The sequence below is a fragment of the Wenyingzhuangia heitensis genome (assembly GCF_011762155.1).
GTDB classification, from domain to species: Bacteria; Bacteroidota; Bacteroidia; order Flavobacteriales; family Flavobacteriaceae; genus Wenyingzhuangia; species Wenyingzhuangia heitensis.
On the sequence record NZ_JAASQL010000005.1, the window covers coordinates 115,344 to 168,248 of the forward strand.

Sequence of the window (52,905 nt, forward strand, 5' to 3'; positions counted from 1 at the left end):
GGACTAAGGGTTTTTATCCAGATAATTAAAAAATAAATTAAGAAATGGTATCTTAGTTCTAGGAAAAACAATCTAACTATGAAGAAATATTTTTTATACGGTGTTGCCGTAATTGTCATCACTATTATTGTATTAGGTAGCATAGCTCCTAAAGAAGCAACTGTAGAACGTTCTATTGTAATTAACAAACCGGTAGCGGTTGTGTTTCCTTACTTTTTGGCTTTGCAAAACATGGAAGATTATTCTCCATGGCAAGAAAGAGACACAAAAACGATAAATGAATACAGAGGTGCAGGAAACACAGTAGGATCTGTACACAGATGGATTTCCGAGTTAGATCAAGTAGGAGTTGGAGAGCAAGAAATTAAAATGATAACACCTAATAAAGAAATTGTGTCTGAATTAAGATTTGAAAAACCTTATGAATCTACCTCTAAAGGATATTTTAAATTTAAAGAAGTAGCACAAGGAACAGAAGTAACTTGGGGATATACAGGTGCTTTTGGATTTGTAGAAGGAATTTTTATGATGTTTATGGATATGGATAAAATTTTGGGTAAAGATTTTAGTCAAGGTTTGGCAAAAGCAAAATCTAATTTAGAAAAATAAAGAAATCAACCTATAAAAAACAAACCTTTTGATCTAAGTCAAAAGATTTTTTTAATGTATGAGAGCGAGTTATAAAAAGTATATTTTAAATTTTAAGCAGGCCTCAGGAACCTCTAGGGGTGTGTTAAGAAACAAGGAAACATATTTTATTTTGTTAGAAAATAACGGAAAAATAGGATATGGAGAAACAGGATTGTTTAGAGGATTAAGTGCTGATGATAGACCTGATTATGAAGAAAAACTAACATGGGGTTGTCATAATATTCATTTGGGACTTCAAGAGTTATTAATACAGTTAATTGAGTTTCCTTCTATCCAATTTGGTTTAGAACAAGCTTTTTTATCCTTAGAAAGTAGTACAGGTTTTAATATATTTCCATCGGATTTTACTCAAAATAAAGCTAGTATTCCTATCAATGGTTTGGTTTGGATGGGAACTGAAAGCTTTATGCAAGAACAAATAGCATCTAAATTAAAAGCAGGGTTTACCACCATAAAAATGAAAATTGGTGCTATTGATTTTGATACAGAAATTAAATTATTAACCGTTATCAGAAACCAATATTCAGCTAAAGAAATTACATTAAGAGTAGATGCTAATGGAGCTTTTACCCCTAAAAATGCATTGAGTAAATTAGAACAATTGGCAAAGTTAGACATTCATTCTATAGAACAACCCATTAAACAAGGGCAGTTAAAAGCAATGAAAGAATTGTGTCTAAAGACTCCAGTACCTATTGCTTTAGACGAGGAATTGATTGGTGTTTATTATAAAGAAGAAAAACAACAAATTGTAGAAGAAATAAATCCACAGTACCTTATTTTAAAACCCAGTTTGGTAGGTGGAATTAAAGGGAGTAATGAGTGGATAGAATTGGCAAACAAACAAAATATTCCTTATTGGATAACCTCAGCCTTAGAAAGTAATATTGGTTTAAATGCCATAAGTCAATACACCTATACTTTGGGAGTTTCATTACCACAAGGTTTAGGAACGGGTAGTTTGTATACCAATAATATAGAAAGCCCTTTAGAGGTAATAAATGGAAATATACAATACAATACAAAAAAAGCATGGAAAATAAATATATAGCACAAGCAAGTAAGGGAAATTCTCAAGCTTGGAGATATGTTGTGGGAATTGTAATTGTAATCGTACTAACAGGATTGTTTTCTTTGCCTTATAATTTTGCTATAGCTTCCAAAATAGATTCAGGAACTGCCGATGCTACTAGAATACAAGATTTTAGTTATTTAATGACATTGTTTGATAGCAATGTAAGTTTAATATTTATGATGTTGCCTTTTGTAGGAAGTTTAGTAGGTCTCTATTTAGTAGTTATCAAACTACATAACGTTAGTTGGTCTGTGTTTAGCAGTAGTAGTTCTAAAATAGACGTTAAAAAAATAGTCTTTTCCTTTTTGTTATGGGGAACAATAAGTGCTATGATAATTTTGTTGGGAGTCTTATTAAATCCAGAAGAGATTATTTTAAACTTTAAACCAGCAAAATTTGCTCTTCTTTTTTTAATTGCAATTGTAATGATTCCTATTCAAACCAGTTTTGAAGAATATATATTTAGAGGGTATTTAATGCAAGGTTTGGGTTGGATTAGTAAAACAAGTTGGTTTCCATTAGTAGTTACCTCTATTGCTTTTGGTTTGATGCACATTGCCAATCCTGAGGTTGATAAATTAGGAAATGGAATTATGGTTTTTTATATAGGTACAGGCTTGTTGCTAGGTGTTATCACTTTAATGGACGAAGGTATTGAGTTGTCTTTAGGTTTTCATGCAGCTAATAATTTAATTACAGCTTTGTTGGTTACTACAGATTGGACTGCTTTTCAGACCTATGCAATTTTTAAAGATTTTTCATCACCTAATTTAATGGCAGAATTAATTTTAATTGCGATTTTGTATCCGTTATTGCTTTTAGTGTTTGCTAAAAAATACCAATGGACTGGTTGGAAAGAAAAACTCGTCTAAAATTTATTGTCTCTTTTTAAATTCTTCTGTACTTTTAAATTAAACCTAAACACCTTATGAATAAAGAATATTTTGCCCATGAAACCGCTGTAATAGACGAAGGTTGCAAAATTGGAAAAGGAACTAAAGTTTGGCATTTTAGTCATATTATGCCCAATTGTGTAATAGGAGCAAATTGTAATATAGGTCAGAATGTTGTGGTGTCTCCACAGGTAGTTTTAGGAACCAATGTTAAGGTGCAAAACAATGTATCTATTTATACGGGAGTAATTTGTGAAGATGATGTGTTTTTAGGACCTTCTATGGTTTTTACCAATGTAATAAATCCACGTAGTGCTGTGGTTCGTAAAAATGAATATAAAGAAACGTTGGTAAAAAAAGGAGCCAGTATTGGAGCCAATGCAACTATTGTTTGTGGGAATCCTATTGGGGAATATGCCCTAATAGGTGCAGGTGCTGTGGTAACAAAAGAGGTTTTGCCTTATGCTTTGGTGGTGGGGAATCCATCTAAGCAAATTGGATGGGTAAGTGAATACGGACATCGATTAAATTTTAATAAAGCAGGTATTGCTATTTGCTTAGAATCCAATCAAAAATATAAACTAGTAAACGAAAAAGTATCAAGAATCTAACTATGAAAAAACTACTATCTATTATTGTCTTAACAGCAGGGCTGGTACAGGCACAAGAAAAAGAAATTTTTCCAGAACATTCTAGTCAGTTAAGAATTCCATTTAATCACAGTACTTACAGTGTTTTTGAAAAAGGAATTTACGAAGCTGAGAATAGCCATACAGCTATAAAACCTTATATCTATAACGTGGTAAGCAAAGATGCTGGATTGGATACTTATAAATCGTCATTATTAAAAGATAAAAAAACGTGGGGAGGAAGAAAGTTATGGAACGAACATTTAATGGAAGCCAAAGGTAAGGATTATTGGTTAAATTTAGATGTTTTATTAGATGCTAGTGTTGGAAAAGAAAATGGAAATATAGGAACAACTATAGAGAATACTAGAATTTTAAAAGTAGAAGGTCAGTTAGGAAAAAAGCTATCTTTTTCTGCAACTGCTTATGAAACTCAAGCTAAATTTCCTCAATATATATATGAGTATATAAAAATTCAACAGCCAGAGGATGGTGCTGGAATTATACCTGGTAGGGGAAAAGCAAAAGGGTTTGGAGAAACCGGTTTTGATTATGGAATTTCTACAGGATATGTTTCTTATACACCTAATAAATTTATGAACGTTCAGTTTGGTCACGGACAAAATTTTATAGGAGACGGATACCGTTCTATGTTATTGTCTGACGTTGCAGCTCCAAGAACGTATGCAAAATTAACCACAACGGTTGGTAAAGTACAGTATACTAATATTTGGACTTGGTTAAGAGATTTTAATTATTCTATAGATACAGATCCTACAAACAATGCAGGACATAAAAGAAAGTATGGTGTGTTTCATCATTTAAGTTGGAATGTAACTCCTAAATTTAACCTTGGCTTTTTTGAAGGAATCATATCAGACAATTCAGGAACGTCAGGTTCTATGCAAGTAGAATATTTAAATCCAATTATATTTTATAAAAACATAGAGTTTGCCAATGGTGAAGATGCAGGTAGTGGAGTTGTTGGTGTAGATGCAAAACTAAAAGTAGGAAAAAACAATTATGTATATACTCAGTTTTTGTTAGATGAATTTTCTGCGGATGAGTTTTTTAAATCAGGAGGATATTGGGGAAATAAATACGCATTGCAATTGGGAGCTAAGTTTTTTGATGCTTTTAATGTAAAAGGATTGCTGTTACAGGCTGAATACAACAGAGTAAAACCATTTACCTACTCACACGAAAAGCAACATAATTACGCTCATTTTGGACAGTCTTTAGCACATTTATGGGGGTCTAATTTTTGGGAGGCAATTTTTATTGCTCGCTATAATAAAAACAGATGGGGAGTAAATACAAAAATAGTATTAGGACAAAAAGGATTTGATATTGATGGAGATGCCACTTCTTATGGAGGAAACATTTTTGTAAATACAGGAACTAGAGCAAGTGATTACAACCAAGAAACGTTACAAGGGAATTTAGCCGATATTTTAAACGTAGATGTTGAGGTTAGTTATCTAATAAATCCATCTAACAACTTTAAAGTATTTGCAGGAGCATTGCTTAGAAATTTTTCGTCAGACAGCTCTATTACCAGAGTAGGAATAGCACCAGAATCTACAGGTTTTACGTTTAACACAGAAGATACTAAATGGTTTATGGTGGGAGTAAAAGCAGATTTATTTAACAATTATAGAGATTTTTAAGCCTATGGATAAGAGTCAAATAACAGAAATGCCTTTTTTTTATGATAGATACATCAATTTAATAATTGATGGAGTTGATGTGTTGGAAGTATTAAAAACGACCCAAAATAACTTAGAGGAGTTAAAAGATGATTTTATCAGAAATAAAAATTATCAATACCAAGCTGTTAAGTGGACTCCCAAAGATATTTTACAACACTTGATTGATACCGAAAGAATTATGTCTTACCGAGCTTTGGTTTTGGCCAGAGGAGAGCAGCAAGACTTAATTGGATTTGAAGAAGATAAATATGCACAAAACACCAATGTAAGTAACAGAACGGTAGAAGATTTGTTGGAAGAGTTTAAACTAGTTAGGTCTGCAACTATTCATCAATTTAAACACTTTACAAAAGAGATGTTTGTAAAAACAGGTGAATGTTCCGGAATTCACGTAACTCCCTTAATATTTGGGTTTATATGTGTTGGGCATGTAAAACATCATATAAGTGTATTAAAAGAAAAGTATTTTATAAATTAAACAAAAAAGCCACTCTAATTTAGAGTGGCTTTTTTGTTAGTCTTTATATCCAAAACGTTTCAATTGTCTGTCGTTAGATCTCCAGTTTTTGTTGACTTTAACATACAGTTCTAAGAACACTTTTTTATCAAAAAATATTTCTAAGTCTTTTCTAGCTTCCATTCCCACTTTTTTAAGTGCAGCTCCTTTATGACCAATAATAATTCCTTTTTGTGTTTCGCGTTCTACCATAATAATAGCACGAATACGAATAATAGTATCTTCTTCAAAAAACTCTTCTGTTTCAATTTCTACAGCGTAAGGAATTTCTTTCTTATAGTTTAATAATATTTTTTCACGAATAGCTTCGTTTACAAAGAAACGTTCTGGCTTATCTGTTAATTGATCTTTTGGATAAAACGCAGGAGAAGCAGGTAACAACTCTTTAATTTTATCAAAAACAGGTTCTATATTAAATTTTTCTAGTGCAGAAATTAAATACACATTTGCTTTGGGAACTTTTTCTTCCCAGTAGGCTAATTTTTCTTCAATTTCTTCTTGGTTAGATGTATCAATTTTGTTGATTAACAACATAACTGGCACCTTTGAGTTTTGAATTTTATTAAAAAAAGCTTCGTCTTTTAATTCTTTTTCACCTATTTCTACCATATATATCAAAACATCGGCATCTTCAAAAGCAGATTTCACAAAATCCATCATAGAAGTTTGCATTTCGTAGGCAGGTTTAATAATACCTGGAGTATCAGAAAACATAATCTGATAATCGTCTCCATTTACAATTCCTAAAATACGATGTCTTGTAGTTTGCGCTTTAGAGGTGATGATCGATAATTTCTCTCCAACAAAGGCATTCATTAAAGTAGATTTCCCAACATTGGGATTTCCAATAATATTTACAAACCCTGCTTTGTGTGTCATATGTGTTAATTGAACTGCAAAGTTACGCAAACCAACATTAAGAATAAAGAGGTATTCGTTAAAGTATTATTTGTATGTCAATAAGCTATGTTGAAGTAAAAACAATTTGTAAATTTGTGCTTGAAACAAAAAATAAATTATGAGTCAATTTGATAACGAAAAAATTCAAGAGTATTTAAAAAATGGAGCCGTAGTTTTAGATGTTAGAACTAATGAAGAGTTTGCAGAAGGACATGTAGCAGGTTCTGAACATATTGTTTTACAAACATTACCTGGTAAAGTAGCAGATGTAAAAGCATATGGAAAGCCCGTAATTGCAGTGTGTAGAAGTGGAGCAAGAAGCCAACAAGCTACAGATTTTTTAAAGCAACACGGAATAGATGTAATGAATGGTGGTCCTTGGGAAAACGTAGATCAATACCTAGGTTAGTAAACCTTTAAAATATAAAAAAAGCTTTCTGATTTTAATCAGAAAGCTTTTTTTATGCTTGTTATTTTTGCCAAGGTTTGTAGTTTTTATAAGCAGGTCCTTTAAGCTTGTTTCTCCTGTTGTCTGTAACAATGGCATAACTTTTTTGTGGGTTGTTATCTTGCCAAGGTTTGTAGTTTTTATAAGCAGGTCCTGTTAACTTCTGTTTGTTAGATGTACTAACTACTGTAGTACTTTCTGTTTTATGCTGCCAAGGTTTGTAGTTCTTAGCTTCAGGTCCTTGTAAATTGTTTTTTGTTTGAGCTACCATACTGCTCCCTACCATAATTACTAAAATCCAAATTAAATTCTTCATAATACACGTCCCTTTTATAATTGTCTGATGTAAAATTACAATCAAAATAAAGGTTTTGAAATATGAGAAAAACGGTATTTTTTAATGGTGGTTATACGTGTTTTTTTCTACGTGTTTTTACGGGTGTTTTTTAAATTAAACTTAGTGTAGTTGCTTTGTTAATTAACTCTACAGTATTTTTAACTTCTAATTTTTTTAACATATTAGATCGGTGTGTTTCTACTGTTCTAGTACTTACATATAGTTTAGAAGCAATTTCTTTGGTCGTAAATCCTTTAGATAGAAACTCTAAAATTTCTGCTTCTTTTTTGGTTAATTTTCTCACACTTTTTACTTCGGCCATACTGTCTATCATCTTTCTAGACAAATCTTGATTGTAGTATTTACCACCGTTGTATACTTGTTTAATAGCATCTATAACTTCAGTCTCGTCTGTGTTTTTTAGCAAATAACCAAAGGCTCCATACTCAGCACAACGAGCAATATAGTTACCATCATCATGCATAGAAATAGCTATTGCTTTAACCGTTTTGTATTTTTTTCTAATATTTTTTAAAACCTCAAAACCATTCATGTTTGGCATAGATAGATCTAGCAATAAAATATCGGGTAAGGTTTCTTTCTTTAGAGTATTCATTAGCTCTAGGCCATCTTCTACCGTAGCTAATACGTTTAAAAAAGGATGTTTATTTAGCAAAGCAGTTAATCCATCTCTAAATAATTGATGATCATCTGCCACAATAAGATTGATTTTATTCATGTGTTAAAGGGATTTCAATTTCTACATTGGAGTTTTCGGGTTCAGATTCAAAAGAAATCAATCCATCTAAAATTTCTACACGTTCTTTAATGTTTAAAATTCCAGAACCTAATTTTACTTTTTCGGTATCATAGCCAATACCATCATCAAAATAATAAATAGATAGATAATTGTCAAACTCTGTAATAGAGATTCTTATTTTACTGGCATTTGCATGTTTTACGCTATTGTTAATTAACTCTTGACTAATTCTAAAAACAGAAATGGCAATATTGGTATTAATTTTAGAGTTTTTAGTTTTAATAGAATTGTTAAAATCAATATCTATTTGTGTGGTGTTGCTAATTAGTTTTACAAATGTTTTTAAGGTTTCTCCCACACCAAAATCTATTAAAGACGGAGGCATTAATGCATAAGTCATTCTTCTAATTTCGGCAATGGTATGATCTATTAGAGCTTTCATTTTGTCTTTTTCATCTAGATCAATATTCATGTTTTCTACAAAAAAGCGCAAACTAGTTAATAATGGACCAATGCCATCATGCAATTCTTGAGCCAATCTTTTTCTTTCGGTCTCTTGCCCTTCTATTAAAATTCTTTTTTTATTGGTATTTGCTTGTGCTACTTTTGTTTGATATTCTATCAATTTATCTTTCATTTTAACCAATGAATTACCTAATACATCTGCTTTAGATTTTGGTTGATAGTTGCTGTCTAGTTTCATTTCACCAACTTCATGAGAAAAACTAATAGCTTTGGTTAAAGATTCTTTTAAAGAATTTAAGGCTTTTAAAATATCGTTAATTTCTTTAAAATGTGTTTTTTTACCCATGTTTATATTGTAGTTACCATTTGCCATGGCTAACAATTGAGTTTCCATAGTTTTTAGCGGTCTAGATAAAAACTGTGTAAAATAGTTTCCTAATAAAAGTGCAATTACCAAAATAGAGCAGGCAATAATTAACAATTTAAGCTGCATGGTTTGCAAAGGTTGCATAACCTCTTCTACATCCATTTCTGATAAAATAGCCCAATGTAGGTTAGAAATTTTTATGGTATTATAGGTGCTGTAAACCCAAACATTTCTATAATCTTTATAAATACCTGTTTTAAAAACTGATTGAAATGCGTTTTGAACACTTTTGGTTTTTGCTGTAATGCTATAAGGGGCTTGGTTGGTTAAAAACCTAGAAGCAGAGCGTAACTTATAATCTTGCCCAACCAAATAGGTTTCCCCACTTTGTCCCATTCCGGTTCTTTCTAATAATATTTGTTGAACATATTTATTAGACAACGTTTTTAAACTTACTATTTTATTGTTTTCTACTTTGATCAACCCAATTAATAAATTTCCATTTTTAGAAATAGGAGTAAAGTCATAAATACCTGTTGTCTTAATTTTAAAAGGAAGGTTTTGCAACCTGGATAGATTAAAGTCACGAATTGAGTCTTTTGAATTGTATTGAAAGCGATTCCATTCGGTATCTAAATACTTTTCTATTTGTACTCTTTTTAATCGCTCTATAGAACTTAGTTGAGAGAGTATTTTTTCGTTTAATGTTTTTTCAAACTGATTGTAAAATGAAGTGGAAAGTGCAATCACAACTACAAAAAGTAAGGAGTTGATGATGATAATGATCCAAGTTTTAATGCTCATTTTTTTGTGTATTGGGAGGTGTGAAAAATAGTGTTACGAATGTACACAAATTAGTGTGTAGTAAAAGATATGAGGTTTTAATTTTTTTAGAAATAGGCAGAAAAAAAGCTCTTTATTAAAAAATAATAAAGAGCTTTTGTGTGATTTTTTAAAGTGTTAGAGTTACCAACCTCCGCTGGCACCACCACCACCAAAGCCTCCGCCTCCAAAGCTACCTCCGCCAGAAAAACCTCCGCCAAAGCCACCTGAAGAACCACCTCGGTATCCTCTGCTACTCCCTAAGCTACCTAATAAAATAGCGGTAAAAATATCAGAAGAATCTAATTTTCCTCCTCTGTTGTTAGAACCTCCATTTCCTTTTCCAGAATTGTTTCCTCGGCTCATAAAAAAGATAACGGCAGCTACAATAATTACCAAAACTAAAATATTTCCTTTTCCTTTAGTGCTTTTCTTTTTTGGATCAGCTTTGTATTCTCCTGCTAATATTTTAATAATTCTATCAGAAGCAGAATTTAAACCTATATAAAATTGTTGTTGTTTAAAAGCTGGAGTTATTAAATCGGTAATAATTTGTTTGCTCAAATAATCGGTTAATAAATGCTCTACACCATAACCTGTGGCAATGTGTACTTTTCTATCATTTTTAGAAACTAAAATAAAAACACCGTTGTCTTTACCTTTTTGACCAACTCCCCATTCATGAGCTTTTTCTGTGGCAAGCATACCAATATCATTCCCATTTAAACTATCAATGATAACAATAGCTATTTCGGTAGAGGTTGTATCTGCATACTTAATTAATTTATAAGTAAGTGCGTTTTCCTCTTGTTGTGTAAGTATATTTGCATAATCATAAACTCCTTTATAGATTGTCTCTTTTTTAGGCAAAGGATCTTGAGCGTTTGCAAATAGTATTGAAAAAAAAGCCAGTCCCAGGACTAGCTTTGTAATGTGTTTGTGCATAATTTTTTATTTTCTGTCTCCAAATAAACGTAATAAGTATAAAAATAGGTTTATAAAATCTAAATACAAGGTTAAGGCTCCCATAATGGCACCTTTTTTTGCATCTTCTTCAGAATTTAACTGACCTGCCATTCTTTTTATTTTTTGCGTATCATAAGCCGTTAAACCTACAAATACAATAACTCCCACGTAGTTTAAAATATAGTACATCATGGCAGATTGTAAAAACATATTTACAACCGTAGCAATAATCAATCCTATTAAAGCCATAAACAAAAGGTTTCCCCAGCTTGTTAAGTCTTTTTTAGTGGTATATCCATAAAAACTCATGGCTCCAAAAGTACCTGCTGTAATAAAAAAGGTAGAAGAGATAGATGCCGATGTATATAGTAAGAAAATGGTAGACATGGTCAATCCATTTAATACCGAATACAACACAAATAATAAACTCGCTTTTTCGGCAGTCATTTGCTGAATTCTAGCAGATAACCATATAACCAAACCAAGCTCTGCACCAATTAAACCATAAAAAACAATTTTGTTGATACCTCCTTGTGGTGGGTACAAAATTTGTAAAAAAGCAGGAGTTGTAGCTGCCCACCATGCAACAAATGCCGTGATTAATAAAGCACCGCTCATCCAAGCGTATACTTTGTTCATAAATACAGCTTCTTTAGCCGTACTAGATTCTATTGAAAATGGGTTCATAATATTATCCTTTAGATATTTCGTCAGACAATTCGTTAGTATCGTCACTTTGGTATTTAAAGTAGGTTTTTAATTGCTGACCTGCTTCTTGTATACCCTCTACCAAACCTTGTGCAAATTGCCCTTGCTTAAATTGATTGATTACTTTGTTTTTTGTGGTTTCCCAAAAATTATCTGGAACCACGTCGTTAATTCCGTCGTCTCCTAAAATCACAAACTGTTTGGCTTGCGTAGCTACATAAAACAAAACACCGTTTCTTGCTTCGGTTTCGTGCATTTTTAAATCGTTAAACACAGCAATTGCTCTGTCCATAGCCTCACCTTTAAAAGTAGCTTCTATATGCACTCTAATTTCACCAGAGGTGTTTTTTTCTGCTTCTTTAATTGCGTTTACAATTTGAGTTTCTTGTTCTTTGCTAAAAAAGTTGGTTGTACTCATAATTAAAACTTTACTTTGGGAGCTTTGCTACTTTCAGGCTCTGCCTTAAAGTAATCTAGCTTTTCAAAAGAAAAACTACGTGCTATTAAGTTATTAGGAAACTGTCTAATCATTGTATTGTAATCCTTTACCAAATTGTTAAAACGGTTACGCTCTACATTTATTCTGTTTTCGGTTCCTTCTAACTGAGATTGTAACCCCGTAAATTGTTGGCTTGCTTTTAAGTCTGGATATCTTTCTGCAACCACCATTAATTTGTTTAAAGCTCCTGTTAATCCTTGTTGTGCTTGTTGAAATTTAGCAATGCTGTTGGCATCTAATTTACTCGCATCAATATTTACAGAGGTAGCTTTGGCTCTGGCTTCAATAACTCCTGTTAAGGTTTCTTGTTCGTGACTAGCGTATCCTTTTACGGTTGCTACTAAGTTCGGAATTAAATCGGCTCTACGTTGGTAAGAACTTTCTACGTTAGCCCATTGACCTGTTGCAGCTTCTTGTGCAGTAACCATACCGTTGTATCCACAAGAACTTAATGTGATAGCTGCAAAAATTACAGCAAAATACTTTACAATTTTTTTCATGATATAATTTAATAATTACACGTACTAAAGTACATAAACTATACCAATGTAGTTGTATGACAGAATGTCTTTTTACAACTGGTTTTTAATTTTTAAGAGTTCTGTTTTAATCGCTTCTAAGCGATTGATAGTGGTAATTCTGGTTACTGTTTTTTTTGGTTGTTCTCGTAGTTTTTTACGAACCCCTTCTAAAGAATAACCTTGTTCTTTGGCTAAATGATAGACTATTTTTAATTTGTCAATATCTACCTCAGTAAACATTCTATCGCCTTTGCTATTTTTTTTTGGTTTGATCATATCAAACTCTTGTTCCCAATAGCGAATCATAGAAATTGGAACTCCAAAAGCTTTGGCTACTTCACCAATTTTATAATATCGTTTTTTAGGGAGTTCTATATGCATTAGTCAAGTGATTGATTTTCTTGAGAAGATAAAATCAACATCGTTTCATACTCCTCTGGCGTTAAATCATTATGATAAAAATAAACAGGATTCATTTTCTGATTTCCTTTTTTTACTTCGTAGTGTAAGTGAGGAGCTGTTGATGATCCTGTAGAACCTACCAATCCAATTAAATCACCACGTTTTACTTTTTGTCCTCTTCTTACAAAAAACTTGTTCATGTGTGCATAGGTGGTTTCATATCCAAAACCATGATCTATTACAATATGGTTTCCAAATCCTTTTCTAGATTTTTTGGCAGATTTTATAACTCCATCTCCTGTAGCATAAATATTAGAACCTTGCGGAGCAGAAAAATCCATTCCCCAGTGCATTCTTCTTGTTTTGTATATTGGGTGAATTCTCATTCCGTAACCAGATGCCATTCTTTTTAGATCTTTATTGGCAACAGGTTGTATTGCAGGAATTGAAGCCAACATTTCGGCTTTATTTTTTGCCAGTTTTACAATTTCATCTAAAGATTTAGATTGTACAACTAAACGTTTGGCCAAAATGTCCATTTTTTGAGTCGCTTCTGTTATTAAGTCACTATTTTTAAATCCTTCTAAATTTTTATATCGGTTTACTCCTCCAAAACCAGCACTTCTTTCTTCTTCAGAAATAGGTTTTGCTTCAAAAATTACGCGATATACGTTGTTATCACGTTGTTGAATCTCTTCTAAAATGGCTGTAGACTCTGTCATTCGTTTTTCTAAGAGCTCATAATTAAATTTTAAATTATTTAATTCTCTTAAAGTAGAACGTTCGGAAGGAGATTTTAAAATGGTACTAAAGGCCGCAAAACCTAGTAGTCCAATCAAAATAACGGCCAAAATATAAAGAATTGTATTTCTAAAAATCTTCTTTTTATTCTTTCCAATAGGCTGATATGATAAAGTATCAGAATCGTAATAAAATTTTGCTTTCGCCATGAAACTAATTTAACTATTTTTGTGATCGATTAAATAAAAGCAATTTAATTAATGTTACCAACGCACAAAATTACAAAATGTTTTATTAAGGTGGTTACTATAGATTGCTTAACCCAATTTACAATATGAAGTCTCAGGATATTAGAAAGAAGTTTTTAGAGTTTTTTGAATCAAAACAACATAAAATAGTACCGTCTGCCTCAATGGTTTTAAAAGACGATCCTACCTTAATGTTTGTAAATGCAGGAATGGTGCCTTTTAAAGAATACTTTTTGGGGCAACGTAAAATTGTAAATACTAGAGTTACAGATTCTCAAAAATGTTTAAGAGTTTCTGGAAAGCATAATGATTTAGAAGAAGTGGGAATTGATACTTATCACCACACTTTGTTTGAAATGTTAGGAAACTGGTCTTTTGGAGATTATTTTAAACAAGAAGCAATTGCATGGGCTTGGGAATTACTAACAGAAGTTTATAAAATAGACAAAGACATTTTATATGTTACTATTTTTGAAGGTGATGAGTCTGAAGGTTTGGCAAAAGATACCGAAGCTTATGACATGTGGAAAGATTACATTGCAGAAGACAGAATTTTATTAGGAAATAAAAAAGATAACTTTTGGGAAATGGGAGCACAAGGACCTTGTGGACCTTGTTCTGAAATTCACGTAGATATTCGTTCTGCTGAAGAAAAAGCAAAAACACCAGGAGCTGACTTGGTCAACATGGATCACCCACAAGTGGTAGAAATTTGGAACTTGGTATTTATGCAATTCAACAGAAAAGCTGATGGTTCTTTAGAAAACCTGCCAAATCAACATATTGATACAGGAATGGGATTTGAACGTTTGTGTATGGTATTACAAGGAGTTCAATCTAATTATGATACAGATGTATTTACACCATTAATTCACGAATTAGAATCTAAAACAGGTGTGGTTTATGGAAAGTCTGAAGAAATAGATATTGCATTGCGTGTAATTTCAGATCACGTAAGAGCTGTAGCTTTCGCTATTGCTGATGGTCAATTGCCATCAAGTACAGGAGCAGGATACGTAATTCGTAGAATTTTAAGAAGAGCAATTCGCTACGGATTTACATTCTTAAATCAAAAAGAAGCATTTATATACCAGTTGGTAGAGGTGTTAAGTCATCAAATGGGAGCTTATTTCCCTGAAATTACGGCTCAAAAAAGATTGGTAAAGAATGTTATAAAAGAAGAGGAAGCTTCTTTTTTAAGAACATTAGGTCAAGGATTAGGATTGTTAGACAATGTAATTGAAGCAACCAAAGGAAAAGAAGTTTCTGGAGAAAAAGCTTTTGAATTGTATGATACCTTTGGATTTCCTATAGATTTAACGGCTTTAATTTTAAGCGAAAAAGGATATTCTTTAAACGAGTCTGAATTTGATGCTGCCTTACAAAAGCAAAAAAATAGATCTAGGGCAGCAGCTGAGATGGATATGGATGACTGGGTTATTTTAAAAGAGGATGACGAAGAAGAGTTTGTAGGATATGATTATTTAGAAACACAAGTTAAGATTACAAGGTACCGCAAGGTAACTTCTAAAAAAGATGGGGAATTGTATCAGCTGGTGTTTAACTTAACTCCATTTTATCCAGAAGGAGGAGGACAAGTAGGAGATAGAGGTTTTTTAGAAGCTAGTAACGGTGATGTTTTACATATTATTGATACTAAGAAAGAGAACAATCTAATTATGCACATTGCAAAGGATTTACCTAAACATGTAACCGATAGTTTTAAAGCGGTGGTAGATGCTAAAAACAGAGCTTTGTCTAACAACAATCACTCTGCAACACACTTGTTACACCAAGCGTTAAGAGCTGTTTTAGGAACCCATGTAGAACAAAAAGGATCTTTGGTAAATGCAAAATATTTACGTTTTGATTTTTCTCATTTTTCTAAAGTAACTCCAGAACAAATTGATGAAATTGAAGAGTTTGTAAATGCTCGTATTCGTGAAAAATTAGAATTACAAGAGTTTAGAAATATACCAATGCAACAAGCAATAGAAAAAGGTGCTATGGCTTTGTTTGGAGAAAAATATGGAGATACTGTTCGTATGATTCAGTTTGGAAACTCTAAAGAATTGTGTGGAGGTACACACGTAGATAATACAGATGCTATCTGGTATTTTAAAATATCTGGAGAAGGTGCTGTAGCAGCAGGTGTGCGTAGAATTGAAGCAATTACAGGAAAGGTAGCTATGGATTTCTTTTTAAAGCAAGACAAAGAATTGGTTGCTGTTAAAAGTTCTTTAAAAAATGCAAAAGATCCTGTAAAAGCAATTGTTAGCTTACAAGATGAGAACTCTGCTTTAAAGAAAGAGATTGAAACTTTATTAAAAGAAAAAGCTAAAAACGTAAAAGGAAGTTTAAAAGCAAGTATTCAAAATATTGATGGAATTAATTTCTTATCAACAAGAATTGATATGAATGCTGGGGCTATTAAAGATATTGCACATGAATTGGGCGGAGAGATTGATAACTTATTCTTTTTTGCTGGGGCAGAAAATGAAGGAAAAGCAACGTTAACATCTTACATTGCTAAAAACTTGGTAGAAGAAAAAGGATACGATGCTGGAAAAATAGTTCGTGAATTGGGTCGATTGATTCAAGGAGGTGGAGGAGGACAAAAGTTCTTTGCTACCGCAGGAGGTAAAAACCCAGAAGGATTGTCTGAGGCTATTGAAAAAGTAAAAGAATATTTATAGAATAACCTTATCAATATAATTTCTAATCTATAATCCATATCACTCTTATTAATATAAAAGTGAATGGTATTTTTTAAGAATAGGAATAAAATAAAAATCCCAACAGTAAAACTTATTAGATAAAAATCTAAGGTTTTATTGTTGGGATTTAGTTTTAAGTTAAAATATGTAAAATAATAAGAGGGAACCTGTTATGATAAACTTATATTTTTTCTTTAAAAAATAAAGTTAACTTTTGTACAGCTTTATCTACATAAAGTTCATTATCATATAAATCAAAGTGAGTTGCGTTAGGAATTGTATATAATTCTTTATCTCCTATTGCAGTTGCAATTACTCTTTGGCTAAAGGGGTATGTAAAGGCTTTGTCACCAGCTATTGCTAAGAAAGGAATTCCAAGGTCTGAAAGTTGTTTAGCATATTGTGTTGTTGCGTTTGTAGATAATCTTGCTTCAAAAGAGTGTTTAGAACGTTTGTTTTCCCATCCATTTACAAATCCTCTTTCTGTACGATAATAATCATATCCTTGACTCCAAAACGAACCTGTGTTTTCAGTCAAATCAGGAACCAATAATGAATATTCCATAACTCCAGTTTCAAAATATTTTTGTCTAGCAATGGCTGATTGCTTCATTTTGTCTCTAAAAGTATCTAAGTTTTCTTGTTTTGGGTTATCTACATCGTTTAAACCTGTTTCTCTTTCTCTAAAATTAAAAACACCACTAACAGTAGCAAATGCTTTAACTCTAGCATCGTTTACTGAAGCCATCAAACCATAACCTGCACCTGAGCAAATTGCTAACACCGCAATATTTTCTTTATTTACACCAGCTATTGTACCCATATAACTAACGGCATTTTTTATGTCTTCAGCTTTCCATTGTGGGCTTTCGTAATGACGGGGTGCTCCTCCGCTTTGTCCATAACTTCTGTGGTCAAAAGCAATAGATATAAATCCTTTTTTTGATAGTTTTTTAGCGTAAAATCCTGCGGTTTGTTCTTTTAAACCTCCTTGTGGTGCTACCACTACGATTGCACTATAATTATTTTCTTTATTATAGTTTGAGGGAAGATATAAATTTGCTGCAATCTTATCACTTTCGGAATTAAAGACAACACTTTTACCTCCTTTAGATTTTTCTAAAGCTGTTAAGTTTTTAATGTTTTTTACGTCCCCAAATTGAGCGGAAACTTCTGCTATACCTATCATTAGTGTTACAATTAATATATGTTTTTTTTTCATAAATATTGATTTTATTTTTACCGTTAAGAGCTATTATTACTTTTAGTTATAAGTTATTGTTCTGTTTTTAAATGATAATTATACCTCGTTCTTAAAAGTTACTACAAAGGTATATTGTATATTTATAATGTTAAAATACTAATTTTAAATATCTATTATAATAATTAATTATGGATGAGAGGTTACTAAGGTTTTTTGTTGCTGTTTACGAAGAGAAAAACTTAACTAGAGCTGCAGAAAAGTGTTTTGTTTCGCAACCAAATATATCAAACGGGTTAAAACAATTAGAGGTAGTTATAGGAAAAGAACTGTTTATTAGAAATAAAAGAGGTGTAGAAATAAAAGAGGATGCACATTATTTATATCCAATCGCAAAAAGAATATTAGGAGAGTTAAATGCCATACCTGAAATGTTTAAAGATGAAAACTTTAAACCTAAAATAATTATTGGAATAGCAGATAGTCTTCCTCAATATTTTAAGAACGATTTTTTTAAGAAAGCCACCCAAGTGTTAGGTGCTGTTGAATGGGATGTTAGACCAATTGGTCATGAATGTGATATAAATTTATTAATAAGAGAATGGAAGTTTGAAGAACATTTATTTTTACCCCTTATAAAAGAAGATTATGTGCTTTGCATTCCAGAGAATCATCCATTGGCTCAAAAAAATCTTATAGAGATAAAGGATTTAAGTGGAGAACCATTTATTCATTGCCCTCCTTGTGAAGCACATCAACAAAGCCTATCAATACTTAATAATTCTGGACTTAAATGGAATTCAGTAGCTAATTGCCAAAGTAAAAATGAGGTATTAACCTTACTTATGTCTGGACTTGGAATTACATTTTTACCTGAGTTATTTGTGAAGGATTGGGAAGGGTTTAAAGTGAAAAAACATGATGGACCAACAAATTTTAGAGAAATAGGATTGTCTTATGCTCCTAAAAGTTTAGAAAATTCCAAAATTTCAGAATTGATAGATTGTTTTTCTAAAGACAAAAATATTTTTTGAAGAAATAAATGAAAGTAAGCAATTACATAACGTTTAATTTAGTCTAATACAATTAGATTGGATAGTATTAAAAAGCCTAATAGATAAAAATCCTTTTCTTTGAATGATCAAGTAGAATTACAAAACAAATAGTTTTATGTCTTGTTTTAAATTTAAAGAGTCTAAAATAAAAAGAATACTACAATGCTTATAATAATTCAAATAATAGCTTTATTACAAGGTGCTTTTGTCCTTTCTGTTTTGTTAATTAATAGAAAAAAATACAAACAAAATACTTTTTGGTTATTGTTTGGGAGTCTCCTTTCTATTCTGTTTTATATTGTTTGTGATGATGAGAACAATATTTTTGTAAAAAACTCTGATTGGTTTCTTTTTGATAGTTCTCTTTTTATCACGTTTTTATTTCTTTTTGTTAAGTACTATAAAAATGGCAAAGAAGTGTTTCTTAAAAGAGATTTCCTTTTTTTTATACCAAGTTTAATCTACTTTATTATTGAGTCGATTGAAATAAAAATGGGATATGACTGTTTACCAATAGAAATAATAGAAACACTTACTGAACTAACTTTTGTTGTTTATTTGTTTTTGATAATTTACATAATAAATACAACCAAAAGAAAGCATTGGTCTCTTTATTTTGCAATACCAATCATGCTTTTGTTCACCTTTTCAATATTAAATGAAATAATAGGATTGCTAGATCCTACAAAAGAATTATTTATAAATAATCAATATTTCAACACTAGTCTTTTATTAATTGTAGCCTTTCTATTTTATTTTATAACGTTTAAATTAATAACAAAAGACAATCAATTACTGCCATCAGTAAAAGTAAATAAATACAAAAACTCAAAACTTAACTCGGAACTTATTAAGAAGTATAAAACTGAAATTATTCATATTATGGAAACGGAAAAATTGTACTTGAATAATAAATTATCCATGGATCAAGTTTCAAAAAAACTAAATATTCCTCGTCAATATATTTCTGAGATTTTAAATATTCATATGAATATTAGTTTTCAAGATTTTATCAATCAATATAGGGTAGATGAGTTTATTTCTAGGTTAAAAAATAATCAGAACAATCATTTTACACTGCTGGCAATTGCAATGGAGGTTGGTTTTAGTTCTAAATCTTCTTTTAACTCTACCTTTAAGAAAATTAAAGGTTTAACTCCTTCAGAGTATAAAAAGACACTAATTAGATAAGGTTTAAATATGTCCAATACAATTAGATTGGACATATTTAAAACGACTAATAGATAAAAATCCTTTTTCTTTGTATGACCAAGTAGAAAAACTAAATAATATCTATTTTGAAGTTTAGAACAGAAATAAAATTAACATCTCAACAAGAAAAATTAATAAATCATAATTCTAAGGTTTTGTTGCTGGGGTCTTGTTTTTCAGAAAACATAGGAAATAAATTAGCGTATTACAAACTGAATACTTTGGTAAATCCTTTTGGAGTTTTATTTAGTTCTACGGCTATAGCAAAAGTTTTAGAAGATACTGTTTCTCAAAAACAATATAAAGCAAATGAGTTAATAAGTCAGGGAGGCTTGTTACATTCTTTGCATCATCATTCAGATTTATCGGCAATAGACAGTATTAATGTATTGGATAATATTAACCAAGCACAAAAAGCCTGTTTAGCACAATTAAAAATGGCTACACATGTAATTATTACGTTAGGAACTTCTTGGGTTTATGGGCATGTACTAACAAATCAGCTGGTTGCTAATTGTCATAAAATTCCGCAATCCGAATTCGAGAAAAGAAAATTATCAATTCTAGAAATAGAAGCTGCTTTAGAAAGGAGTATTAAAAATATTAGAAAAGTAAATCCATCAACCCAAATTATTTTTACTGTAAGTCCTGTAAGACATACCAAAGACGGTTTGATAGAAAACTCTTTAAGTAAAGCTAATTTATTAAGTGCAATAGATATTATAAAAGAAAAATATGGAGTGTCTTATTTTGGAAGTTATGAAATAATGATGGACGATTTAAGAGATTATCGATTTTATGAATCGGATATGATTCATCCCAACGAAGTTGCTATCAATTATATTTGGGAACAATTTTCTAAGGTTTGGATTGATGAAAAAGCCCAGTTTTATTTTAAAAGAATTGCATCAATACAGCAAAGTAAATTACACAAGGCATTTCAGCCAAACTCTATGGAATATCAAGAATTTTTAAAAAAGTTAGCTGTTAAACAATCCCAATTAGAAAAAGAATTGAATGTCAAATTTTAATATACATCCCTCGTTTTTGTTAAACGGAATCTCATTTGAAACTCCGTTAGAATTAATTTCATTTTCTGAAGGTGTTTCCGACGATTTGTATTGGTTCTTACAAGAATGGTTTTCCGACTCTGAAACTTTAATTGTAAAAACATCAGGGTCTACAGGAACTCCAAAATTAGTAGCTATTAAAAAAGAGTTTATGATAAACTCTGCCAAAGCCACAGGAACTTTTTTTGAGTTAGGAACAGGAATTAAAGCGCTGTGTTGTTTGTCTACCGAATATATTGCAGGAAAAATGATGGTAATTCGTGCCTTAACTTTAGGTTGGGAATTAGACATAATTGAACCTATTAGCAATCCTTTAGAAGATGCTTTTGAGGTTTATGATTTTTGTGCCATGGTACCTATGCAGGCAAAAGCTAGTTTGTGGGATTTGCATTTGGTTAAAAAATTGTTGATTGGAGGAGGAGTCGTTTCTAATGAATTACAGGAATCTTTACAACATATTTCTAGCTTGTGTTATGCATCTTACGGAATGACAGAAACCGTTTCTCATGTTGCTGTTAAGCCATTGAATGGTTTTCGAGCGGAGTTGAGAAGTTACCAATTATTACCAAACATCACAATTTCTCAAGATGATAGAGATTGCTTGGTAATTGATGCTCCTTTATTATCCGAAGAAATAGTAATTACAAACGATATTGTCAAAGTACATTCTGCTACAGAATTTGAATGGATAGGTCGTTATGACAATGTAATTAATTCTGGTGGCGTAAAATTACATCCAGAGCAAATAGAAAAAGAATTGTCTAAAATAATTACAGAACGCTTTTTTGTAGCAGGAATTTCTGATGAAGTTTTGGGCGAAAAATTAATATTAATTGTAGAGGGAGATTCTTACAACTTAAACCTTAACAATATAAATCTATCTAAATACGAGTTGCCTAAACATATTTATTTTACCCCTAGGTTTATGGTAACAAAAACTAACAAAATTCAGAGACAAAAAACATTAGCTCTGTTAACTAAACTAAATTAAATGAAAAATTACATTCAGCTATTTTTATTGTTGATGATTACTACTATGTTTTCTCAACAGAAAACACTAGTGTCTGGAACTTTAAAAACAGCACAACAAAAAGCCATACCTTTTGTAACGGTAACATTACAACGTGTAGATGTTAAAACAGTAAAACAAGGTTTTTCTAACGAAAAAGGATTGTTTGTTTTTGAAGATGTAACTCCAGGAAACTATCAATTAATTTATACTTCTTTAGGTTTTACAGAGCGTACAGAAAAATTATATGTAGGTGGAATTAATCCTTATATAAACGTGGGGAACATTGTGCTAACAGAAGATATTGCCCAATTATCTGCCGTAGAAATTAAAACGCAACAAGCTGTAGCAAGTAAAAGTTTAGAGAAAAAAACGTTTGATTTAGACAATGTAATATCACAATCAGGTGGTTCTGTATTAGATGTGATGAAAGGGATGCCGGGGATTTCTGTAGATCAAGAAGGAAAGGTGTTGTTAAGAGGAAGCGATAAAGTTTTGGTGTTAATTGATGGACAACAATCTAGTCTAACAGGATTTGGAAATCAAAAAGGATTGGATAATATTCCGGCCACTAATATTGAGAAAATTGAAATCATCAACAATCCATCAGCTAAATATGATGCTTCTGGAAATGCGGGTGCCATCAATATTATTTATAAAAAAGAAAAGAAAGAAGGGTTAAACGGATCTATTGGTTTTACACAGGGAATAGGAGTCTTGTCAAAAAAGAAGAAGGATTTACCAACGCAATTAGGGAGTTATAGTTTTACACCTAAATACATTCCTAGTTTAGATTTAAATTATGTAAAAAATAAAGTAGCATTCTTTTTACAATCAGAAGTGTTGTTGCAAGAAAAATTACCTAATAACGAGTTTACTACACGTAATTATGATAATGGAACCAATACCATTTCTCAGGTTCCAGAAAATAGAAAACAAGTACATTATATTGTTAAAGGAGGAGTAGATTTTAATATTGATGAAAACAATAAATTAAAAATATCATCTATTTACGATTGGGAAAAACACACAGATACTGCTCAAGTTCCTTACATTGATCTAAATACAGGAAACAGATATAGATACACCAATTGGAGAGAAGAAGAGATTACGGGGTATTTTAATGTAGCGGCAGATTATGAACATAAGTTTTTAGAACCAGGACATAATTTAAAAGCAAGAATACAATACATAAAAGGCTGGGAAGATGAAACCTATCACGTAAACGATAGTTTAAACGCAACACCTAGTAGAGATATTACCAATATTTTGGCTACAGAGCATATTTATGTTGGAAATGTAGATTATACCAATCCTTTTGGAAGTGGAAAATTGGAAACAGGAGTAAAAGTACAACACAGAGATTTACCTGTTGAATATACAGTAACTCCAGATGCTAATGGAAATTCTATTGTTTATGACAATATGGGGAACAACTCTAATTGGCAAGAAACTATTTATGCAGCATATGCCAATTTAATTTACGAAACTCCAACCTACGATATTGAAGGAGGAGTAAGAGCAGAGCAAACGTCTGTGGTGTATGATGTGGATGAAAACAATGCTTATTTTGCAAAAAAACAAGATGCTTATGATTATTTTGAATTGTTTCCTAACATAAGATGGACATATAAACTAACTTCTAAACAAAAAGTGTCTTTATTTTATAACAGAAGAATAGACAGACCAGGAGAACCAGAGTTAAGAATGTTTGCAAAGTCTGATGATCATGAATTATTAAAAGTTGGAAATCCCTATTTAAGACCTCAGTTTACACAATCTGGAGAAATAGCGTATAGAACACGTTGGAACAAAAGTTCTTTGTTTGTAGCTGCTTATTATAAGTATATAGACAATCCTTATATGAGAGTATATGGTGCTGCAGATAATGATGGAGTTCCTGTAGTTATTAAAAGTTATGCCAACACAGGTAGTGCTACCAATGCAGGTTTAGAGCTAATTTATGATCAGGAATTGTTGGATTTTTGGAAATTGTCTGGAAACGTAAATGTGTATCAAAATAATATTAATGGATTTGTAGGAACCATACTATTCCCTACAGAACAAACTTTTAATGTAGAAGATAGAAACGAAATTACTTGGGATGCTAAAATAAATTCTACTTGGAGTTTAAAGAATGATTTACAATTACAGTTAAGTTATGTGTATTTAGCTCCAAAAAATATAGCACAAGGTCGTCAGTTATACAGAAGCTCTTTAGATTTTGGAGCCAAAAAGAAAATTTGGAAAGGAAAAGGAGAGCTTTCTTTTGCGGTAAGCGATATTTTAAATCAATATGCGTTAAGACAAAAAATTAAAGCAAATGGTTTTACGGCTTTGTATGAAAACTATTACGAAACACAAGTAATTAGAATGGGGCTTAAGTATTATTTTTAAGTCTGTATAAAATTTATAGAACTAAAAAGCCTTCACAATTGTGAAGGCTTTTTTTATGAAAATTATCTTAATAAGAAATCAATACTTACATTGATGTCTAAAGCATCAAAACCTTTAATTCTATTTTTAATAATTAAGGTGTTTATCAACTTACGTTTTACGTTGTCGTAAAAACTAGTTTGAAACTTGGCTGGACTTCTACCAGCTAATATTTCTTCTCCAATTTTGTCTGACAACCATTCTACAGGAGTTTCAGATTTTAATCTTTTAAACTCTAAAGTGGGTTGTAATGTTTTTCTGTTAATGGTTTCTAAAGTAAATTCAATATTCTCTGGATGAGATTCATTTACCGTATAATTTAAAATATACTTTTGGTTAAATTCTTTTATGTCCATAAAATTAAAGTTTTGGGATTATTCAAATAAGAAATCAATGTTGGTGTTTACATCCAAAACATCAAATTCTTCTATTTCTATTTTGTCAAAGAAAGCTAAAATTAAGTTTCTTTTTACAACTTCTGTAAAATGTTCTGTTAATTCTACTTTTTTACATTCGTGATGTTCTATGCCATTAGGTAAAAAACTCATTCTGTCAATAGAGGTTAAAGTACATAACACTGTATCTGTGGTTCTAAGGTCTTTAATGTTAAACAACATCATGTTTGCTTTGTGGTACTCTTCTATTGTCATAACACTATCCTCATCATCATGATGTTCGTGCTCGTGGTTGTGGTGTTCGTGATTGCTCAAAATATCTATATTTATTTACCAACTACTGTTGGCTTCTAAGTTTTCTTCTAGTTCATCTGGCAAGATTGCAAAGAAATCTATACCTGTTTCTTGTTCTACTTTATTTACCGTTGTTTGATAGTTGGTAAAGGTTTTAATTTCTTTGGTATGTGGCATTATAAAAGCAGTCATTTTTTGTGGTTTAGTCAAATCATAAATTACTTTGTAGTAGGCACCAGGAACTGTTACCTTGTTTTTTCCAATTTGTGCGATGTTGTTTTTAAAAACAGGCCCTGTAATTACAATAATAGAATCTTCTTCTATAGCCCATTTTCTAACCTGACTTTCTAAACGTTTCCATTCTCCCCTGTTAAAACTGGGTAGCTGAGGTGACATGTTTGATAAGAGAAAAGTTTCAGACATGGCTTGCTCGTTTAATTTCATATCGGCAGCAGGACATAAGTGGCCTCTGTCATAACCACTTTTTTTATAATCACTTAGATTGGCAGATTCTGTTGTAATAGTTTTATCTGCTTTAAAATTGTCTTTGCGTTTTGCCGTTCCATTTACAAATTCCGAAGTCAATAAATAATAGACCCAGTTAGCTTGTTCGTGTTCTTCATTATAATCTAATGAATAATAGGTTTTGTTAGCTACTTGGTTTTGGGAGCTAGGTTGATAGGTTGTAAAATTAAAAGCAAGCGTATCGTAATTATTATTTGTATTGTTTTGTGCAATAGCTGGATCTTGTTTTAGTAAAATAGTACAGGCTCCTAAAACAAAAAGTAATAAAAGTAAATAGATATATTGCTTTTTCATTTTACTCAAAATATTTATTAATCTCGTTTTCTGATAAGTTGATACCCTCTACATTGTGTAGCTGTAAGACTTCTTCTAAAGAATCCATTTTAAATTTTAAAATAGCTTTGTTTAGGTCTTTTCCTTCTAAAAATTGTTTAAAACAAGTATTGTTTTCGTTTTCTAAAACTTCATTTATTACTTGCATAGAGTCTCTGTCTAAAACCATTAAACGGAATCTTTTAGTTTTAGAGTTTTTTTCATATCCAAAACCAATAATATATTGTTCTCTAAATTGTTGTACTGTCATTTTTTATAAAATTAAAACCCTCTACAAAGGTAGAGGGTTTTTTAACATTTTAAAAATTGCTAATTATGCCATTGAGTGATATACGTTTTGTACATCATCATCTTCTTCTAATTTTTCTAATAACTTTTCTACATCTGCTTGTTGTTCTTCATTTAGCTCTGTAGTAGTTGTGGGAATTCTTTCAAATCCAGAAGATAAAATTTCTAATTCATTTTCTTCTAAATAAGATTGAATAGCACCAAACTGTGTAAAAGGACCGTAAATTAAAATTCCGTCTTCATCTTGAAAAACTTCTTCAACTTCAAAATCCATCAAATCTAATTCTAACTCTTCTAAATCAATTTCTTTGGTTTCGGAATTAATTCGGAAGTTACAAGTATGATCAAACATAAAAACTACAGAACCCGAAGTACCTAAGTTTCCGTTGCATTTGTTAAATGCAGCACGTACGTTTGCCACAGTTCTATTGTTATTATCGGTAGCCGTTTCTACTACAACAGCAACACCATGTGGTGCATATCCTTCAAACAAGGTTTCTTTGTAGTTGGCTGTATCTTTATCGGTTGCTTTTTTAATGGCCCTTTCAACATTGTCTTTAGGCATATTGGCAGCCTTAGCATTTTGAATAACAGCACGAAGTCTAGAGTTAGAGTCAGGATTTGGACCTCCCTCTTTTACTGCCATTACAATATCTTTACCAATTCTAGTAAACGTTTTTGCCATTGCAGACCAACGTTTCATTTTTCTTGCTTTTCTAAATTCAAATGCTCTACCCATTTCTATGTAATATTATATAAAGTGTCGTAAAATTATTGTTTTTTCTATTCTGTTACAAGTTTTATCAAACTTGAATGACTCCAAGGTTAAAAGGAGTTTCTATAGGGGCATGATTGGCAGCTTCTATTCCCATACCAATCCACGTTCTAGTTTCTAAAGGATCTATCACAGCATCTGTCCACAAACGCGAAGCAGCATAATAAGGAGATGTTTGCTTGTCGTATCTATCTTCAATACTTTTTAAAATTTCAGCATGACGTTCTGGAGTAATTTCTTCTCCTTTGCGTTGTAAAGTTGCCTCCTCTATTTGTGCTAATACTTTTGCTGCTTGTGCCCCCCCCATTACTGCTAATCTAGCAGATGGCCAAGCAAAAATTAATCTAGGATCAAAAGCTTTACCGCACATGGCATAGTTTCCTGCTCCGTAAGAATTCCCTATCACTACGGTAAATTTTGGAACTACAGAGTTAGAAACAGCATTTACTAATTTAGCACCATCTTTTATAATTCCGCCATGTTCACTTTTACTACCTACCATAAAACCAGTAACGTCTTGTAAAAATACCAATGGAATTTTTTTCTGATTACAGTTGGCAATAAAACGAGTAGCTTTGTCTGCAGAGTCAGAATAAATAACACCACCAAACTGCATTTCTCCTTTTTTATTTTTAATTACTTTACGTTGATTGGCAACTATACCAACTGCCCAACCTTCTATACGAGCGTATCCACAAATAATACTTTCTCCATAACCGTCTTTATAAGGTTCAAAGTTAGAATCATCTACCAAACGATTGATGATTTCATTCATATCATACTGCTCAGAACGAGATTTAGGTAAAATTCCGTAAATATCTTCGGGGTTTTCTTTTGGAGGCAAAGCTTCTTTTTTATTGTAACCAGCTTTGGTGTCATCTCCAATTTTATCAACAATGTTTTTAATGGTGTCTAAACAATCCTTATCGTCTTTAGACTTGTAATCTGTAACTCCAGAGATTTCACAATGTGTAGTGGCTCCCCCTAAGGTTTCATTGTCTATACTTTCTCCAATAGCAGCTTTAACCAAATAACTACCTGCTAAAAAAATACTTCCTGTTTTGTCAACAATCAAAGCTTCATCACTCATAATAGGTAAGTAGGCACCACCGGCAACACAACTACCCATAACGGCAGATATTTGAGTAATTCCCATGCTGCTCATTTTGGCATTGTTTCTAAAAATTCTACCAAAATGTTCTTTGTCAGGAAAAATTTCATCTTGCATAGGTAAATATACCCCAGCACTATCTACCAAATAGATAATTGGAATTCTATTTTCCATGGCAATTTCTTGCGCTCTTAAATTCTTTTTTGCTGTAATAGGAAACCAAGCTCCTGCTTTTACAGTAGCATCATTAGCTACTACAATACATTGTTTGCCACTAACGTATCCTAATTTTACAATAACACCACCAGAAGGACAACCACCGTGTTCTTGGTACATTTCATCACCTACAAAAGCTCCAATCTCTATAGATTTTGTTTTATTGTCAAATAAATAATCAATTCTTTCTCTAGCAGTAAGTTTACCTTTTAAGTGTAATTTTTTTATTCTTTTTAAACCCCCACCTACAGCAACTTTAGCAAACCTTGATTTTAAATCTGATAAGGCCAGTTTGTTGTGGTCTTCGTTTTTATTGAATTTGATATCCATTTTCTGTTTTTAGCAGTGTCAAATGTACAAAAACAAAGACATTTTTAAACCTTAACCATTGATTAATATGATATCTTCAATTTGTTAACCCTGTTTTTATTTACCTTGGTAAATAAATGAATAATATTTATATATTTGTTTCATAAATAAAATCATCAAAAATGAAAACAATAGTAGTATTTGGAGCTAGTAATAGTAAAGTTTCTATAAACAAACAGTTGGCAAATTATGTGGCCACTAAACTAGAAGATGTGTTGATTGAGGAAATAGATTTAAATGATTTTGAAATGCCTGTTTATGGAGTAGATAAAGAAGGAGTTTCTGGAATTCCAGAATTAGCAAAATCGTTTAACAATGTTTTAAGCTTGGCCGATGGTTTTGTAATCTCTTTTGCAGAGCACAACGGAGCTTATTCATCTGCTTTTAAAAATATTTTTGATTGGGTGTCTAGAATCAATCCAAAAATGTGGGATGATAAACCAATGATTTTAACAGCAACATCACCTGGAGCAAGAGGAGGTCAGTCTGTTTTAGATATTGCATCTGCAAGAATGCCTTACCACGGAGCTATTGTGACTGGAAGTTTTTCTTTGCCTTCTTTTGGAAATAATTTTATGAATGGTAAAATAACAAACAAAGAGTTAGATGCAGAGTTAGATACAATTGTAAAAGAGTTTCAAGCAAAATTATAAAGTACAAATGTTATGGGAGAGTTTTCTAAAGAGGTAAATGCCACATTTGATTCTGAGTTTGTAAAAGCAATGTTGAATTTAAAATATACTGCAAACTATATAACAACACTAAATAATAAAGAATTAGAACCGCACCAAATTTCTATTGCCCAATACAATATTCTTAGAATATTAAGAGGGGCTAAAAAGCCAATACCTATGAAATTGGTAAAAAAAAGAATGATAGAAAAATCTCCCAACACAACTCGTCTTACTGATAAACTTTGTGATAAAGAACTAATAGAAAGAGTGAGATGTGAAGAAGATAGAAGAGCTGTTTATGTTTCTATAACCCCCAAAGGATTAAAGTTGTTATCTAAAATAGTTTTTAAAGAAATGCCCACTAGAATGCAATATTTAACGAAGGATGAATTGGTGTTGTTAAATAGTTTGTTAGATAAAATTAGAGATTAAAAAATGGAAAATAATAGCATAAAAAACACAAGTAATTCTCCATTTATAATGATGGGACCAATTGAATTAAGACAGCCAATTCCTAGTCAGAAAATATTAAGGGCAGATCCTTTTTTGTTATTACATCATTATGGACCTTATGCTATTAGCAAAGAGAGTAATCCTTTTGATTTAGGAGCACATCCACATAGAGGGTTTGAGCCGATTACGTTTCTAATTCAGGGAGAACAAAAGCACAGAGATTCTTTAGGAAATATACAAACCATTAAAAGTGGCGGAGTACAATGGATAACATCTGGTAAAGGAATTTTACATGCCGAAGGTCCAACAAAAGAGTTTATAGAAAAAGGAGGAGAATTAGAAGGAATTCAGCTTTGGTTAAACTTACCAAGAAGTAAAAAAATGATGGAACCCAATTATCAGCAAGCCAATGTTGAACAAATGGAATCTATTCTACTAGATAAAGGGAAGTTAACTATTATTGCAGGAGAACAAAAAGGAAAATTAGGAGTCATAAAAACGCAAACTCCCGTAAATGCCTTTTGGTTAGATTTAGAAACAAATGGAGAAGCGGCAATAGAAATTCCTAAAAATCAAGATGCATTACTTTATTTAATCAAAGGAGAAGTTGTTGTAAATAATTCTGAAACGCTAACATATGGAGCTACTGCACTTGCAACTTTTTATAATAATGGAGATGGATTTACAGTAAAGTCAAAAGAAACTTCTAAATTATTGGTATTGTCTGGAGAACCTATAGATGAACCCGTAGTAATGGAAGGTCCTTTTGTAATGAATTCTAGAACAGAAACAAGACAAGCGTTTGTTGATTTTCAAGAAGGATTGATGGGGAAATTGGATTGATGTTTAGTAATAGTTAGAAAACACAAAACCCTCTGAAACTTCAGAAGGTTTTCTTGTATATCAGCTAGATATATAAGTTTAGTTATAGTTTGTTTTATAAGATAACTTTTACAGCATCTTGTTTATTTCCTTTAGAAATTTTAACAATGTAAACTCCAGAAGCTAAACCTTGAGTAGCTACTTGTTGTCCTGTAATAGAGTACACAGCATCTAAGTTTGCACCTTCAACAGAAATTACTCCGTTTAGAGAAGTTACAGAAGCACCTTCAATTTTAGAAGTTGTAGAGCTTAAAGTTGTAGCTCCAGTAACTGTACTTACATTATAAATAATATGATTACCATTTGTTTCAGCTGTTAAATTTGGAGCTGTATCATCAGATGTTAACATGTTTACTGATTTAGCTTTTACATACCTAAGAGCAATTATATAAGTTGTACCAGCTGTAATTCCATCACCTAAAGGCAATTTATTTACAGTATATGTTTTTGTAAATGTACCACCAGATGGAGCAGTTACAGTAGTAACAACATCACCAGTTCCTTCATCATTAGTTAATCTTAATGCATTAGTTTGGAAACTACTAATATTACCACCTCCTGTAGTATCGCCATTTGGATATATACGGATATTAGCTCCTTGTATGTCTCCTGTAAGTGTTTCAGGTATTCCAGAAACGGTAAATACAATAGGTGAGTCTAGGGTTCCGTCTACAGTTGAAATTTCAGAAGCTGAAGAAGTAAGTTGAATACCAATTTGTCCAAAAGTTAAAGGTGTTACTATTAAAGCAGCTCCTAGTGTTAATTTTTTAAGTAAATTTTTAATCATAATATATAGTTTTTTATGTTTTGTAGGGCAAAACTAGAGATATAAAGCAGTGGTAAAGAGAATATATGTGTTTTTTATTGTCGTATATGTGCTATTAACTCAGGTAGATTTTTGTAACTTTAATAGAAATTATTGCTATGAAAAAAATTACATTTTTAATGATGTTTTGTGTCTTTGTTGTACAGGCACAAACATTTTATGTAGATACTAATGGAACAAATATTGTTTCTGATGGTACGTATTTAAATCCATATACTTCTTTTAAAGATGTAATGGATGTTGTTTGGAGCGATGCCACTGTTGTTGTAAAAAGCGGAACTCATTATTTATCAGAAGGGATTGTATTGTGGGGAAAAGAAAATGTGATTTTTACAGCGGAAAATGATCAAACAATTATTGATGGTAGTCAAATTCCAGAGAATTATGTTTACAATGTAAATGGTGCACTTGTAAGAATTGTAGCTTGTAAACATGTAACCATATCAAAGTTAAAACTTCAAAATATACACGCAAATCATTCTTTGGGGCTAATTGTAGAAAACAGTGACAATATGTTGATTGAAGGAAACGAGATATTGGGAATAAAATATGCAGTTACGACTAAAGCAATTAATGAAGTTGGTTTAGGGATTCCTCCACATGAATATGATCAATATGGAAATTTGTTTCTAAGAACAGCCACAGCATTACAAATTTTAGGTTCTGACTATACAGACAGTACCAGTAATATTAAAATTTTAAACAATAAACTTTACAACAACAAAACAGGATGGAGTGAAACCTTAGTTATAAAAGGAAATGTAACTAATTTTTTGATTGAGAATAACGAGGTACGTAATAACTCTAATATTGGAATAGATATATCGGGGCATTACAATGCATGTGAACAAGGTTGGCAAAACAATTGTGGTGTACCTATAGAAGAGTATACTCACAATAGTCAGGCTAATAATGGTGTTATAAAAGGAAATTTAGTTTGTAATAATGTATCAGAAAACGGGATTCATGGAGCAGGAATATATGTAGATGGGGCTAAGAAAATAGTTGTCGAAAATAATACAGTACATAATAATGATTTTGGAATTTCTGTAGGTTGTGAAAAAATAGGAAAATCTGCTTCAGACATTCTTGTTAGAAATAATTTGGTGTACGAAAATAAAAATGCAGGAATTGATGTTGGTGGTTTTAATTATTACAATGCAAATAATGGAATACCCTTAGATCTAGATCAAGAAGCATACTCTGGTCTGGTAACTAATGTTGCCATAGTAAACAATACAATAGCAAATAACAGTAACAATATTCAAGATTTTTACAACGGACAAATGCTGATTAGCTACTTAAGAAACTCCATCATTAAAAACAATATATTTTATGCAGGAGGGCATCATAAAAGATTGTTTTCTATGAGTTACAAGCTAACAACTTCTCATCTTAATTTTGATCATAATATTTTTTATACCACAGATTTTAATAATGATAGTTCTGTTCTAATTAGTATAAATGCTAAAACAAATGGTCAAGGGGAGTTTTTAGACTATAATGATTTGATAAGTTTTACAACAGCAACAGGTCATAATCAACATGCAATTTTCTCAAATCCATATTTTGTAAATTCTAACACAGGGAGTCTTAATTTAGATTTCCATGTAAATGCTATATCACCCGTTGTAGGTTTTGGAGAAATGATTCAAGAATCTTATCAAAACCCTGTTTTTGGAGATTACACCTCTACTGGTCTAGATTTAGACACAAGAGATAGAGTGGTTAATAATACAATTGATGTAGGAGCTTATCAAATGCAAGAACAACAATTTACAGATAAAGCAATTAGTTTTTTTGAGGATTTAACGGTGTTTCCAAATCCAACAAGCGAGTATATTTATGTGCCAAGTACATATGATGAATCTACATATACAGCAACTAATATTTTAACAGGAACTATAACTAATGGAGTTGTAAAAAATGGTTCTTTTTTTATGGGAAATTTACAAAACGGAATGTATAGTATTGTTTTTACGGATGTATCTGGAGTTGCAAAATCTATAAAAATCTATAAAAATTAAGGTCTTTAGCTTTTTATCGTCGGAATAAATAAATAAAAAAAGGTTAAAGTTTATTCTAAACCCTACATTTGCCGACTAAAAGAATATTTGGTTGACAGATAATGAATTAATAGAAGAACTGGTAAAAAACAATAACACACAATTGTTTGCTGTTTTGTACGATAGATACAGTTCTGTTGTGTACAATAAATGCCTGTCTTTTGTAAAATCTAAAGAAGTAGCCGAAGATTTAACACATGATCTATTTGTTCAATTATTTGTGAAAATAAAAACATTTAAAGGCGAATCTAAGTTTTCTACTTGGTTATACTCCTATACCTATAATTTTTGCATAAATTATATTCAGAGAGATAAATACAATCAAAACGAAAAAGTTTGCGATCAGTTAGAAACTTCTTATGCAGATGTAGAAGATATAGATGATGCTTTGATTTTTGAAATTAAAGCAGAAAAATTAGTTGTAATTCTTGATAAAATTGATCCTGAAGATAAAATGATATTGTTAATGAAATATCAGGATGATATGTCTATTAAAGAATTATCTACTCTTTTAACAATAGGAGAAAGTGCTGTGAAAATGCGCTTAAATAGAGCTAAGAAAAAAGCTTTAGAAACCTCTAAAATCTTGTAATGTTATGAGTAATCCTTTTAAAGAAATACAAGAAAATCAACAACCTTCTCCAGAGCTAAGGAAAAAAGTGTTGGGAAATATAGATGCGCTAAAACTATCTTTAGATTTGGCCGATCTTTTTTTAGTAAAACAACCACAGATACTATCAACTATATTTAAAAAGAAAAAACAATAAAATGAATTTTGAGTCAGGAAAAATGGGAGAGTTTTATAGTGTAATGCTTAATTTCTTAATTGGTGCGGGTAAAATAGTTGGATTTTTAATAATTGCTTTTATCGTTTTAAAACTAACATTATACGTTGTCGAAAAAATTTTAAGAAAAATAAATCCAGACAAGGTTATTGAAAAACTAAATGAATCAGAAGCTTTTGGTAAGAAAAAAATACAAGTAGATCTTGTTAAATTTTGTCTTCCTATAGTAAAGTGGTTTGTTATTTTAATATTTATCATTATTGGGGCAGAGTTGTTACAATTAGAAGTGGTTTCTAATGGAATTTCTAACGTGATTAGTGTATTGCCTAAAGTATTTGGAGCTGTCGTAATCTTTATAATAGGTGTTTATTTAGCCAGTTTAGTGAGAACAACCATAAGAACAGTTATGAAATCTTTAGGAGAAGGAGTGGCTAATATTGTAGCAACTATTGTCTTTTACGTAATCGTAATTTTTGTTTCGGTTACATCTTTAGAGCAATTAGGGGTCAATACAGCAATTATAACAAGTAATATTACATTAATTTTTGGATCAGTATTGGTCACTTTTACACTGTCTTTTGGGCTAGGCTCCAAAGATGTTGTTACAAGACTATTGTTAGGTTTTTATACTAAAAAATCGTTGTCTGTAGGAGATAAAGTAGATGTTAATGGTTTTGTAGGAGTCGTAGAATCTATAGACAGTATTTATGTGCTTGTTAAGTCTGATTCTGAGACAATTGTATATCCTATCAAATTTATATCAGAAAATAATATAAAAATTTTAAAATAAAATGTGACCTATCTAATATTTCAGTGTCATAATAGTAGTGAATATAATAATTAATTAAATTAGGGTAATTTATTAATCGCATGTTTATTCATTAGTATAGTAATAATTAAAATAGACTATGGGGGTAGTCTATTTTTGTAAAGCCTTCTTTCACAAGAAGGCTTTTTTATTTATTATCGCATCCTAAAATAAGGTTATACATAGTAGACCCACTTTAGATATAGACTTTCCAGCTCTAAGAAAATAGGTGTTTAATTAATATGAATTGTTTTTGTTGGAGTCAGAAAACATGATAACATACCTAGAGGGGGCTAAGCTAAATAAGATATCTAACAAATTAAATAGGATATTAAGCTTTGATATCATGTAAATTAGTTAAAAACAATAACCTTGTATTTTTAAATATTGTAGTTTATTATTGAACTCTAATTAAATTTAGAAAATAGTAAATAATTCAAGTAGGGTATTTTTTCAATCATTTGTTTAATTACTGTATAGTTATATAAAATAGACTATGGGGGTAGTCTATTTTTGTAAAGCCTTCTTTCACAAGAAGGCTTTTTTTACTTTAGTAAAGTAAGTTTTAAAGAATTAACAAGCAGAGATTTTAATATGATTGTTTGCTCTATAAAAAAGAACTATTTTTGACTTTTAAAATAAATAGAATAACATGTCAGACGATAAAAAAGTAATTTTTTCCATGTCTGGATTGAGTAAAACTTACCAATCTACAGGAAAACAAGTATTAAAAAATATTCATTTAAGTTTTTTTTACGGAGCTAAAATCGGAATCTTAGGATTAAACGGTTCTGGTAAATCTACTTTGATGAAGATTATAGCAGGAGTAGAAAAAAATTATCAAGGAGATATTACTTTTCTAGATGGATATTCTGTAGGGTATTTAGAACAAGAGCCTCAGTTAGATGACGATAAAACCGTAATGGATATTGTTAAAGAGGGAGCTGCTGAAACAGTTGCTATTTTAGAAGAGTACAACAAAATAAACGACATGTTTGGTTTGGAAGAAGTGTATTCTGATGCCGATAAAATGGACAAACTAATGGCTCGTCAGGCTGAGTTACAGGACCAAATAGATGCTTCTAATGCTTGGGAGTTAGATACTAAGCTAGAAATTGCGATGGATGCTTTACGTACACCAGAGGGAGATACACCAATTAAAAACTTATCTGGAGGAGAAAGAAGAAGAGTTGCTTTGTGTAGATTGTTATTACAAGAACCAGATGTATTGCTGTTAGATGAACCTACCAACCATTTAGATGCTGAATCCGTACATTGGTTAGAACATCACTTAGCACAGTATAAAGGAACTGTAATTGCAATTACGCACGATAGATATTTCTTAGACAATGTAGCGGGTTGGATTTTAGAATTAGATAGAGGAGAGGGGATTCCTTGGAAAGGAAACTATTCATCTTGGTTAGATCAAAAAGGACAACGTTTAGCTAAAGAAGAAAAAACAGCTTCTAAACGTCAAAAAACATTAGCAAGAGAGTTAGAGTGGGTAAAACAAGGAGCTAAAGGACGTCAAGCAAAATCTAAAGCTCGTTTAAAAAACTACGATAAGTTAATGAATCAAGACCAAAAACAGGTCGAAGAAAAATTAGAAATATACATTCCTAACGGACCTCGTTTGGGAACCAATGTAATTGAAGCTAAAAATGTAGCCAAAGCGTTTGGGGATAAATTGCTATATGATAATTTAGAATTTAACTTACCACAAAATGGAATTGTAGGGATTATTGGGCCAAACGGAGCTGGTAAGTCTACTATTTTTAGAATGATTATGGGAGAACAAATTCCAGACAATGGGGAGTTTGTTGTTGGAGATACTGCTAAGATTGCTTATGTGGATCAAAACCATTCCGATATTGATCCTGAAAAATCTATTTGGCAAAACTTTTCTGATGGACAAGAATTAATCCTGATGGGGGGTAAAATGGTCAACTCTAGAGCTTATTTATCTCGTTTTAACTTTAGTGGATCTGAGCAAAATAAAAAAGTATCAACACTGTCTGGAGGTGAACGTAACCGTTTGCATTTAGCGATGACTTTAAAAGAAGAAGGAAACGTATTGTTGTTAGATGAACCTACCAACGATTTAGATGTAAATACACTAAGAGCCTTAGAAGAAGGTTTAGAAAACTTTGCAGGGTGTGGAGTGGTTATATCGCATGATAGATGGTTTTTAGATAGAATCTGTACTCATATATTAGCTTTTGAAGGGGATTCTCAGGTTTACTTCTTTGAAGGATCTTTCTCTGAGTATGAAGAGAATAAAATCAAACGTTTAGGTGGAGATGGAGTTCCAAAACGAATTAAATATAAAAAATTGATAAGATAACATCAATAAAACAAAAAAGGCTTTATCATTAGTTTGATAAAGCCTTTTTCATTTTATAAAATCTTTGCGTTTGGGTATTTTTCTCTAATAATAATAGCAATTCTTTCAGCCTCTATAGTAGAGCTATAAGCAGGGGTTAATACTTTCCAATCGGGGCTTACATAAGTAAGTTTAATAGAAATGCCTTTGTATTCTCCTTTAAACTCTTCGTAAATTTGTCTGGCTTTGTCTTCTTGGCCATTATATAATAAAACACTTACTCCATTTTTGCTGTTTTTATTATAATTTCTTTTTTTTTCAACAAAACTATTTAAAGATGGGGTAATTTCTTGTGCAAAAACAGAAGAAGAATATCCTAATACAATTGTGAATAATTTGATTAATAATGTTTTAGATGCCATAATTTATTTTTGTCTTTAGGTTCAACAAAAGTAATAAAACTAAATGACATTATTAAGTTATTTAGAATACATATAAATTAACTTTTACTACGTATATCTGTTCTTCAATTGGATGCATAATATTACTTTTGTGGCAACGTTTAAAAATGACTACAAATCTTTTTCTAGTCTTTTAGCCACGTTAGAACAATATAAAAACCTATTATACAACTGTATGAAAATTGTGAAATTACACAGAAAACTGTCTAGTGTTTTAAAGTTAAGTCTGGTGCTTTTCTTTTCTTTTTCTTTGAGTTTATCAGCACAAGATACTCCATCGGATGAGCAAGTTAAAGCGGGTAAAGCATTGTTTAATATGCATTGTGCATCGTGTCACAAGTTAGACAAAAAGGCAACGGGGCCTGCACTTGGTAAAGTAGCAGAACGTCGTGAAATGGATTGGTTACAAGCTTGGATTAAGAACAACAACAAGTTAAGAGCTTCTGGAGATGCAGATGCGAAAGCTATTTATGAGGAGTACGGAGGTGTCGCTATGAGTGTGTTTGAGTTTTTGTCAGACAAACAAATAGAAGATATTATAGCTTATACCACTGTAGGAGATGTTAAAAAAGGAGGTGCTACAGTAGCGGTAGCTCAAGCCGCTGAAGTAGATTCTACTGCCGGTGAGATTTTGCCAGTAATTGCAACAGTTGTTGTAGTGTTGGTTTTATTAGCATTAATTGGATGGGTTTTCTTGAAAAGCAATAACGGATTCTTAAAGATAGTATCTGTAATAGTGTTGGTTTTCTTAGGGGTTTATTTCGGATTTACAGCGTTAATGTCTATTGGTGTAGATGAAGGGTATCAGCCAGTACAGCCTATTGCTTTTTCTCATAAAATTCACGCAGGAGATAATAAAATTGATTGTCAATATTGTCACTCTTCAGCCAAACACTCTAAAACTTCTGGGATTCCATCGGTAAATGTTTGTATGAACTGTCATAAAAATATTTCTGAAGTATCAGATGATACTCAAGTGAAGTTAGGAGAAGGAAGAGTTTTTGATAAAACGAAATTGGATAAAGAAATTCAAAAAGTATATGATGCTGCCGGATGGGATGCAGAAAACTTAGAGTATACAGGAGAAACAAAACCTGTTAAATGGGTTCGTATACACAATTTACCAGACTTTGCATACTTTAATCACTCACAACACGTAACTGTTGCAGGTGTTAAATGTCAAAAATGTCATGGTCCTGTAGAAGAAATGGATGAGCTTTATCAATACTCTCCGTTAACAATGGGATGGTGTATAGACTGTCATAAAGAAACAGAAGTGAACATTGAAGGTAATGGATACTACAAAAAAATTCACGAACAATTATCTCATAAATATGGAGTAGAGAAGGTAACGATCGCTCAATTAGGAGGTAAGGAATGTGGTAAGTGTCATTACTAGAATATTAAGAATTTAAGCTAAGTTTTTAGTTAGCATCAACTATAGAAAAACAAATAAACATGGCATCAAACAAAAAATACTGGAAAAGTGTTGAAGAACTAAATGAAAATAGTTCTATTGTTGCTTCGCTTGAACAAAACGAATTTAATGAAGGACAAGCTCCTGAATCGTTTTTAGGTGATAAAGAAACTTTAGAATCGTCTAGTACAACAAGACGTGATTTCTTAAAATATGTTGGGTTTACAACAGCAGCTGCTTCATTAGTAGCTTGTGAAGGACCAGTCGTTAAATCGATTCCTTATGTTGTAAAGCCAGAGGAGATTACTCCAGGGATTGCAAATTATTATGCCTCTACAATTGCAGATGGTTTTGATTTTGCAAACGTATTGGTGAAAACAAAAGAAGGTCGTCCTATTTTTATTTTACCAAATAAAGAAGCTAAAGGAACTACAAACGCTCGTGTAAACGCATCTGTATTATCATTATATGATAGTTTAAGATTACAAGGGCCAAAGATTAAGGGTAATACAGCTTCTTGGTCTGATGTAAACGGAAAAATTACGGCTCAATTAGAAGAGATTTCTAAATCTGGAGAGAAAATAGTTTTCTTAACAGGTACTTTAGCAAGTCCTTCTACAGATGCTTTGATTGCTGAGTTTTCAAAAAAATACAATAATGTTTCTCACGTAGTATATGATGCTATTTCTGAATCAGCTGCTTTAGATGCTTTTCAAGAAGTTTACGGAGAAAGAGCATTGCCTAATTATAAATTGGAAGATGCTAAAACAATTGTTTCTATAGGTGCAGATTTCTTAGGAGATTGGCAAGGTGGAGGATTTGAAGCTGCGTATGCTCAAGGAAGAGATGTAAAAGCAGGGAAGTTTTCTCGCCATATTCAATTTGAAGCAAACTACTCTTTAACAGGAGCAAATGCAGATAAAAGAGTTGTGTTAAAGCCATCTGAACAATCTTATGCGTTAATCAACTTATACAATGCTATAACAGGTGAGAATTTACCATCTAAAAAAACTCCTGGTGATGCTGCTATAAAACAAGCTGCTACTCAATTGATAAAAGCAGGAAATAAAGCTGTTGTAATTACCGGAATTCAAGATAAAAATGCTCAATTAATTGCACTAGCAATTAATAACTTTTTAAGCTCTGAAATATTAGACGTTACAAACGTTAAATATACAAGAGCAGGAAATGATACTGAGGTTGCAAGTTTAGTTACTGAATTAAAAGCAGGTAAAGTAGGAGCTTTAATCACATATAATACAAACCCTGTTTACACATTGGCAAACGCTGCTGATTTTAAAGCAGGATTGTCAAAAACAAAATTAACAGTTGGGTTTTCTACTAAAGAAGACGAAACGTTAAGCGAAGTTCAGTTTGCTTTACCAATCCCTAGCTATTTGGAAGCATGGGGTGACGTTAAAATAACGGCAAATCAATACAGTTTAACACAGCCTACAATCAAACCTTTGTTTGATACAAAACAATTTCAAGATTGTTTATTAGCTTGGACTGGGCAAACAGTTTCTTATTACGATTACCTAGCTGCTTTTGCTAAATCTGAAATTTTAGGAGGTGCTTCTTGGAACAAAACATTACATGATGGTTTTGCAAAAGTTGATGTGACTTCTTTAAACGGAAATTCTATAGATGCTGTAAATGCTGCCAAAGCTTTAAAAGCAGAAACTAAAACAGGTGAGTTTGAATTAACTTTATTCTCTTCTACTGCTTTAGGTGATAGTCAGCAAGCAAATAACCCTTGGTTACAAGAGTTGCCAGATCCATTAACAAGAGCATCTTGGGATAACTACTTATTAATGTCTCAAGCAGATGCTGATAAATTAGAGTTTACAAATCCAGTACAAGATAATGGAGCTATTAACGGACAATATGCTACTATTACTGTAAACGGAGTTAAAATAGAGAATGTTCCTGTGTTAATTCAACCAGGGCAAGCACAAGGAACTATTGGACTGTCATACGGATATGGTAAAACAAAAGCGTTAAAAGAAGAGATGAAAGTAGGGGTTAACGCATATGCTGTAGCCTTTGGTGGAACTCAAATAGCTTCTATTGTTAATACTGGTGAAGAGCATTTATTTGCTTGTGAACAATTACAACACACAATAGCAGGTCGTCACGATATTTTAAGAGAAACAGGATTAGAAGATTATATTCACGGTAATGCCAAAGAATGGAATCCAAGACCTGAAGTTTCTTTAAAACACGAATCTGTAGATGTAACTTCTGTAGATTTATGGGAAGATCACGATAGATCTATTGGTCATCATTTTAACTTAAACATAGATTTAACATCTTGTACAGGATGTGGATCATGTGTAATTGCATGTCATGCAGAAAATAATGTTCCTGTTGTTGGTAAACATGAAGTACGTGTAGGTAGAGATATGCACTGGTTGCGTATTGATAGATATTACACTTCTGAAGGTGATGCAGGTTCTGCAAACAAAAAAATAAACCAAGCTTCATCAATAGATCAGGCAGATGTTTATGTTGCTTTAGAAACACCTGAGGCAATCAACCCTCAAGTTGCTTTTCAACCAATCATGTGTCAACACTGTAACCATGCACCATGTGAAACTGTATGTCCGGTAGCGGCAACATCACACGGTCGTCAAGGTCAAAATCAAATGGCATATAACAGATGTGTAGGTACTCGTTACTGTGCTAACAACTGTCCTTATAGAGTACGTCGTTTTAACTGGTTTAAATACAATAACAACGATGAGTTTGATTTCAACATGAATGATGACTTTGGTAAAATGGTATTAAATCCAGATGTAACAGTACGTTCTCGTGGAGTTATGGAAAAATGTTCAATGTGTATTCAAATGACTCAAGCGACTATCTTACAAGCTAAAAATGAAGGTAGAGTAATTGAGGCGAATGAATTTACAACAGCTTGTTCTAGTGCTTGTGCTACAGGTTCTATCAAGTTTGGAGATATAAATAACTCAGAAGATGAAGTTACTGTTTTACGTGAAGATAAACGTGCATATAGATTGTTAGAGTTCATTGGAACAGATAACAACGTAGTTTATCAAACTAAAATTAGAAATACAAACGAAGCTTAAAAAGGAATAACTAAAATTTAAATTTAATTATATGTCGTCTCATTACGAAGCACCCATCAGAGAACCTTTAGTTTTAGGGGAAAAGAGTTACCACGATATCACAATGGATATTGTAAAACCTATAGAGGGTAAGGCAAATAAAAATTGGTATATAGCATTTACAATTGCATTGATCGCATTTTTGTGGGGTGTAGGTTGTATTTTATATACAATTGGAACAGGAATTGGAGTTTGGGGATTGAACAAGAACATTGGATGGGCTTGGGATATTACTAACTTTGTATGGTGGGTAGGTATTGGTCATGCCGGTACATTAATATCAGCAGTACTTTTATTGTTCCGTCAAAAGTGGAGAATGGCAATTAACCGTTCTGCAGAAGCAATGACAATTTTTGCGGTTTTCCAAGCGGGTTTGTTTCCCTTAATTCACATGGGTAGACCATGGAACGGATATTGGGTATTACCAATTCCAAACCAATTTGGTTCGTTATGGGTAAACTTCAACTCACCTTTGTTATGGGATGTATTCGCAATTTCAACTTATTTATCTGTATCGCTAGTATTCTGGTGGACTGGTTTATTACCTGACTTTGCAATGATTAGAGATAGAGCTGTTAAACCTTTTCAGAAAAAGATATACGCTTTGTTATCTTTTGGATGGTCTGGTAGGGCAAAGGATTGGCAACGTTTTGAAGAAGTTTCATTAGTGTTAGCTGGTTTGGCAACACCATTAGTACTTTCTGTACATACTATTGTATCTATGGACTTTGCTACTTCTATTAACCCAGGATGGCACTCAACAATCTTTCCTCCTTATTTTGTGGCTGGAGCAATCTTCTCTGGATTTGCAATGGTACAAACTTTATTAGGGATAATGAGAAAGGTATCTAACTTAGAAAGTTACATTACACGTTTACACGTAGAATACATGAACATTGTAATTATGGTTACAGGTGGTATTGTAGCTGTTGCTTATGCATCAGAGTTCTTTATTGCATGGTACACAGGTTCTCCTTACGAGAATTATACATATATGTCTATTGGTGCTGCAACAGGACCTTATGGATGGGCATTCTGGTCGTTGATATTATTTAACATTGCAATACCTCAATTATTGTGGATCCAAAAAGTAAGAAGAAGTTTTATCATGTCTTTTATTATCTCTATAGCAATTAACATTGGTATGTGGTTTGAGCGTTTTGATATTATTGCAATTGTATTAAGTAAAGGTCACTTACCATCAACTTGGACACGATTTGAGCCTACATTTGTAGATGTTGGTGTATTTGTTGGTACGATTGGATTCTTCTTTGTATTGTTCTTATTATATGCTAGAACATTCCCTGTAATTGCTCAGGCAGAAGTAAAAACAATTATGAAATCTTCAGGAGAACATTATAAACAATTAAGAGACGGAAAAAATGAGCACTAATAAAGTTATACACGCATTATATAATGATGATGATGTTTTAATGGATGCCGTTAAAACAGTAAAAGAAGCTAATCATCATATTGAAGAAGTTTTTACACCGTTTCCAGTTCACGGTTTAGATAAATTATTAGGATTGCCACACACGCGTTTAGCAATATGTGCTTTCTTATACGGTTTAACAGGATTGGCTTTTGCTATTTGGATGACAAATTACATGATGATTGATAATTGGCCACAAGATATTGGTGGTAAACCAAGTTTCTCATGGATTGTAAACATGCCTGCCTTTGTGCCAATTATGTTTGAATTAACAGTTTTCTTTGCCGCTCACTTAATGGTAATTACTTTTTATATGAGAAGTAGATTATGGCCTTTTAAAGAAGCAGAAAATCCTGATCCAAGAACTACAGATGATATCTTTTTAATGGAGATTCCTGTACATAATAATGAAGAAGAATTAACAGCTTTGTTAAACACTACAAATGCTGTTGAGATTAAAGTAATTGAAAAGCACTAACAACCATGAGTAGATTATTTAAAATTACAGCAATTTTAGCAGTGGTAGCATTAACGTTTACTTCATGCGATAAAACAAAACGTAACTTACAGTTCATGCCAGATATGTATGAATCGGTTGCGGGTGAGCCATATGCAAAAAGTGTCGTTTTTACGAACGGTATTGAAGCACAAAAACCAGTTGAAGGTTCTATTTCTAGAGGACACATTCCTTATGAATATCCTGATACTAACGAAGGTTATGAGAATGCTAAGCAAAATTTAAAATCTCCATTAACAGCAGCAGATTTAGATAGTGAAAATGCAAAGAATTTATACACAATCTACTGTTCGGTATGTCACGGTAAAAAAGGTGATGGACAAGGGGATTTAGTAAAAAGAGAAAAATTCTTAGGAATTCCTAATTACAAGGATAGAGATGTTACAGAAGGAAGTATTTACCACGTAATTATGCATGGTAGAAACATGATGGGATCTCATGCTTCTCAATTAAATGAAAAAGAACGTTGGTTAATTGTTCAACACGTTCAAGAATTAAGAAACAACTTGTTAAAATAATTACCAAACACTTAGATAGATTATGTATCAATTTTCAAGTAAATTAAAAATATCAGCTATAGCCTTAATGGTTGTAGGTTTAATAGGTATTATCATCGGTTTTGCTTCTGCTCCAAGTACAGAAGCTGAAGTAGCAGAGATTTTGGCTCATCAAGAATCACATGGTACTCATGGTGAAGCTCACGCTACAAAAGAAGTTGCTCATCATGATGCACACGCAGAAGTAGCTCACGAAAATCATCATGAAGGGGTTAAACATGATGCGCATACTGTAGATGCTCACGAAACAGAAGCTCATGCAGAAGGACATAGTGATCATCACTTAGCACATGTATTACACCAATTACAAAATAGACCATGGGCAGCATTTTATGTAGCTTTGTTCTTTTTTACATTTGTAACAATTGTTGTTTTTGCATTCTTAAATATTCAAAGAGTAGCACAAGCTGGTTGGTCAATTGTATTATTTAGAGTAATGGAAGGAATCTCAGGATTTTTACCATATGTATCTGTAATATTTATTGTCTTTCTTGTAATTACAGCATTTCATGGAAATCATTTATTTGTCTGGATGGCAGATGGAACAGTAGATCCAACATCAGCAAATTACGATGAATTAATAGCAAATAAACAAGCCTGGTTAAATACTCCAAGATGGTTGATTTCTGGAATTATATATTTAGTGGGATGGAATGTATTCCGTTACTTAAATAGAAAATATTCTTTATTACAAGACAACGCAGGAGATTTAGTAAACTACTATAAAAATTATAAAATTGGAGTAGCTTTTTTAGCATTTTTCATTTTTACAGAATCTATGTCTGTATGGGATTGGATTATGGGCTTAGACCCTCACTGGTTCTCTACATTATTTGGATGGTATGTACTAGCAACTGCTTTAGTTTCTGCTTTAACAGTAATTGCAATGGTTACGGTTTATTTAAAATCTAAAGGATATTTAGAAGTAGTAAATAATAGTCATTTACATGATTTAGCAAAATTCATGTTCGGTTTTTCTATTTTTTGGTCTTACCTATGGTTCGCTCAATTTATGCTAATTTGGTATGCAGATATGCCAGAAGAAACAGTCTATTTTGTACAGCGTTTTGACGATTATAAATTTTTATTTTTAGGAATGATTCCTTTAAATTTTATATTACCAGTATTAATGTTAGTTAATAGTGACTTTAAACGTATTCCGCAAATAGTTTTAGGAGTTGGTACAATCATTTTAGTAGGACATTATATAGATGTTTTTGTAATGATTATGCCTGGAACTGTTGGAGATCAATGGGGGTTCGGAATCACTGAAATTGCAAGTATCTTATTTTTCTTAGGATTATTTATATATGCAGTATTTACTACTATAAGTAAAGCTCCATTAATTGCAAAAGGAAATCCTTTCTTACATGAGAGTGAACACTTCCATTATTAATATATATCATTACATTTGCAAAAAACTTAAAACAAAATTATGTTAGCTTTATTTTATTTTTTCGTAGCTGTTGCTTTTGCCATTGGTGTTTGGCAAGTAAATAAACTACTTACATACAGAGTTATTTTTAACGAAATTAAAGATGGTAAAAAAACCATTACTTTAGAGAACGATAACAATCCTATCGCCACAGAAAAAGATAATAATTTACAAGGTAAATTGTTTTTAATCTTTTTAATTGGATTCTACCTTTTAATGGGGTATTGCTTAATATTCCTACAAGATATTATGTTACCAGATTCAGCCTCTATAGAAGGTGAAGATTATGATAACTTATATAGAATTACTTTCTGGTTAATTGGAGTAGTACAGTTTATAACGCAAGCTTTATTATACTTTTTTGCGTATAAATACAGAGGTGTAAAAGGAACAAAAGCAACGTTCTTTGCGGATTCTCATAAGTTAGAGTTAATATGGACAACCATTCCTACTGTAGTTTTAGCAGTATTAATTTTATATGGACTATCTATTTGGAATGATGTTACTGATTTAGAAGGTGACGATGCTATTTTAGTAGAAGTTTACGCCAAGCAATTTGCTTGGGAAGCAAGATACGCTGGTAGAGATAACGAATTAGGACGTGGAAACGTTAGAAATATAGAAGGAGCAAATTCTATGGGTATTGATTTAACAGATGCTAAATCTTCTGATGATATTCCAGTACGTGAATTACACTTACCAGTAGGTAAAAAAGTGGTGTTTAAATTCCGTTCTCAAGATGTATTACATTCAGCTTACATGCCTCACTTTAGAGCACAAATGAACTGTGTTCCTGGTATGGTTACTGAATTTGGTTTTACTCCTAAATTCACGACAGAAGAAATGAGACAACAAAAAGATGTAATTCGTAAAGTTGCTAGTGTAAATAAAGTTAGACAAGCAAATGGAGACGATGCTTATGAATTTGATTACTTATTACTTTGTAATAAAATTTGTGGACCTTCACATTATAATATGCAAATGAAAATTGTTGTTGAATCAGAAAAAGATTATTTAATCTGGTTGAATCAACAAAAAACTGCAAAAGAATTATTTAAGTTATAAAACCTGTTCTTAGAATCAAAAAAAGAAAAAATTTATTATGTCAGAACATCATCATAAAGAAACTTTCGTAACTAAATATATATTTAGTTTAGATCATAAAATGATTTCAAAGCAGTTTTTAGTAACTGGTATGATCATGGGGGTTATTGGAGTTTTAATGTCTTTATTATTTAGACTTCAAATCGCATGGCCAGAGCAATCATTTTCTATTATAGAGGCTTTTTTACCAGAACGTTTCCAATCAGAAACAGGAGTAATGAAACCAGATATTTACTTAGCCTTAGTTACAATTCACGGTACTATAATGGTATTCTTTGTATTAACAGCAGGTTTAAGTGGTACTTTTTCTAACTTATTAATTCCATTGCAAATCGGAGCTCGTGATATGGCTTCTGGATTTATGAACTGTCTATCTTTTTGGTTGTTCTTTATTTCTAGTGTAATCATGGTAGTTTCTTTATTTGTGCAAGCTGGACCAGCTTCTGCTGGATGGACAATCTATCCACCATTATCTGCATTGCCACAAGCAATCCCAGGTTCAGGTACAGGTATGACATTATGGTTAGTTTCTATGGCTATCTTTATTGCACAGTCTTTAATCGGTTCTTTAAATTATATTGTTACTATTCTAAACTTAAGAACCAAAGGAATGACAATGACAAGATTGCCATTAACAATGTGGGCATTGTTTATTACAGCAATTATTGGTGTAGTTTCTTTCCCAGTATTGTTCTCTGCAGCATTGTTGTTAATTTTTGATAGAAGTTTTGGAACATCTTTTTACTTATCTGATATTTTTATAGGAGGAGAAGTATTAAACTACCAAGGTGGTTCTCCTGTATTGTTTGAGCATTTATTTTGGTTCTTAGGTCACCCTGAGGTATACATTGTATTATTACCAGCATTAGGGTTAACTTCAGAAATTATATCCACAAATTCACGTAAACCAATTTTTGGTTACCGTGCAATGATTGGTTCTATTATGGCAATTGCTTTCTTATCTACAATTGTTTGGGGTCACCATATGTTTATTTCAGGAATGAACCCTTTCTTAGGATCTGTATTTACATTTACGACTTTGTTGATTGCAATCCCATCAGCAGTAAAAGCATTTAACTATATCACAACCTTGTGGAAAGGTAACTTACAGTTCAACCCTGCAATGTTATTTTCTATCGGATTGGTATCAACATTTATAACAGGAGGATTAACAGGAATTGTTTTGGGAGATTCTGCTTTAGATATTAACGTACACGATACATATTTTGTTGTAGCACATTTCCACTTAGTAATGGGTGTATCTGCAATCTACGGAATGTACGCAGGTATTTATCACTGGTTCCCTAAAATGTACGGAAGAATGATGAACAAAACTTTAGGGTATGTCCACTTCTGGATCACTGCTATTGCAGCTTACGGAGTTTTCTTCCCAATGCACTTTATTGGTTTGGCAGGTTTACCACGTAGATATTATACAAATACAAACTTTCCATTGTTTGATGATTTAGCAAATGTAAACCAAGTAATGACTATTTTTGCATTGATTGGTGGAGTAGCACAAATTGTTTTTTTAGTAAACTTCTTTATGAGTATTTACAAAGGAAAAGTAGCTTCTCAAAACCCATGGAGATCTAATACGTTAGAGTGGACAACACCAGTGGAACATGTCCACGGAAACTGGCCAGGAGAAATTCCAGAAGTATTTCGTTGGCCATATGATTATAGCAAAGTTGATGAAAATGGAGAATATATTTTTGGAGAAGATTATATTATGCAAACGGTTCCTTTAAAAGCAGGAGAAGAAGAATCATAATAAAAAAATAGAAAGTATAAAAAACTCGATTGGGAAACCAATCGAGTTTTTTGTTTTTAATAAATCATCCAAATACTGTTTAAGACCAATACTGTTCTAAAATAGGAGTGATAGATGTTATATTATAAATTCACAAATTATTTGGTTGAAATCTATATATAAAAACATTTTTTTTAAATAAAGTTTAATAAATAGGTGTCTAAAGGGATAGTAATGATTGGTTATTTACATTATCAGATTCTAAAGATTATTCTTTAATCACATACAGTCCTAAATATTGGAGAAAATTAGATGTACCTCATAATTGGTCTATTGAAAGTATTTTTTTCTAAAAATTTAGAAGGTGCTACTGGTTTTATGCCAGGAGGTATTGGGTGGTATAGTAAAAAATTTAATACTCCCATAAACAAGAACCAAAAGCACTATGTTATTTTTGATGGTGTATACAACAACGCTGAGTTTTGGATTAACGGTATGCGCATAGGAAATCATCCTTATGGATATGCACCCATATATTATGATTTAACAGATGTATTAAAATCTAATTGAGAAGAAAACAGATTGTCTGTAAGAGTAGATCATAGTAGGTATACCGATTCTCGTTGGTATACACGTTCTGGTATTTTTAGAAATGTACAATTATTAATTACAGATAAATTACACATTCCTGTACGAATACATATATAAAAATAGACTATGTTAAAACTACACCAAGAAAAACCAGATTTGGGATACGTTCTATTCGTTTTGACAAAGACAAAGGATTTTATTTAAATGGTAAAAACAGAAAATTAAAGGAGTTTGTTTGCATCACGATGCTGGGATTGTTGGTGCTGCCTTAACCAAAGATGTTTGGAAACGTAGATTAGAATTGCTAAAAGAAGGAGGTTGTAATGCTATCCGTATAGCTCACAATCCAGCTTCATGTGAGTTTTTGGACTTCTGTGATGTAGTAGTGTATAGTTACAAACCACATAAATACTATTATTTTAAAAAAACATATTCAAACAAAGCTATGATGGGGACAGAAAATGTACCTCGTTTGTACGAATGGAAAGCTGTAGTAGAAAGAGATTTTATTCCAGACTTGTTTTTATGGACTGGAGTTATTATATGGGAGAATGTAGAGCTAAGGATTGGCTAAGAAAAGTAACAAATTATGGTCCTTTAGACATTGCAGGTTTTCCTAGAGGATCTTATTACATGTTTAAATCATTATGGAGAGATGATACTCCTGTAATAAGCATGTACACACAAACCCAAGCCAAGTCTATATACAAAGTAGATGTAAGTGGTAAAGTTGTAAAAAAGAAAAAAGGACATTGGGAATTAGCCCCAAGAGAATGGTAAAATGTAATTCCATATTGGAATTATAATAAAGGAGAACAAACCATTGTAGAAGTCTATTCTAATTGTGAAAGTGTAGAGTTGTTTCAGAATGGAAAATTTTTGGGAACCCAATACCTAAAAAATCAAGAAGATTATACATACAAATAGCCTGTGATCTATAAAAAAGGAAAATTAGTTGCTAAAGGAATAAAAAACGGAAAGAAAACAATTACAGTTTTAAAAACGGTAAACATACCTACAGAAATTAAGGGCTGACAAAACAGAAGCCAATGCCAATAATACTGATGTTATAAACATAGTAGCTCAATTAATAGATAAACATGGGAATGAAGTTAAGAATACTGAGGATCAAATAACATTTAAAATTTCTGGAGAACACCGTTTTTTAGGAACAGATTGTGGTGACAGTACCAAGTTAAATGGTTTTAATAGTAAAACTGTAAACACCAATTTCGGATAATGTTTATTAGCAATTCAAGCAACAAAAAAATAGCTAAAGTAACTGTTGTTGCTACAGAAAAAAACGGAAATGTAATTTCCAAAGAATTAACCGTATCATTTAAATAAAACCAAATATGAATAAAGTGATAAAACTATTACCGTTTTTAGGATTAGTATCGTTAATCGTTCTAAAAACTCAAGCATAAAATTTTCCAGTATCTGATCCAGATAATAAAGCCGGATGGAAATTGAATACAGAAGTAAGTGACGAATTTAATGCCCAAGAAATAAATAAAGACAGATGGTATATTGTAGGAAAGTTCAAAAACGGAAAACCATTTTACAAACATCCAGACAAACCCAACAAAAAAGTTTGGAAAGGTAGAGCTCCTTCTCAATTTTCGAGACGTAACTATCGTTTAGAGAATGGAATATTAAAATTAGAAGCTCGTTGGGAATCAGATTTTCCGTTTAGTGATGAAATTAGAAAACCTGTTATTGAAAAACCATTACCATATAAAAACATTACAACAGCTTGCTTTATCAACAGAAAAGAATTTAAATACGGATACATAGAAATTAGAAGCAAAGCCATAGATGCAGAAATTACAAGTGGTTTTTGGTCTATGGGAAAGAATTTGGAATTTGATTTTTTTGAAATGTTTGATGATGGAAGAAAAAAGGAAAAGAATACTTGGATACACAGTTGTGGTGGTCCATTGGTGATTGGAAAAAACTTAAGAGGTAAACCTTCTTATACAGCACGAAAAGACATGGGATTCCGTGGAGCTAGTAATTTTCATATATATGGAGTAGAGTGGAACGCAAACGGAATAAAATATTATATAGACGGAAAACTCTTTTCATCAGTAACTGCAGAGCAAGCAACAAAATGGGCAAAAGAAAATAGAGAAGTTGATGAAGATTACAAAGCTTATGTCGCTACCAATCCTATAAATCTATGGTTAGATATGGAAATATTTTCATGGAATGGTATGCCAGAAAGTAAAGAAGACTTAACCTTAAACGGAACACAGATACAAAAAGAAAAAGGAATTATGGATTTTGAGATTGATTATATTCGTGTTTGGCAAAAACAATAATCATTTAAAGAAGTGTTTTACAAGTTCCAATTTGTTTTTCTATCAGAATAAAGATGTGTATTTTTGACAACGAACATAAAATAGACAAACAAATATGATATCAGCAAACGAATATTTTGATGGAAATGTAAAATCATTAGCATATGAATCAGCAACAGGAAAATCTACATTAGGAGTAATGGAAGCTGGAGAGTATGAATTCGCAACTTCTTTACACGAAACAATGAATGTTGTAGAAGGAGAAATGACCGTTAAATTGCCAGGATCTACAGAATGGGTAACTTATAAAGCAGGTGAAGCATACCAAATAGAAGCAAATGAAAAATTTCAAGTAAAAGTTTCAGGGCAAACTTCTTATTTATGTCAATATAAATAAAAACAATTTCACTTTTTTTAAAACCATCAATGTAATATTGATGGTTTTTTATTTTAATAATATAAGATGTAAAAGCTATATTTTAACTTTTAACTAATTAAAAGATGGAAATACTTATGTTTTATAGAATGTTTAAATAATATTTAGAGTAATTAATAGATCTTATATTTGATATAGGCCAGTTATCTATTAAGTTTAAAACAACTTTATAATAACATAAAGAGTCCGTTAGAGCTTAATAAAATTCAGTTTAGGTGAATTAAAAGTAAAACAATTAACTATTACTCAGTGTGATTATTGTTACAACGTCCTTGTTTTAAATA

The 52,905-nt window shown here is 31.7% G+C and carries 57 protein-coding genes (1 of these 57 cut by a window edge); 38 read left to right on the forward strand and 19 right to left on the reverse strand.

Going from position 1 to position 52,905, the window contains the following annotated elements:
• The 7 genes in view from FHR24_RS13740 to FHR24_RS13770 are tightly spaced (at most 58 nt apart) and all read left to right on the forward strand, a layout consistent with a single transcriptional unit that may run on beyond the window.
• Positions 1 to 36, forward strand: the 3' end of a protein-coding gene (locus tag FHR24_RS13740; protein ID WP_167190083.1) for a PepSY domain-containing protein. 1,374 nt of this gene lie to the left of the window's left edge; the window shows 36 of its 1,410 coding nt (coding positions 1,375–1,410); its start codon lies beyond the left edge, outside the window; it ends in the stop codon at positions 34 to 36.
• Positions 37 to 78: 42 nt separating this feature from the next.
• On the forward strand, positions 79 to 609 hold the full coding sequence (locus FHR24_RS13745) for an SRPBCC family protein (RefSeq protein WP_167190086.1): 531 nt from the start codon (positions 79 to 81) through the stop codon (positions 607 to 609).
• Between the two features lie 58 nt (positions 610 to 667).
• Positions 668 to 1,702: an o-succinylbenzoate synthase gene (locus FHR24_RS13750; RefSeq protein ID WP_167190089.1), complete on the forward strand. Its 1,035-nt coding sequence runs from the start codon at positions 668 to 670 to the stop codon at positions 1,700 to 1,702.
• Positions 1,684 to 2,598, forward strand: a complete 915-nt coding sequence (locus tag FHR24_RS13755) for a CPBP family intramembrane glutamic endopeptidase (RefSeq protein WP_167190092.1) — start codon at positions 1,684 to 1,686, stop codon at positions 2,596 to 2,598. The genes FHR24_RS13750 and FHR24_RS13755 overlap by 19 nt, the downstream gene beginning before the upstream one ends.
• Positions 2,599 to 2,654: 56 nt before the next feature.
• Positions 2,655 to 3,230, forward strand: a complete 576-nt coding sequence (locus FHR24_RS13760; protein WP_167190095.1) for an acyltransferase — start codon at positions 2,655 to 2,657, stop codon at positions 3,228 to 3,230.
• A 2-nt stretch (positions 3,231 to 3,232) separates the two neighbouring features.
• Positions 3,233 to 4,918 (forward strand): gliding motility protein RemB, encoded by a 1,686-nt coding sequence (locus FHR24_RS13765; protein ID WP_167190098.1) that lies wholly within the window; start codon positions 3,233 to 3,235, stop codon positions 4,916 to 4,918.
• A gap of 4 nt (positions 4,919 to 4,922) precedes the next feature.
• A complete protein-coding gene (locus tag FHR24_RS13770; RefSeq protein WP_167190101.1) occupies positions 4,923 to 5,438 on the forward strand; it encodes a DinB family protein in 516 nt (171 codons plus the stop codon).
• A 36-nt stretch (positions 5,439 to 5,474) separates the two neighbouring features.
• Here FHR24_RS13770 and era read toward each other — a convergent pair whose 3' ends face one another.
• Positions 5,475 to 6,356 (reverse strand): GTPase Era, encoded by an 882-nt coding sequence (era, locus tag FHR24_RS13775; RefSeq protein WP_167190104.1) that lies wholly within the window; start codon positions 6,354 to 6,356, stop codon positions 5,475 to 5,477.
• Between the two features lie 139 nt (positions 6,357 to 6,495).
• On the opposite strand from era, the gene FHR24_RS13780 reads away from it, so the two are divergent.
• The gene (locus FHR24_RS13780) at positions 6,496 to 6,786 is read left to right on the forward strand and encodes a rhodanese-like domain-containing protein (protein ID WP_167190106.1); all 291 of its coding nucleotides are present in this window, start codon (positions 6,496 to 6,498) and stop codon (positions 6,784 to 6,786) included.
• A 61-nt stretch (positions 6,787 to 6,847) separates the two neighbouring features.
• On the opposite strand, the gene FHR24_RS13785 is transcribed toward FHR24_RS13780, so the two are convergent.
• The 9 genes from FHR24_RS13785 to FHR24_RS13825 form a co-directional block, all read right to left on the reverse strand.
• Positions 6,848 to 7,141, reverse strand: coding sequence for a hypothetical protein (locus FHR24_RS13785; protein ID WP_167190109.1), 294 nt, complete (start codon positions 7,139 to 7,141; stop codon positions 6,848 to 6,850).
• A gap of 130 nt (positions 7,142 to 7,271) precedes the next feature.
• Complete coding sequence (locus FHR24_RS13790; RefSeq protein ID WP_167190112.1) at positions 7,272 to 7,901, reverse strand: response regulator; 630 nt, start codon at positions 7,899 to 7,901, stop codon at positions 7,272 to 7,274.
• Positions 7,894 to 9,558: a sensor histidine kinase gene (locus FHR24_RS13795; protein WP_167190115.1), complete on the reverse strand. Its 1,665-nt coding sequence runs from the start codon at positions 9,556 to 9,558 to the stop codon at positions 7,894 to 7,896. Before FHR24_RS13795 ends, FHR24_RS13790 begins: the two co-directional genes overlap by 8 nt.
• Positions 9,559 to 9,720: 162 nt before the next feature.
• On the reverse strand, positions 9,721 to 10,521 hold the full coding sequence (locus FHR24_RS13800; protein WP_167190118.1) for a TPM domain-containing protein: 801 nt from the start codon (positions 10,519 to 10,521) through the stop codon (positions 9,721 to 9,723).
• Between the two features lie 6 nt (positions 10,522 to 10,527).
• Positions 10,528 to 11,229, reverse strand: a complete 702-nt coding sequence (locus tag FHR24_RS13805; RefSeq protein ID WP_167190121.1) for a Bax inhibitor-1/YccA family protein — start codon at positions 11,227 to 11,229, stop codon at positions 10,528 to 10,530.
• A 4-nt stretch (positions 11,230 to 11,233) separates the two neighbouring features.
• Positions 11,234 to 11,671 (reverse strand): TPM domain-containing protein, encoded by a 438-nt coding sequence (locus FHR24_RS13810; RefSeq protein ID WP_394352396.1) that lies wholly within the window; start codon positions 11,669 to 11,671, stop codon positions 11,234 to 11,236.
• Positions 11,671 to 12,249, reverse strand: a complete 579-nt coding sequence (locus FHR24_RS13815) for a LemA family protein (protein WP_167190129.1) — start codon at positions 12,247 to 12,249, stop codon at positions 11,671 to 11,673. Before FHR24_RS13815 ends, FHR24_RS13810 begins: the two co-directional genes overlap by 1 nt.
• A 72-nt stretch (positions 12,250 to 12,321) precedes the next feature.
• Positions 12,322 to 12,651 carry a MerR family transcriptional regulator gene (locus tag FHR24_RS13820; protein WP_167190132.1) on the reverse strand — a complete coding sequence of 110 codons (330 nt, stop codon included), beginning with the start codon at positions 12,649 to 12,651 and terminating at the stop codon, positions 12,322 to 12,324.
• Positions 12,651 to 13,622: a M23 family metallopeptidase gene (locus FHR24_RS13825; protein WP_167190135.1), complete on the reverse strand. Its 972-nt coding sequence runs from the start codon at positions 13,620 to 13,622 to the stop codon at positions 12,651 to 12,653. Before FHR24_RS13825 ends, FHR24_RS13820 begins: the two co-directional genes overlap by 1 nt.
• A gap of 125 nt (positions 13,623 to 13,747) precedes the next feature.
• Between FHR24_RS13825 and alaS the strand changes: the two genes are divergently transcribed.
• Positions 13,748 to 16,357: an alanine--tRNA ligase gene (gene alaS / locus FHR24_RS13830; protein ID WP_167190138.1), complete on the forward strand. Its 2,610-nt coding sequence runs from the start codon at positions 13,748 to 13,750 to the stop codon at positions 16,355 to 16,357.
• Positions 16,358 to 16,559: 202 nt separating this feature from the next.
• Here the strand turns inward: alaS and FHR24_RS13835 are convergent, their stop codons facing one another.
• The gene (locus FHR24_RS13835; protein ID WP_167190141.1) at positions 16,560 to 17,600 is read right to left on the reverse strand and encodes an alpha/beta hydrolase; all 1,041 of its coding nucleotides are present in this window, start codon (positions 17,598 to 17,600) and stop codon (positions 16,560 to 16,562) included.
• Positions 17,601 to 17,770: 170 nt separating this feature from the next.
• On the opposite strand from FHR24_RS13835, the gene FHR24_RS13840 reads away from it, so the two are divergent.
• The 5 genes from FHR24_RS13840 (at position 17,771) to FHR24_RS13860 (ending at position 24,322) form a co-directional block, all read left to right on the forward strand.
• Positions 17,771 to 18,613: a LysR family transcriptional regulator gene (locus FHR24_RS13840; RefSeq protein ID WP_167190145.1), complete on the forward strand. Its 843-nt coding sequence runs from the start codon at positions 17,771 to 17,773 to the stop codon at positions 18,611 to 18,613.
• Positions 18,614 to 19,555: 942 nt separating this feature from the next.
• Positions 19,556 to 19,825, forward strand: coding sequence for a helix-turn-helix domain-containing protein (locus FHR24_RS15680; protein ID WP_243846557.1), 270 nt, complete (start codon positions 19,556 to 19,558; stop codon positions 19,823 to 19,825).
• A gap of 107 nt (positions 19,826 to 19,932) precedes the next feature.
• Complete coding sequence (locus tag FHR24_RS13850) at positions 19,933 to 20,877, forward strand: GSCFA domain-containing protein (protein WP_167190151.1); 945 nt, start codon at positions 19,933 to 19,935, stop codon at positions 20,875 to 20,877.
• Positions 20,864 to 21,907 (forward strand): AMP-binding protein, encoded by a 1,044-nt coding sequence (locus FHR24_RS13855; protein WP_167190154.1) that lies wholly within the window; start codon positions 20,864 to 20,866, stop codon positions 21,905 to 21,907. Before FHR24_RS13850 ends, FHR24_RS13855 begins: the two co-directional genes overlap by 14 nt.
• Entirely contained in the window at positions 21,908 to 24,322 is a 2,415-nt protein-coding gene (locus FHR24_RS13860; RefSeq protein ID WP_167190157.1) for an outer membrane beta-barrel family protein, read from the forward strand.
• A 62-nt stretch (positions 24,323 to 24,384) separates the two neighbouring features.
• On the opposite strand, the gene FHR24_RS13865 is transcribed toward FHR24_RS13860, so the two are convergent.
• The 6 genes from FHR24_RS13865 to FHR24_RS13890 all read right to left on the reverse strand — a co-directional run bounded on the left by FHR24_RS13865 (position 24,385) and on the right by FHR24_RS13890 (position 28,628).
• Positions 24,385 to 24,717, reverse strand: coding sequence for a hypothetical protein (locus FHR24_RS13865; protein ID WP_167190160.1), 333 nt, complete (start codon positions 24,715 to 24,717; stop codon positions 24,385 to 24,387).
• 18 nt (positions 24,718 to 24,735) lie between these two features.
• Positions 24,736 to 25,071: a hypothetical protein gene (locus FHR24_RS13870; RefSeq protein WP_167190163.1), complete on the reverse strand. Its 336-nt coding sequence runs from the start codon at positions 25,069 to 25,071 to the stop codon at positions 24,736 to 24,738.
• Between the two features lie 15 nt (positions 25,072 to 25,086).
• Positions 25,087 to 25,869: a DNA/RNA non-specific endonuclease gene (locus tag FHR24_RS13875; RefSeq protein WP_167190166.1), complete on the reverse strand. Its 783-nt coding sequence runs from the start codon at positions 25,867 to 25,869 to the stop codon at positions 25,087 to 25,089.
• Position 25,870: 1 nt separating this feature from the next.
• Positions 25,871 to 26,158 carry a hypothetical protein gene (locus FHR24_RS13880; RefSeq protein ID WP_167190168.1) on the reverse strand — a complete coding sequence of 96 codons (288 nt, stop codon included), beginning with the start codon at positions 26,156 to 26,158 and terminating at the stop codon, positions 25,871 to 25,873.
• A 63-nt stretch (positions 26,159 to 26,221) separates the two neighbouring features.
• Positions 26,222 to 26,935, reverse strand: coding sequence for a YebC/PmpR family DNA-binding transcriptional regulator (locus FHR24_RS13885; protein WP_167190171.1), 714 nt, complete (start codon positions 26,933 to 26,935; stop codon positions 26,222 to 26,224).
• 64 nt (positions 26,936 to 26,999) lie between these two features.
• Positions 27,000 to 28,628 carry an acyl-CoA carboxylase subunit beta gene (locus tag FHR24_RS13890; protein ID WP_167190174.1) on the reverse strand — a complete coding sequence of 543 codons (1,629 nt, stop codon included), beginning with the start codon at positions 28,626 to 28,628 and terminating at the stop codon, positions 27,000 to 27,002.
• 161 nt (positions 28,629 to 28,789) lie between these two features.
• On the opposite strand from FHR24_RS13890, the gene FHR24_RS13895 reads away from it, so the two are divergent.
• From FHR24_RS13895 to FHR24_RS13905, 3 genes are read left to right on the forward strand one after another with little or no spacing between them, the layout of a single operon-like run.
• Positions 28,790 to 29,320 (forward strand): NADPH-dependent FMN reductase, encoded by a 531-nt coding sequence (locus tag FHR24_RS13895; protein WP_167190177.1) that lies wholly within the window; start codon positions 28,790 to 28,792, stop codon positions 29,318 to 29,320.
• Positions 29,321 to 29,332: 12 nt separating this feature from the next.
• Positions 29,333 to 29,773: a MarR family winged helix-turn-helix transcriptional regulator gene (locus tag FHR24_RS13900; protein ID WP_167190180.1), complete on the forward strand. Its 441-nt coding sequence runs from the start codon at positions 29,333 to 29,335 to the stop codon at positions 29,771 to 29,773.
• Positions 29,774 to 29,776: 3 nt separating this feature from the next.
• On the forward strand, positions 29,777 to 30,637 hold the full coding sequence (locus FHR24_RS13905) for a pirin family protein (protein WP_167190183.1): 861 nt from the start codon (positions 29,777 to 29,779) through the stop codon (positions 30,635 to 30,637).
• A gap of 94 nt (positions 30,638 to 30,731) precedes the next feature.
• Here the strand turns inward: FHR24_RS13905 and FHR24_RS13910 are convergent, their stop codons facing one another.
• Entirely contained in the window at positions 30,732 to 31,463 is a 732-nt protein-coding gene (locus FHR24_RS13910; RefSeq protein WP_167190186.1) for a hypothetical protein, read from the reverse strand.
• 137 nt (positions 31,464 to 31,600) lie between these two features.
• On the opposite strand from FHR24_RS13910, the gene FHR24_RS13915 reads away from it, so the two are divergent.
• From FHR24_RS13915 to ettA, 5 genes are all read left to right on the forward strand, one after another.
• Positions 31,601 to 33,529: a right-handed parallel beta-helix repeat-containing protein gene (locus tag FHR24_RS13915; protein ID WP_167190189.1), complete on the forward strand. Its 1,929-nt coding sequence runs from the start codon at positions 31,601 to 31,603 to the stop codon at positions 33,527 to 33,529.
• 91 nt (positions 33,530 to 33,620) lie between these two features.
• Positions 33,621 to 34,160 (forward strand): RNA polymerase sigma factor, encoded by a 540-nt coding sequence (locus FHR24_RS13920; protein ID WP_208412364.1) that lies wholly within the window; start codon positions 33,621 to 33,623, stop codon positions 34,158 to 34,160.
• A gap of 4 nt (positions 34,161 to 34,164) precedes the next feature.
• Positions 34,165 to 34,335, forward strand: coding sequence for a hypothetical protein (locus FHR24_RS13925; protein WP_167190193.1), 171 nt, complete (start codon positions 34,165 to 34,167; stop codon positions 34,333 to 34,335).
• A 1-nt stretch (position 34,336) separates the two neighbouring features.
• Positions 34,337 to 35,143: a mechanosensitive ion channel family protein gene (locus tag FHR24_RS13930; RefSeq protein WP_167190196.1), complete on the forward strand. Its 807-nt coding sequence runs from the start codon at positions 34,337 to 34,339 to the stop codon at positions 35,141 to 35,143.
• Positions 35,144 to 35,813: 670 nt separating this feature from the next.
• On the forward strand, positions 35,814 to 37,505 hold the full coding sequence (gene ettA / locus FHR24_RS13935) for an energy-dependent translational throttle protein EttA (protein WP_167190199.1): 1,692 nt from the start codon (positions 35,814 to 35,816) through the stop codon (positions 37,503 to 37,505).
• Between the two features lie 53 nt (positions 37,506 to 37,558).
• Here ettA and FHR24_RS13940 read toward each other — a convergent pair whose 3' ends face one another.
• A complete protein-coding gene (locus FHR24_RS13940) occupies positions 37,559 to 37,906 on the reverse strand; it encodes a hypothetical protein (protein WP_167190203.1) in 348 nt (115 codons plus the stop codon).
• A gap of 214 nt (positions 37,907 to 38,120) precedes the next feature.
• On the opposite strand from FHR24_RS13940, the gene FHR24_RS13945 reads away from it, so the two are divergent.
• The 16 genes from FHR24_RS13945 to ppnP all read left to right on the forward strand — a co-directional run bounded on the left by FHR24_RS13945 (position 38,121) and on the right by ppnP (position 52,582).
• Entirely contained in the window at positions 38,121 to 39,344 is a 1,224-nt protein-coding gene (locus FHR24_RS13945) for a c-type cytochrome (protein WP_167190245.1), read from the forward strand.
• Positions 39,345 to 39,403: 59 nt separating this feature from the next.
• Positions 39,404 to 42,454, forward strand: coding sequence for a TAT-variant-translocated molybdopterin oxidoreductase (locus FHR24_RS13950; protein ID WP_167190206.1), 3,051 nt, complete (start codon positions 39,404 to 39,406; stop codon positions 42,452 to 42,454).
• Between the two features lie 31 nt (positions 42,455 to 42,485).
• On the forward strand, positions 42,486 to 43,886 hold the full coding sequence (gene nrfD / locus FHR24_RS13955) for an NrfD/PsrC family molybdoenzyme membrane anchor subunit (protein ID WP_167190209.1): 1,401 nt from the start codon (positions 42,486 to 42,488) through the stop codon (positions 43,884 to 43,886).
• Positions 43,876 to 44,403 carry a DUF3341 domain-containing protein gene (locus FHR24_RS13960; RefSeq protein ID WP_167190212.1) on the forward strand — a complete coding sequence of 176 codons (528 nt, stop codon included), beginning with the start codon at positions 43,876 to 43,878 and terminating at the stop codon, positions 44,401 to 44,403. The genes nrfD and FHR24_RS13960 overlap by 11 nt, the downstream gene beginning before the upstream one ends.
• Positions 44,404 to 44,408: 5 nt before the next feature.
• Positions 44,409 to 44,960, forward strand: coding sequence for a c-type cytochrome (locus tag FHR24_RS13965; protein ID WP_167190215.1), 552 nt, complete (start codon positions 44,409 to 44,411; stop codon positions 44,958 to 44,960).
• A 22-nt stretch (positions 44,961 to 44,982) separates the two neighbouring features.
• Positions 44,983 to 46,395 carry a quinol:cytochrome C oxidoreductase gene (locus FHR24_RS13970; RefSeq protein ID WP_167190219.1) on the forward strand — a complete coding sequence of 471 codons (1,413 nt, stop codon included), beginning with the start codon at positions 44,983 to 44,985 and terminating at the stop codon, positions 46,393 to 46,395.
• Positions 46,396 to 46,434: 39 nt separating this feature from the next.
• A complete protein-coding gene (locus FHR24_RS13975) occupies positions 46,435 to 47,499 on the forward strand; it encodes a cytochrome c oxidase subunit II (RefSeq protein WP_167190223.1) in 1,065 nt (354 codons plus the stop codon).
• Between the two features lie 37 nt (positions 47,500 to 47,536).
• On the forward strand, positions 47,537 to 49,312 hold the full coding sequence (locus FHR24_RS13980; protein WP_167190226.1) for a cytochrome c oxidase subunit I: 1,776 nt from the start codon (positions 47,537 to 47,539) through the stop codon (positions 49,310 to 49,312).
• Between the two features lie 312 nt (positions 49,313 to 49,624).
• Entirely contained in the window at positions 49,625 to 49,861 is a 237-nt protein-coding gene (locus FHR24_RS15585; RefSeq protein ID WP_208412365.1) for a sugar-binding domain-containing protein, read from the forward strand.
• Between the two features lie 12 nt (positions 49,862 to 49,873).
• Positions 49,874 to 49,999: a hypothetical protein gene (locus FHR24_RS15735; RefSeq protein ID WP_262886529.1), complete on the forward strand. Its 126-nt coding sequence runs from the start codon at positions 49,874 to 49,876 to the stop codon at positions 49,997 to 49,999.
• Positions 50,000 to 50,117: 118 nt separating this feature from the next.
• On the forward strand, positions 50,118 to 50,456 hold the full coding sequence (locus tag FHR24_RS15590; RefSeq protein ID WP_208412366.1) for a glycoside hydrolase family 2 TIM barrel-domain containing protein: 339 nt from the start codon (positions 50,118 to 50,120) through the stop codon (positions 50,454 to 50,456).
• On the forward strand, positions 50,408 to 50,662 hold the full coding sequence (locus FHR24_RS15595; protein WP_208412367.1) for a hypothetical protein: 255 nt from the start codon (positions 50,408 to 50,410) through the stop codon (positions 50,660 to 50,662). Before FHR24_RS15590 ends, FHR24_RS15595 begins: the two co-directional genes overlap by 49 nt.
• A 42-nt stretch (positions 50,663 to 50,704) precedes the next feature.
• Positions 50,705 to 50,809: a DUF4982 domain-containing protein gene (locus FHR24_RS15685; protein ID WP_394352397.1), complete on the forward strand. Its 105-nt coding sequence runs from the start codon at positions 50,705 to 50,707 to the stop codon at positions 50,807 to 50,809.
• A 148-nt stretch (positions 50,810 to 50,957) separates the two neighbouring features.
• Positions 50,958 to 51,122 carry a hypothetical protein gene (locus tag FHR24_RS15605; RefSeq protein ID WP_317166209.1) on the forward strand — a complete coding sequence of 55 codons (165 nt, stop codon included), beginning with the start codon at positions 50,958 to 50,960 and terminating at the stop codon, positions 51,120 to 51,122.
• Between the two features lie 229 nt (positions 51,123 to 51,351).
• Entirely contained in the window at positions 51,352 to 52,206 is an 855-nt protein-coding gene (locus FHR24_RS13990; RefSeq protein ID WP_167190229.1) for a family 16 glycosylhydrolase, read from the forward strand.
• Positions 52,207 to 52,300: 94 nt separating this feature from the next.
• Complete coding sequence (gene ppnP / locus FHR24_RS13995; RefSeq protein ID WP_167190232.1) at positions 52,301 to 52,582, forward strand: pyrimidine/purine nucleoside phosphorylase; 282 nt, start codon at positions 52,301 to 52,303, stop codon at positions 52,580 to 52,582.
• Positions 52,583 to 52,905 lie beyond the last annotated feature (323 nt).

Coding starts and splice junctions, on each gene's coding strand:
- FHR24_RS13745 (WP_167190086.1), top strand. CDS start 79: ATGAAGAAATATTTTTTATACGGTGTTGCCGTAATTGTCATCACTATT.
- FHR24_RS13750 (WP_167190089.1), top strand. CDS start 668: ATGAGAGCGAGTTATAAAAAGTATATTTTAAATTTTAAGCAGGCCTCA.
- FHR24_RS13755 (WP_167190092.1), top strand. CDS start 1,684: ATGGAAAATAAATATATAGCACAAGCAAGTAAGGGAAATTCTCAAGCT.
- FHR24_RS13760 (WP_167190095.1), top strand. CDS start 2,655: ATGAATAAAGAATATTTTGCCCATGAAACCGCTGTAATAGACGAAGGT.
- FHR24_RS13765 (WP_167190098.1), top strand. CDS start 3,233: ATGAAAAAACTACTATCTATTATTGTCTTAACAGCAGGGCTGGTACAG.
- FHR24_RS13770 (WP_167190101.1), top strand. CDS start 4,923: ATGGATAAGAGTCAAATAACAGAAATGCCTTTTTTTTATGATAGATAC.
- era (WP_167190104.1), bottom strand. CDS start 6,356: ATGACACACAAAGCAGGGTTTGTAAATATTATTGGAAATCCCAATGTT.
- FHR24_RS13780 (WP_167190106.1), top strand. CDS start 6,496: ATGAGTCAATTTGATAACGAAAAAATTCAAGAGTATTTAAAAAATGGA.
- FHR24_RS13785 (WP_167190109.1), bottom strand. CDS start 7,141: ATGAAGAATTTAATTTGGATTTTAGTAATTATGGTAGGGAGCAGTATG.
- FHR24_RS13790 (WP_167190112.1), bottom strand. CDS start 7,901: ATGAATAAAATCAATCTTATTGTGGCAGATGATCATCAATTATTTAGA.
- FHR24_RS13795 (WP_167190115.1), bottom strand. CDS start 9,558: ATGAGCATTAAAACTTGGATCATTATCATCATCAACTCCTTACTTTTT.
- FHR24_RS13800 (WP_167190118.1), bottom strand. CDS start 10,521: ATGCACAAACACATTACAAAGCTAGTCCTGGGACTGGCTTTTTTTTCA.
- FHR24_RS13805 (WP_167190121.1), bottom strand. CDS start 11,229: ATGAACCCATTTTCAATAGAATCTAGTACGGCTAAAGAAGCTGTATTT.
- FHR24_RS13815 (WP_167190129.1), bottom strand. CDS start 12,249: ATGAAAAAAATTGTAAAGTATTTTGCTGTAATTTTTGCAGCTATCACA.
- FHR24_RS13820 (WP_167190132.1), bottom strand. CDS start 12,651: ATGCATATAGAACTCCCTAAAAAACGATATTATAAAATTGGTGAAGTA.
- FHR24_RS13825 (WP_167190135.1), bottom strand. CDS start 13,622: ATGGCGAAAGCAAAATTTTATTACGATTCTGATACTTTATCATATCAG.
- alaS (WP_167190138.1), top strand. CDS start 13,748: ATGAAGTCTCAGGATATTAGAAAGAAGTTTTTAGAGTTTTTTGAATCA.
- FHR24_RS13835 (WP_167190141.1), bottom strand. CDS start 17,600: ATGAAAAAAAAACATATATTAATTGTAACACTAATGATAGGTATAGCA.
- FHR24_RS13840 (WP_167190145.1), top strand. CDS start 17,771: ATGGATGAGAGGTTACTAAGGTTTTTTGTTGCTGTTTACGAAGAGAAA.
- FHR24_RS15680 (WP_243846557.1), top strand. CDS start 19,556: ATGGATCAAGTTTCAAAAAAACTAAATATTCCTCGTCAATATATTTCT.
- FHR24_RS13855 (WP_167190154.1), top strand. CDS start 20,864: ATGTCAAATTTTAATATACATCCCTCGTTTTTGTTAAACGGAATCTCA.
- FHR24_RS13860 (WP_167190157.1), top strand. CDS start 21,908: ATGAAAAATTACATTCAGCTATTTTTATTGTTGATGATTACTACTATG.
- FHR24_RS13865 (WP_167190160.1), bottom strand. CDS start 24,717: ATGGACATAAAAGAATTTAACCAAAAGTATATTTTAAATTATACGGTA.
- FHR24_RS13875 (WP_167190166.1), bottom strand. CDS start 25,869: ATGAAAAAGCAATATATCTATTTACTTTTATTACTTTTTGTTTTAGGA.
- FHR24_RS13880 (WP_167190168.1), bottom strand. CDS start 26,158: ATGACAGTACAACAATTTAGAGAACAATATATTATTGGTTTTGGATAT.
- FHR24_RS13885 (WP_167190171.1), bottom strand. CDS start 26,935: ATGGGTAGAGCATTTGAATTTAGAAAAGCAAGAAAAATGAAACGTTGG.
- FHR24_RS13890 (WP_167190174.1), bottom strand. CDS start 28,628: ATGGATATCAAATTCAATAAAAACGAAGACCACAACAAACTGGCCTTA.
- FHR24_RS13895 (WP_167190177.1), top strand. CDS start 28,790: ATGAAAACAATAGTAGTATTTGGAGCTAGTAATAGTAAAGTTTCTATA.
- FHR24_RS13900 (WP_167190180.1), top strand. CDS start 29,333: ATGGGAGAGTTTTCTAAAGAGGTAAATGCCACATTTGATTCTGAGTTT.
- FHR24_RS13905 (WP_167190183.1), top strand. CDS start 29,777: ATGGAAAATAATAGCATAAAAAACACAAGTAATTCTCCATTTATAATG.
- FHR24_RS13910 (WP_167190186.1), bottom strand. CDS start 31,463: ATGATTAAAAATTTACTTAAAAAATTAACACTAGGAGCTGCTTTAATA.
- FHR24_RS13915 (WP_167190189.1), top strand. CDS start 31,601: ATGAAAAAAATTACATTTTTAATGATGTTTTGTGTCTTTGTTGTACAG.
- FHR24_RS13925 (WP_167190193.1), top strand. CDS start 34,165: ATGAGTAATCCTTTTAAAGAAATACAAGAAAATCAACAACCTTCTCCA.
- FHR24_RS13930 (WP_167190196.1), top strand. CDS start 34,337: ATGAATTTTGAGTCAGGAAAAATGGGAGAGTTTTATAGTGTAATGCTT.
- ettA (WP_167190199.1), top strand. CDS start 35,814: ATGTCAGACGATAAAAAAGTAATTTTTTCCATGTCTGGATTGAGTAAA.
- FHR24_RS13940 (WP_167190203.1), bottom strand. CDS start 37,906: ATGGCATCTAAAACATTATTAATCAAATTATTCACAATTGTATTAGGA.
- FHR24_RS13945 (WP_167190245.1), top strand. CDS start 38,121: ATGAAAATTGTGAAATTACACAGAAAACTGTCTAGTGTTTTAAAGTTA.
- FHR24_RS13950 (WP_167190206.1), top strand. CDS start 39,404: ATGGCATCAAACAAAAAATACTGGAAAAGTGTTGAAGAACTAAATGAA.
- nrfD (WP_167190209.1), top strand. CDS start 42,486: ATGTCGTCTCATTACGAAGCACCCATCAGAGAACCTTTAGTTTTAGGG.
- FHR24_RS13960 (WP_167190212.1), top strand. CDS start 43,876: ATGAGCACTAATAAAGTTATACACGCATTATATAATGATGATGATGTT.
- FHR24_RS13965 (WP_167190215.1), top strand. CDS start 44,409: ATGAGTAGATTATTTAAAATTACAGCAATTTTAGCAGTGGTAGCATTA.
- FHR24_RS13970 (WP_167190219.1), top strand. CDS start 44,983: ATGTATCAATTTTCAAGTAAATTAAAAATATCAGCTATAGCCTTAATG.
- FHR24_RS13975 (WP_167190223.1), top strand. CDS start 46,435: ATGTTAGCTTTATTTTATTTTTTCGTAGCTGTTGCTTTTGCCATTGGT.
- FHR24_RS13980 (WP_167190226.1), top strand. CDS start 47,537: ATGTCAGAACATCATCATAAAGAAACTTTCGTAACTAAATATATATTT.
- FHR24_RS15595 (WP_208412367.1), top strand. CDS start 50,408: ATGGACTGGAGTTATTATATGGGAGAATGTAGAGCTAAGGATTGGCTA.
- ppnP (WP_167190232.1), top strand. CDS start 52,301: ATGATATCAGCAAACGAATATTTTGATGGAAATGTAAAATCATTAGCA.